Source organism: Streptomyces sichuanensis, from assembly GCF_020328095.1.
Taxonomy (GTDB): Bacteria; Actinomycetota; Actinomycetes; order Streptomycetales; family Streptomycetaceae; genus Streptomyces; species Streptomyces cinnamoneus.
In genome coordinates this window covers 1-44,530 of sequence record NZ_JAIXMK010000030.1, presented here as the reverse complement: position 1 = coordinate 44,530, position 44,530 = coordinate 1, and the positions used below count along the sequence as shown (strand labels likewise).

37 protein-coding genes and 2 pseudogenes are annotated in these 44,530 nt (G+C 74.3%); 16 read left to right on the top strand and 23 right to left on the bottom strand.

What is annotated here, in order from left to right; all coding sequences use genetic code 11:
- The 3 genes and pseudogenes from LE181_RS12410 to LE181_RS12400 form a co-directional block, all read right to left on the bottom strand.
- Positions 1-236 (bottom strand): annotated as a pseudogene (locus LE181_RS12410) (hypothetical protein); the annotation flags it as partial.
- Positions 237-343: 107 nt separating this feature from the next.
- The gene (locus LE181_RS12405; protein ID WP_225661293.1) at positions 344-1,129 is read right to left on the bottom strand and encodes a crotonase/enoyl-CoA hydratase family protein; all 786 of its coding nucleotides are present in this window, start codon (positions 1,127-1,129) and stop codon (positions 344-346) included.
- The gene (locus LE181_RS12400; RefSeq protein WP_225661292.1) at positions 1,126-2,772 is read right to left on the bottom strand and encodes an acyl-CoA dehydrogenase family protein; all 1,647 of its coding nucleotides are present in this window, start codon (positions 2,770-2,772) and stop codon (positions 1,126-1,128) included. The genes LE181_RS12405 and LE181_RS12400 overlap by 4 nt, the downstream gene beginning before the upstream one ends.
- A 77-nt stretch (positions 2,773-2,849) precedes the next feature.
- Between LE181_RS12400 and LE181_RS12395 the strand changes: the two genes are divergently transcribed.
- From LE181_RS12395 to LE181_RS12380, 4 genes are all read left to right on the top strand, one after another.
- Entirely contained in the window at positions 2,850-3,620 is a 771-nt protein-coding gene (locus LE181_RS12395; protein ID WP_225661291.1) for a PaaX family transcriptional regulator C-terminal domain-containing protein, read from the top strand.
- A gap of 75 nt (positions 3,621-3,695) precedes the next feature.
- On the top strand, positions 3,696-4,400 hold the full coding sequence (locus LE181_RS12390; RefSeq protein WP_190107601.1) for a response regulator: 705 nt from the start codon (positions 3,696-3,698) through the stop codon (positions 4,398-4,400).
- Positions 4,401-4,416: 16 nt separating this feature from the next.
- Positions 4,417-5,919: an ATP-binding protein gene (locus LE181_RS12385; RefSeq protein ID WP_225661290.1), complete on the top strand. Its 1,503-nt coding sequence runs from the start codon at positions 4,417-4,419 to the stop codon at positions 5,917-5,919.
- Positions 5,916-6,470, top strand: coding sequence for a hypothetical protein (locus tag LE181_RS12380; RefSeq protein WP_225661289.1), 555 nt, complete (start codon positions 5,916-5,918; stop codon positions 6,468-6,470). Before LE181_RS12385 ends, LE181_RS12380 begins: the two co-directional genes overlap by 4 nt.
- A gap of 35 nt (positions 6,471-6,505) precedes the next feature.
- On the opposite strand, the gene LE181_RS12375 is transcribed toward LE181_RS12380, so the two are convergent.
- From LE181_RS12375 to LE181_RS12355, 5 genes are all read right to left on the bottom strand, one after another.
- Positions 6,506-7,030: a MarR family winged helix-turn-helix transcriptional regulator gene (locus LE181_RS12375; RefSeq protein ID WP_225661288.1), complete on the bottom strand. Its 525-nt coding sequence runs from the start codon at positions 7,028-7,030 to the stop codon at positions 6,506-6,508.
- A gap of 80 nt (positions 7,031-7,110) precedes the next feature.
- On the bottom strand, positions 7,111-8,442 hold the full coding sequence (locus LE181_RS12370) for an FUSC family protein (RefSeq protein ID WP_225661287.1): 1,332 nt from the start codon (positions 8,440-8,442) through the stop codon (positions 7,111-7,113).
- Between the two features lie 21 nt (positions 8,443-8,463).
- Positions 8,464-9,780 (bottom strand): acyl-CoA dehydrogenase family protein, encoded by a 1,317-nt coding sequence (locus tag LE181_RS12365; protein WP_225661286.1) that lies wholly within the window; start codon positions 9,778-9,780, stop codon positions 8,464-8,466.
- Complete coding sequence (locus LE181_RS12360) at positions 9,777-10,934, bottom strand: acyl-CoA dehydrogenase family protein (protein WP_225661285.1); 1,158 nt, start codon at positions 10,932-10,934, stop codon at positions 9,777-9,779. Before LE181_RS12360 ends, LE181_RS12365 begins: the two co-directional genes overlap by 4 nt.
- Positions 10,934-11,770 (bottom strand): enoyl-CoA hydratase, encoded by an 837-nt coding sequence (locus LE181_RS12355; RefSeq protein WP_225661284.1) that lies wholly within the window; start codon positions 11,768-11,770, stop codon positions 10,934-10,936. Before LE181_RS12355 ends, LE181_RS12360 begins: the two co-directional genes overlap by 1 nt.
- A 45-nt stretch (positions 11,771-11,815) precedes the next feature.
- Here LE181_RS12355 and LE181_RS12350 point away from each other — a divergent pair, with 45 nt between their 5' ends.
- From LE181_RS12350 to LE181_RS12340, 3 genes are read left to right on the top strand one after another with little or no spacing between them, the layout of a single operon-like run.
- A complete protein-coding gene (locus LE181_RS12350) occupies positions 11,816-12,616 on the top strand; it encodes an SDR family oxidoreductase (protein WP_225661283.1) in 801 nt (266 codons plus the stop codon).
- A gap of 30 nt (positions 12,617-12,646) precedes the next feature.
- Positions 12,647-13,261 (top strand): TetR/AcrR family transcriptional regulator, encoded by a 615-nt coding sequence (locus tag LE181_RS12345; protein ID WP_225661298.1) that lies wholly within the window; start codon positions 12,647-12,649, stop codon positions 13,259-13,261.
- 21 nt (positions 13,262-13,282) lie between these two features.
- A complete protein-coding gene (locus tag LE181_RS12340; RefSeq protein ID WP_225661282.1) occupies positions 13,283-14,440 on the top strand; it encodes an acetyl-CoA C-acetyltransferase in 1,158 nt (385 codons plus the stop codon).
- A 4-nt stretch (positions 14,441-14,444) separates the two neighbouring features.
- Here the strand turns inward: LE181_RS12340 and LE181_RS12335 are convergent, their stop codons facing one another.
- The 4 genes from LE181_RS12335 to LE181_RS12320 are packed head-to-tail and all read right to left on the bottom strand — an operon-like array spanning position 14,445 to position 17,870.
- Positions 14,445-15,500 carry an NAD(P)H-dependent flavin oxidoreductase gene (locus LE181_RS12335; RefSeq protein ID WP_225661281.1) on the bottom strand — a complete coding sequence of 352 codons (1,056 nt, stop codon included), beginning with the start codon at positions 15,498-15,500 and terminating at the stop codon, positions 14,445-14,447.
- Positions 15,497-16,249: a CoA-transferase subunit beta gene (locus tag LE181_RS12330; protein WP_225661280.1), complete on the bottom strand. Its 753-nt coding sequence runs from the start codon at positions 16,247-16,249 to the stop codon at positions 15,497-15,499. The genes LE181_RS12335 and LE181_RS12330 overlap by 4 nt, the downstream gene beginning before the upstream one ends.
- A complete protein-coding gene (locus tag LE181_RS12325; protein WP_225661297.1) occupies positions 16,246-17,094 on the bottom strand; it encodes a CoA transferase subunit A in 849 nt (282 codons plus the stop codon). Before LE181_RS12325 ends, LE181_RS12330 begins: the two co-directional genes overlap by 4 nt.
- Before the next feature lie 14 nt (positions 17,095-17,108).
- Positions 17,109-17,870: an enoyl-CoA hydratase family protein gene (locus LE181_RS12320; protein ID WP_225661279.1), complete on the bottom strand. Its 762-nt coding sequence runs from the start codon at positions 17,868-17,870 to the stop codon at positions 17,109-17,111.
- 250 nt (positions 17,871-18,120) lie between these two features.
- On the opposite strand from LE181_RS12320, the gene LE181_RS12315 reads away from it, so the two are divergent.
- Complete coding sequence (locus LE181_RS12315) at positions 18,121-19,032, top strand: SDR family oxidoreductase (protein ID WP_225661278.1); 912 nt, start codon at positions 18,121-18,123, stop codon at positions 19,030-19,032.
- Positions 19,033-19,041: 9 nt separating this feature from the next.
- On the opposite strand, the gene LE181_RS12310 is transcribed toward LE181_RS12315, so the two are convergent.
- The 9 genes from LE181_RS12310 to LE181_RS12270 form a co-directional block, all read right to left on the bottom strand.
- Positions 19,042-19,896 carry an ABC transporter permease gene (locus LE181_RS12310; protein ID WP_225661277.1) on the bottom strand — a complete coding sequence of 285 codons (855 nt, stop codon included), beginning with the start codon at positions 19,894-19,896 and terminating at the stop codon, positions 19,042-19,044.
- Positions 19,893-22,604, bottom strand: coding sequence for an alpha/beta fold hydrolase (locus LE181_RS12305; RefSeq protein WP_225661276.1), 2,712 nt, complete (start codon positions 22,602-22,604; stop codon positions 19,893-19,895). The genes LE181_RS12310 and LE181_RS12305 overlap by 4 nt, the downstream gene beginning before the upstream one ends.
- Positions 22,605-22,647: 43 nt before the next feature.
- On the bottom strand, positions 22,648-23,187 hold the full coding sequence (locus tag LE181_RS12300) for a DUF1697 domain-containing protein (RefSeq protein WP_225661275.1): 540 nt from the start codon (positions 23,185-23,187) through the stop codon (positions 22,648-22,650).
- A gap of 84 nt (positions 23,188-23,271) precedes the next feature.
- Entirely contained in the window at positions 23,272-26,292 is a 3,021-nt protein-coding gene (locus LE181_RS12295) for an alpha-mannosidase (protein WP_225661274.1), read from the bottom strand.
- Positions 26,293-26,328: 36 nt separating this feature from the next.
- Positions 26,329-28,374: an endo-beta-N-acetylglucosaminidase gene (locus LE181_RS12290; RefSeq protein ID WP_225661273.1), complete on the bottom strand. Its 2,046-nt coding sequence runs from the start codon at positions 28,372-28,374 to the stop codon at positions 26,329-26,331.
- Positions 28,375-28,472: 98 nt separating this feature from the next.
- Positions 28,473-29,717, bottom strand: a complete 1,245-nt coding sequence (locus LE181_RS12285; RefSeq protein WP_225661272.1) for a glycoside hydrolase 5 family protein — start codon at positions 29,715-29,717, stop codon at positions 28,473-28,475.
- 32 nt (positions 29,718-29,749) lie between these two features.
- Positions 29,750-30,616: a carbohydrate ABC transporter permease gene (locus LE181_RS12280; RefSeq protein WP_372458325.1), complete on the bottom strand. Its 867-nt coding sequence runs from the start codon at positions 30,614-30,616 to the stop codon at positions 29,750-29,752.
- Positions 30,616-31,518, bottom strand: a complete 903-nt coding sequence (locus LE181_RS12275; RefSeq protein ID WP_372458326.1) for a carbohydrate ABC transporter permease — start codon at positions 31,516-31,518, stop codon at positions 30,616-30,618. Before LE181_RS12275 ends, LE181_RS12280 begins: the two co-directional genes overlap by 1 nt.
- Positions 31,518-32,834 (bottom strand): ABC transporter substrate-binding protein, encoded by a 1,317-nt coding sequence (locus LE181_RS12270; protein ID WP_225661270.1) that lies wholly within the window; start codon positions 32,832-32,834, stop codon positions 31,518-31,520. Before LE181_RS12270 ends, LE181_RS12275 begins: the two co-directional genes overlap by 1 nt.
- Before the next feature lie 139 nt (positions 32,835-32,973).
- Here LE181_RS12270 and LE181_RS12265 point away from each other — a divergent pair, with 139 nt between their 5' ends.
- The 7 genes from LE181_RS12265 to LE181_RS12235 all read left to right on the top strand — a co-directional run bounded on the left by LE181_RS12265 (position 32,974) and on the right by LE181_RS12235 (position 40,213).
- Positions 32,974-34,026, top strand: coding sequence for a LacI family DNA-binding transcriptional regulator (locus LE181_RS12265; protein ID WP_225661269.1), 1,053 nt, complete (start codon positions 32,974-32,976; stop codon positions 34,024-34,026).
- 125 nt (positions 34,027-34,151) lie between these two features.
- Positions 34,152-34,985, top strand: coding sequence for an HNH endonuclease family protein (locus LE181_RS32200; RefSeq protein ID WP_263868813.1), 834 nt, complete (start codon positions 34,152-34,154; stop codon positions 34,983-34,985).
- A 119-nt stretch (positions 34,986-35,104) separates the two neighbouring features.
- The gene (locus LE181_RS12255; protein ID WP_225661268.1) at positions 35,105-36,697 is read left to right on the top strand and encodes an ABC transporter substrate-binding protein; all 1,593 of its coding nucleotides are present in this window, start codon (positions 35,105-35,107) and stop codon (positions 36,695-36,697) included.
- Positions 36,698-36,720: 23 nt separating this feature from the next.
- A complete protein-coding gene (locus LE181_RS12250) occupies positions 36,721-37,686 on the top strand; it encodes an ABC transporter permease (protein ID WP_225661267.1) in 966 nt (321 codons plus the stop codon).
- Positions 37,679-38,506 carry an ABC transporter permease gene (locus tag LE181_RS12245; protein ID WP_225661266.1) on the top strand — a complete coding sequence of 276 codons (828 nt, stop codon included), beginning with the start codon at positions 37,679-37,681 and terminating at the stop codon, positions 38,504-38,506. Before LE181_RS12250 ends, LE181_RS12245 begins: the two co-directional genes overlap by 8 nt.
- Positions 38,507-38,610: 104 nt before the next feature.
- The gene (locus LE181_RS12240; RefSeq protein WP_225661294.1) at positions 38,611-39,507 is read left to right on the top strand and encodes an ABC transporter ATP-binding protein; all 897 of its coding nucleotides are present in this window, start codon (positions 38,611-38,613) and stop codon (positions 39,505-39,507) included.
- Complete coding sequence (locus LE181_RS12235) at positions 39,500-40,213, top strand: ABC transporter ATP-binding protein (protein ID WP_225661265.1); 714 nt, start codon at positions 39,500-39,502, stop codon at positions 40,211-40,213. The genes LE181_RS12240 and LE181_RS12235 overlap by 8 nt, the downstream gene beginning before the upstream one ends.
- Here LE181_RS12235 and lysX read toward each other — a convergent pair.
- Entirely contained in the window at positions 40,158-43,547 is a 3,390-nt protein-coding gene (lysX, locus tag LE181_RS12230) for a bifunctional lysylphosphatidylglycerol synthetase/lysine--tRNA ligase LysX (protein WP_225661264.1), read from the bottom strand. The two genes, LE181_RS12235 and lysX, sit on opposite strands and share 56 nt — an antisense overlap.
- Before the next feature lie 216 nt (positions 43,548-43,763).
- Here lysX and LE181_RS12225 point away from each other — a divergent pair, with 216 nt between their 5' ends.
- Positions 43,764-43,958, top strand: a complete 195-nt coding sequence (locus LE181_RS12225; protein ID WP_190107654.1) for a hypothetical protein — start codon at positions 43,764-43,766, stop codon at positions 43,956-43,958.
- A 109-nt stretch (positions 43,959-44,067) separates the two neighbouring features.
- Here LE181_RS12225 and LE181_RS12220 read toward each other — a convergent pair.
- A pseudogene (locus LE181_RS12220) lies at positions 44,068-44,530 on the bottom strand (Crp/Fnr family transcriptional regulator); the annotation flags it as partial.

Genomic DNA, 44,530 nt, shown 5'->3' with positions numbered 1-44,530 from the left:
CCGGCACGCCCGGGCTGCCCGGCCTGTGCGGGCCGGCTGCCCACCCGCTCGTTCTGCCGGGCCGTGGACGGGGGCCGGCCGCCCGGCGGGACGGTGTGCGGTCCCGTGTGCCGGGGGGAGGCGGCGGGCTGCCCGCCCTGGGGCTCGTCCCCGGGGGCCGGCCCGGCGCCCGCCGTCGCCAGCACGGCCACGAAGGCCACGCATCCTGCCCGTCCCGCCCGGCGCCATCCACTCACGACCGTGATCTTGCTGTGCCCGGGTCCCGCCATGCGCCCTGCTCCGGCCTAATTCCTCCGATGGGGTGAAAAGAGGCCACGGACGGATTGGGCGGGGCGGGCGCCGTTCACAGCCGGGTGAAGTCCCCGTGCCGTCCCGCGCCCGCGGCGAAGCGGGCCGCGCCCTCGCGGGCCCCGTCCAAGGATCCCCGGCCGTGGACGAGTTCGGCGGCCAGCGCCCGTTCCTCGGAGAGGCCCTCCTGCCCCAGCACCGACGCGCGGTCGCCGCGCAGACAGGACTGCGGGAAACGGGCGATCTCCGCCGCGAGCTCCTCGGCCGCCGCCCGCGAACGGCCGGGCGGCACCAGGCGGTTGGCCAGCCCCATGGCGTACGCCTCCGGAGCCGGCACCGGCCGGCCGGTGAGGACCATGTCCAGGGCGCGGCTCGTCCCGACGAGCCGGGGCAGCCGGACGGTGCCCCCGTCGACGAGGGGCACGCCCCAGCGGCGGCAGAAGACGCCGAACACCGCGTCCTCCTCCGCCACCCGCAGGTCGCACCAGAGCGCCAGCTCCAGGCCGCCCGCGACCGCGTAGCCGCTCACCGCCGCGACGACCGGCTTGGACAGACGCATCCGGGTCGGGCCCATGGGCCCGTCGCCGTCGTCGGAGAGCTGGTTGGCGTGCTCGCCGGCGAACGCCTTGAGGTCGAAGCCGGCGCAGAACGTACCGCCCTCGCCCCACAGCACCGCGACCCGCGCGCCGTCGTCGGCTTCGAACGCCCGGAACGCGTCGGCCAGGGCGGATGCCGTCGGCCCGTCGACGGCGTTGCGGACGCCGGGCCGGGAGAGGATCACCGTGGTGACGTGGCCGCTGCGTTCGGTGCGGACGGCCGTCGTGTCCCCGGCGGCCGTCATCGCGCGTCCTTGAGCAGCGCGCGGTCGAGGACCGGCCCGAGGTCCGTGCCCGGTGGCAGGGTGCCGAAGGCGTTGCCCCAGTCCCCGCCGAGCCGGGAGGCGCAGAACGCGTCGGCGACGGCCGGGGTACTGTGCCGCACCAGCAGGCTGCCCTGGAGGACGAGGGTGAGCTGCTCGGCGACCCGGCGGGCGGTGAGCTGGGCGCGGCCGGGGTCGCCGAGCGTGCCCAGCAGCTTGCGCACGCGGCCGGCCGCGGCGTCGAGCCGCCGGTCGGCCCCGGCCGCGAGGCCGACCTCGGCGAAGTAGGCGTCGAGCGCGGCCGGTTCGCGCTGCAGGGCCCGCAGCACGTCGAGCGCGGCCACGTTGCCGGAGCCCTCCCAGATGGACAGCAGCGGCGCCTCCCGGTAGAGCCGCGGCATGCCCGACTCCTCGACGTAGCCGTTGCCGCCCAGGCATTCGAGGGCCTCGGCGGCGTGGGCGCTGCCGCGCTTGCACACCCAGTACTTGCCGGCCGCCAGGGCCAGGCGGCGCAGCGCCGCCTCCGCGGCGTCCCCCGCCTCGGAGCGGTCGAGGGCGGCCGCGAGCCGCATCGCGAGGACGGTGGCGGCCTCCGACTCGACCGCGAGGTCGGCCAGGACGTTGCGCATCAGCGGCTGGTCGACGAGCTCGGCGCCGAACGCCCGCCGGTGGGCCGCGTGGTGGAGGGCCTGCCGCAGCCCGGCCCGCATGCCGGCGGCGGAGCCGATGACGCAGTCCAGCCGGGTCATGTTGACCATCTCCACGATGGTGCGCACACCGCGCCCCGGTTCGCCCACGGGCCAGGCCACGGCCTGCTCGTACTCGATCTCCGCCGAGGCGTTGGAGCGGTTGCCGAGCTTGTCCTTCAGCCGCTGCAGCCGCATCGCGTTGCGCGTGCCGTCGGGCAGCACCCGCGGCATCAGGAAGCACGTGAGGCCCTCGCCGGTCTGTGCCAGGACGAGGAAGACGTCGCTCATCGGCGCCGAGGTGAACCACTTGTGCCCGGTGATCACGTACGAGCCGTCGCCGGCCGGCACGGCGGTCGTGGTGTTGGCCCGCACGTCCGAGCCGCCCTGCTTCTCCGTCATCGACATGCCGGCGATCAGGCCCTGCTTGCCGAGCGGCGGGCGCAGCCCGTAGTCGTACGTCCGGGAGGCGAGCAACGGCTCGTAGACGGCGGCGAGATCCGGCTGGGCGCGCAGTGCGGGCACGGCCGCGTACGTCATGGAGACGGGGCAGCCGTGGCCCGGCTCGGCCTGGGCCCACACGTAGAACTTCGCCGCCCGCACCAGGTGCGCGCCGGGGCGGGCCTCGGCCCAGGGGGCGGCGTGCTGGCCGCTCTCCACGGCGGCGGCCATCAACGCGTGCCAGGCGGGGTGGAACTCGACCTCGTCCACGCGGTGGCCGTAGCGGTCGTGGGTGCGCAGCACGGGCGGGACCGCCTCGGCCATGCGGGCCCAGTCCTGCACCTCCTGCGACCCGGCCCGGGCGCCCAGGGCGCGGACCTCGGCCTCGCCCCAGGCGCCGCCCTCGCGGTGCAGGGCCTCCAGCAGGGCGGGGTCGTCGGCGGTGGAGAAGCCGGTCAGGGGCGGGGCCTGGTTGAACACGTCGTGCGTGGCGCTCACGGCGACCTCCTGGGGCAGCGGCATTACACTTTCATGATGCGTGATGCGGGACTGTAATGGACAGGGTGTGACCGGTCATGGAGGAATCGCTTTCGCTGCGGCCGCTGACCGCGCGCTCGATCGTGCTGTCGACCCTGCTCGGCCACCACCCGCCCGCCCTGCCCGCCCGCGCCCTCGTCCGCGTCGGCCAGCTCTTCGGCACCGCCGAGGGAACGATCCGCACGGCCCTGACCCGCATGGCCGCCGCCGGGGACGTGGAACAACGCGACGGCGCCTACCGGCTCACCGAACGGCTGCTGGCCCGGCAGGCCCGGCAGGACGACAGCCGGGCCCCGCGCACCCGCCCGTGGGACGGCGACTGGGAGATCGCCGTCGTCACCGGCGAACGGCGGGCCGCGCCCGAGCGGGCCGCCCTGCGCCAGGCGATGGCCGGCCTGCGGATGGCCGAGCTGCGGGAGGGATGCTGGCTGCGCCCGGCCAACCTCGTGCCTCCGCAGCGGCCGGCGGTCGTGGCCGACCAGTGCACCCTGCTCACCGGAGCGCCGGACGGGGACCCGGCGGTGCTCGCGGCCGGCCTGTGGGACCTGACCGCCTGGGCCCGGCGGGCCCGCGCACTGGAGGCGGCGCTCGCCGACCGCCCCGGCCCCCTCGCCGACCGCTTCACCGTCTCCGCCGCCGTCCTGCGCCACCTGCTGGCCGACCCGGTCCTGCCGGAGGCCCTGCTGCCGGCCGACTGGCCCGGCGAGCGGCTGCGCGCCCGGTACGAGGCGTTCGACCGCGACTTCCGCGCCCTGCTGCTGCAGCACATCGGCGAGACGGCCGTCCCCTCCGCCGACCGGGGAATATGAGCACTCCGTGACAATCCCGCGGCCGGGCCCGCCCCGATGCGCGTTCGTGCATACGAACGACCGATACTGGTGCCCATGTCACGCGTGCTTCTGATCGAGGACGACCGGGCCGTCAGGGAAGGGGTCACCCTCACCCTGCGCCGCCGCGGCCACGAGGTCGAGGCCGCCCCCACCGGCGAGGCGGGACTGACCGCGCTGGAAGCCTTCCGGCCCGACCTCGTCCTGCTCGACCTGATGCTGCCCGACAAGAGCGGCTTCGAGGTCTGCCGCCGCATCCGGGCCACCCAGCAGATCCCGATCATCATGCTCACCGCCCGCGGCGACGACATCGACGTCGTCCTCGGCCTGGAGGCCGGCGCCGACGACTACATCGTCAAGCCCGCCCGCGGCGAGGTCCTGGAGGCCCGCATCCGCGCCGTCCTGCGCCGGGCCGCGCCCGTCGACGGCGGCGGCCCGGACCCCGCCCTCCCGCAGGCCGCCGCCGAGGTCCACGGCGACCTGGCCATCGACCGCGCCGGCCTGCTCGTCACCAAGAACGGCCAGGACCTGGCGCTCGCCCCCTCCGAGATGAAGCTGCTGCTGTACCTGTCCGCCACGCCGGGCCGCGTCTTCAGCCGGCAGCAGCTCCTCGAACACGTCTGGGAGCACAGCTACCACGGCGACGCCCGGCTCGTGGACGCCTGCGTGATGCGCCTGCGCACCAAGGTCGAGGAGTCCACCCGCTCCCCGAAGTACATCCAGACCGTGCGCGGCTTCGGCTACCGCTTCGGTCCCCTCTAGAGCGAGCGGCACCCCCGTGAAACGACCGGCGCTGCGCCGCCCCACCGTCCGGCGCCCGGCCCTGCGCACCCTCGCCCGCGGCCTGCGCGCCCGGCTCGTCGTGGCGTTCCTGCTGGTCTCCGCGCTCAGCGCGCTCACCACGGCCGCGCTCACCTTCCGCGAGGCACGCACCGCGATCCTCAAGCGCACCCAGGACACAGCCGTGAACGCGCTGCGCTCGCAGGTCGACTCGCAGGTCCCCGACCTGCGCTTCCCGCCGCGCAACAGCGACCTGATGAAGTTCACCCAGGACCTCGGCCGGGCCGGGCAGGCCCAGCGCTGGACCGTGCACGCCCGCTACAAGGACGGGCCGATGGTGCCGAACAACCTCAAGGGCACCCTGGACACCCGCCTGCCGGCCGGCGTGCGCGAGAAGGTCCGGGACGGCATCGCCGCCTTCCAGCGCGTCAGCATCGACGGCGACCCCTGGCTCGTGATCGGCCTGCCCGTGGCCTACCGGGACGGCGGCGGGGAGATGTCCGGCCTGGAGGTGTACGCACAGGTGCCGCTGCGCCAGGACGCGGCCAACGTCAAGGCCCTGGTCGAGGCGGCGCAGAGCGGCGCGCTGCCGGCCATCGCCCTGGCCGTGGTGCCCGCCCTGATCGCCGCCCGCGGCGTCCTGCGGCCCGTACGGGAGCTGCGCCGCGCCACCCAGCAGATCACCGAGGGCGAGCTGGACACCCGCCTGAAGGTGACCGGGCGCGACGAACTGGCCGACCTCTCCCGCACGTTCAACGACATGGCCGCGGCCCTGGAGGAGAACGTCGCCGAACTGCGCCGCATGGAGGCGAACTCCCGGCGCTTCGCCGCCGACGTCTCCCACGAGCTGCGCACCCCGCTGGCCGCGATGACCGCGGTCGTCGACGTCCTCGACGAGGACGCGGCCACCCTCGACCCCGACACCGCCCACGCGGTCCGCCTCATCAGCGAGGAGACCGGGAAGCTGGCGCGCATGGTCGAGGACCTGATGGAGATCTCCCGCTTCGACGCGGGCGCCGCCGCCCTGCACCTGGACGAGGTCGACGTCGCCGAGACGGTGCGCAAGACCCTCCAGGCGCGCGGCTGGCAGGAGAAGGTGACGGCCGACCTGCCGGAGGACGTACGGGCCCGGCTGGACCCGCGCCGCATCGACGTCGTGGTCGCCAACCTCGTCGGCAACGCCCTGCGGCACGGCGGCGAGCCGGTGAGCGTCGCCGTGCGCGTGGAGCCGCCCGCGGAGGCGGGCGGCGAGGAGCACCTGCTGATCGAGATCGCCGACCGCGGCGAGGGCATCGACCCCGAGGTGCTGCCGCACGTCTTCGAGCGCTTCTTCAAGGCCGACGTCGCCCGCGTCCGCTCCGAGGGCAGCGGCCTCGGCCTCGCGATCACGCTGGAGAACGTCCGTCTGCACGACGGCACCGTCCGGGCCGCCAACGGGCCCGAGGGGGGCGCGGTGTTCACCGTCGACCTCCCGCTGCGCCGGGGAGGCGAGGAAGCATGAGGACCCGACGCACGGTGGCCGCGGTGACCCTGGCCGGGGCGCTCGCCGGCCTGCTGGCCGGCTGCGGCATCGAACCGACCGAGGTCATCGAGGTGGGCCGGCCCGCCCAGGGGGCCAAACGGCCGGGCGCCCCGGTCAAGGAGGCCCGGCTCTACTTCGGCTACCCCGGTGGCCTGCAGCCGGTCTCCCGCCCCGCCCAGGGCGAGGTGAGCGCCGAGGAGGCGGTGCCGCTGCTGCTGGCCGGGCCCAACGAGGCCGAGCGGTTCCGCGGCCTGTACTCCGAGCTGCCCAAGCTCGGCGGGCGCGTGGAGGTCGTCAGCGGCCAGGGCACGGTGACCATCCAGCTGCCGCTGGACGTCACCCGTCTGACGGCCACCGCCCGCAGCCAGCTGGTGTGCACCGCCGCGCACAACGGGGTACCGGGCGACCTGCCGGCCGAGGAGGTCAAGGTGACCCTCGCCGGCGGCGGCAGGAAGCTGTCCGACCAGGTCTGCGACAACAAGTACATCGCGCCCGTGGTCGTACCGCCCGCGGCGAGCCCGGCCGCCTGATCCCGGCCCCGGCAGGCGTACGACGGGGGCGCGGGTCAGGGCTGGAGGCCGCCGAGCCGTCCCTCCAGGAGGACGAGCAGCCCGGCCAGGATGTCCGCGAGCTCGGCCTGGCGGTCGTCGCCCAGGCCGGACAGCAGGGCCTGCTCGTAGCTCAGCTGCAGGGGGATCAGCCGGTCGATGAGCTCCTCGCCGGCCGGGGTGAGGGAGAGGTGGGCCACCCGCCGGTCGCGGTCGTCGGCCCGGCGGGCCACCAGCTCGCGCCCCTCCAGCACCCGCAGCCGCTTGGTGACCGCCGCCCCGGAGGCGAACGTCTCCCGCGCGATCTGCCCCGGCGTCAGCTCGCGTCCTGTGCGGCGCAGCGTGCCCAGGATGTCGAACTCCGCCCGCGACAGCCCCTCGCGCACCAGCGGGGCGTCCGACGCCTGCTGCAGCAGGGCGGCGCAGCGGTTGAGCCTGCCGATCACGGCCATCGGCGCGGTGTCCAGGCCGGGGTGGACCTGCTGCCACTGGCGCAGCACGCGCGCGACGATGTCCTCGGCGTCCTCGGCGTCCCTGGCCACGTGTGGTCCTCTCCGGTGGGGGCTCTCCGTAGATTCTGCCGTGACCGCTTCCGCCGGGGCGCACGGGAGTGCCCTTCGGGTCACCCCGCCGCCGCGGGGGCCGCGGCCGTCCGCTCGTCGAGCGCGGCCAGGACCCGCCGCCCCGCACGTTCCTCGGCGGCCACCCGTTCGCCGGGCAGCGGGCGCTGCCACCACTCGCCCGCCGCGACGTCGGCGGCCTCACGCAGCTCCAGCAGGGCACGGGCGAGCCGGTCCCGGGCCGGGCCGGCCCCGGGAGCGGCGGTCGCGGCGGTGCCGAGCAGGTCCGCGGCCGCGGCGCGCGCGGCGGCGGCGTGGCCGAGGGCGCTGTCCAGGCGGTCCGCCGCCCGCCGGTTGGTGACCAGCGCGCAGACGAGCAGGCCGGCCGCCACGCCGACGAGGGTGTCGGTCCACCGGTCCGCGACGAGCCCGGCCGCCGGATGCGCCCCGCCGAACTCGCCCAGCACCAGGGCCATGGGGGTCACGCACACGCTCCCCAGCCAGTAGTTCCGCGCCATGACCGCCTCCGCCCCGACCTGCAGCACCAGGGCGACGAGCACCAGCGCCACCGCGCCCAGCCGGGTGAGGGGCAGCAGCGCGGTGAACAGCAGCAGACCCAGGACGTTGCCGACCACACGCTGGACCGCGCGGTGCCAGGAGAGCGTCGTATTGGCCTGGAAGACCGCCGCGGCGGTGACGACCGCCCACCACGGGTGGGCGCTGCCCAGCGCGAGCGCGGCCCAGCCCGCCAGCGTGGCGCCGGTCGCCACGCGGGCGCCGACGGGCAGGAGCGGCGAGCCCGGGCGCAGCCCCGCCAGGACGCCGGGCCCGGGCCGGAGGGCGCCGGCCGGCCCGTGCGGGCGGACGAGGGCGGGTGCCATGCAGATCAGCCAGGCCAGCGCCCCCGCGCCGAGGACGAGGGCCAGGTGAGCGGGAACGTCACCGAGCCGCTGCGGCACGAAGAACGCCGTCGAGGTGACGAAGGTGAGCACGACGTTGCCCGGCGGGCCGATCCTGCTCGCGTCACAGAGCATCCGCTGCGCCGCCGCCACCAGCGAGGCCAGCAGGACCAGCAGCGGCGCGCAGCCGGTGAGCGAGGCGCTGACCAGCGCCACCCCGACGCCGGCGACCGTGCCCAGGACCACCCCGGCGACGGTCCGCCCGCGCACGGCGTACGGCCGGTCGTGGCCGTACAGCGCGCACAGCGCCCCGGCGGCGGTGTAGAGGGCCAGGTCGAGGCGGCCCAGCACGAGCAGCGTGACGTCCGCCACCGCCATGGCGGCGGCCGCGCTGAAGGCGGGCCGCGGCCAGTGCGGCGCGGCCGGCCCCAGGCGCAGCAGGCCGCGCAGCGGCAGGGGCAGCGGCCGGGGGAGGGGACGGGACGGTTTCGCCATACAGGGAGATTAGCAGGTGTTTTACATGTGAAAGATATCTGCTCCCTGGCGCAGGACCGTCCTCCGGCACTCCTCCGGGCCGCCCCACGCGGACCGCAGCGCCCGGGCCTTGCCGATCCACAGCGACAGGTCGCACTCGGCGGTGTAGCCGATCGCGCCGTGCACCTGCAGGGCGGTACGGGCCGCCGCGTACGCGGCCTCGCACGCGGCGACCTTCGCCGCCGCCACCTCGGCCGGTGCCGTCCCCGCCCCCGCGGCCAGCGCCACGGCGGCGCCGTGCACCAGGGGCCGGGCGAACTCCAGGGCGACGAGCGTGTCCGCCAGCCGGTGCTTGACCGCCTGGAACGAGCCGATCGCCCGCCCGAACTGCTCGCGCTGCCGGGCGTATGCGACGGTGCGGCCGAGCAGGGCCAGGCCCACCCCGAGCGCCTGGGCGGCGGTCGCGCAGGCCGCCCAGTCGGCGGCGCAGGCCGCGGCGTCCCGCACCGCCGGACCGGCGGCGAGCAGCTCCCCGCCCGGCCGCGGCCGGGCGAGCCGCCGCGCCGGGTCGAGCGAGCCGAGCACCGGCCCGTGCCCGGGGGCGAGCCGAAGCTCGGTGACGGAAGCGCCCGCCCCGGCTGCGGGCGCGGGCGCAGGATGTGCCTCCGCGGCGCGTTCGGCCGGAACCTGCGCCGCCACGCGTACGGCCGGGGCGTCGGCCTCTGCGATGGGTCTGGCGGGATGGCTGGTGCCGGGTGCGGCCGTAGTGCCCGCGTGCGTAGCTGTGGCGGGAGTGTCCGCGTGCGCGGTGGGTGCGGTCGGGGTCTCCGCTTCCGCAGCGGGTGCGGCCGGAGTGCCCGCCCGTGCGGTAGGTGTTGCCGGGGCGTCCCCCCTCCCTGCGCGCTCGTCCCCGGTGCCGGTCACCACGAACACCGCGTCCGCCACGTCCGCGTCCAGCGCGTACGGGCCCCCGGCCGGTGTCGCCAGTGTCGCCCGGGCCCGGCCCGCGCACAGGCGCGGCACCCACTCCCGCGCGGGCGCCGTCACGCCCGCTTCCGCGAGCCGCACCAGCAGGGCCGTCACCGCCACCGTCTCCACCAGCGGCCCCGGTACGCAGTGCCGCCCCGACTCCTCCCAGGCGACGGCCACTTCCACGGGCAGCGGCCCCACCCCGCCGTACGCCTCCGGTGCCGCCAGCGCGAAGACGCCCGCCTGCGCCGCCCGCTCCCACAGGGCGAGCCCCGGGCCGTGCTCGCCGCGGGCCCAGGCCCGTACCGCCGGCGGCGTGCCCGCGGCCGAGAACATCCGGTTCAGCGTGGCGGCGAAGGCCCGCTGCTCGGCGTCCAGCGCGAACCTCATCCGCGGCGCCCCTTCGGCAGGCCCAGCAGCCGTTCCGCGATGACGTCGCGCTGGATCTCGTTCGTCCCGGCGTACAGCGGCCCGGCGAGGGCGAACGTCCAGCCCTGCGCCCAGTCGCCGTCCGCCGGCTCGCCGGAGGGGCCCAGCAGGTCCAGCGCCGTCTCGTGCAGCGCGAGGTCCAGCTCGGACCAGAAGACCTTGGTCATGCTCGACTCGGCGCCGGGCGGCCCGCCGCCGGCGCCGTCCGAGGCCCGCGCGTAGCCGTACAGCTGATAGGCCCGCGCCCGGATCACCGCATCCGCCACCCGCTCCCCGAGCCCCGCGCCGCCGTCCCCGTGGCCGCCGCCGTCCGAGCGCCACAGCGCCAGCAGGCGGCGGGCGGCCGCCGCGAAGCGCCCGGGGCTGCGCAGGGTCAGCCCCCGTTCGGCGCCCGCCGTGCTCATGGCCACGCGCCAGCCCTGTCCGGGCTCGCCGATGACGTCCGTGTCGGGCACGAAGACGTCGTCGAGGAAGATCTCCGCGAACGCCGGCTTGCCGTCGAGCCGGCCGACGGGCCGGACCGTCACCCCGTGCGCGTCGAGCGGGAACATGACGTACGTCAGCCCCCGGTGCGGCCGGTCCGCACCCGGGTGGCTGCGGAACAGCCCGAAGGCGCGGTCGGCGAACGCGGCCCGCGAGGACCACGTCTTGTGCCCCTTGAGCAGCCAGCCACCCTCCGTGCGCACCGCGGCGGACCGCAGGGAGGCCAGGTCCGAGCCGGAGTCCGGCTCGGACCACGCCTGGGCCCACACCGTCTCGCCGCTCGCCATCGGCGGCAGGAGGCGGGCGCGCTGCTCGGCCGTGCCGTGCGCGAAGAGGGTGGGGGCGAGGAGGTGGACACCGTTCTGCGAGACCCGTCCGGGGGCACCGGCCGCGTAGTACTCCTCCTCGAACAGCAGCCACTCCACGAGGGAGGCGTCCCGGCCCCCGAAGCGGCGCGGCCACGAGACGGCCGACCAGCCGCCCTCGGACAGGACCCGTTCCCAGGACCGGTGCTCGGCGAATCCCCGCCGCGTCTCCAGCGAGGCGAGCGGAGCCCGCGGCACGTGCGCGGTCAGCCAGGCGCGCGCCTCCGCCCGGAACGCCCGCTCCGCCGCCGTGAGATCGAGGTCCATCACGTGTCCTTCATGGCCCGCGCGTCCAGGCCGGCGAGGGGATCGGCAGTGGTCTCCGCGTTGTGCGCGTGCGCCAGGTGGTGCAGCCCGAAGACCGAGTCCAGCCCCGCGTGCAGTCCCTGCAGGTCCTCGGCCTGGTTGACGGCCCGTTTGGCGAGCGCGAGCCCCATGCGGGGCATGCGGGCGATGCGCTCCGCCAGTTCACGGGTGGCCGTTGCCAGCTCCTCGCGCGGCACCACCCGTCCGACCATCCCCACCTCGTGGGCGCGCCGCGCGCTCATCCGGTCGCCGGTGAAGAGGAACTCCTTGGCCACGCGCGGCGGCATCACCCACGGATGGGCGAAGAACTCGACGCCCGGGATGCCCATCCGCACCACCGGGTCGGCGAAGAAGGCGTCCTCGCTCGCGACGATCAGATCGCACACCCAGGCCAGCATCAGGCCGCCCGCCACACAGGCGCCCTGCACGCTCGCCAGCACCGGCTTGGGCAGCTCGCGCCAGCGGCGGCACATGCCGAGGTAGACCTCCGACTCGCGCGCGTACCGCTGCTCCGCACCCCGCTTGTCCGAGTGGTCCCACCACAGGCCCGCCCGGCGCTCGAAGGGGAGATGGGCGTCGCGCTGCGGCGTGCCGATGTCATGGCCGGCGGAGAAGTGCGCCCCCGCCCCGGCGAGGACGATCACCTTGACGTCGTCGTCGTCCGCCGCCCGGTAGAAGGCCGCGTCGAGGGCGTACGTCATCGCCGAATTCTGCGCGTTGCGGTACTCGGGCCGGTTCATGGTGACGTGCGCGAGGGGGCCGTGCCGCTCGTAGAGGACCGGTGCGTCAGGGGCCATCGGGCATCCTTCCCTAACAAGTGTTTGGTAGGTTAGCGTGGGCCCATGAGCAGCGTCGAGGGCTCCGGCCCCCCGCCCTACGTCCCCGCTCACGACCTGCTGGCCGGCCGCAGCGCCGTCGTCACCGCGGCCGCCGGAACGGGCATCGGCGGCGCAACGGCCCGGCGCTTCCTCGAAGAAGGCGCCGACGTCGTCCTCGGCGACGCCCACGCCCGCCGGCTCCGGGAGACCGTCGCCGCCCTGGCCCGCGAGTTCGGCGACCGACGGGTGGCCGGTGCGCCCTGCGACGTCAGGGACGAGCGGCAGATCGCCGCGCTGTTCGACCTCGCCGAGAGCCGCCACGGCCCCCTCGACATCCTCGTCAACAACGCCGGCCTCGGCGGCACCGCCGACCTCGCCGACATGACCGACGCCCAGTGGGACGCCGTCGTCGACACCACCCTGACGGGCACCTTCCGCTGCACCCGCGCGGCCCTGCGCCGCATGCGCGCCGCCGGCAGCGGCGGAGTCGTCGTCAACAACGCCTCCGTCGTGGGCTGGCGGGCCCAGCGCGGCCAGGCGCACTACGCCGCCGCCAAGGCCGGCGTCATGGCCCTGACCCGCTGCGCCGCCGTGGAGGCCGCCGCCTACGGCGTCCGCGTCAACGCCGTCTCGCCCAGCCTCGCCGCCCACCCCCACCTCGCCAAGGTCACCACGCCCGGGCTGCTCGCCGGGCTGACCGCCCGCGAGGCGTTCGGGCGGGCCGCCGAGCCGTGGGAGGTCGCCAACGTCATCGTCTTCCTCGCCGGCGACTACTCCTCGTACATGACCGGCGAGACCGTCGCCGTCAGCAGTCAGCACCCATGAGCCGCACCGAACGTGAACGAGAATGACACCGTGCCGATCAGCAAGAAGACCACTACCGAGAAGCCGGCCGCCGCGCGGCGCGGCGAACTGCTCGCGACGGCCGCCGAGGTGTTCGCCGAGCAGGGCTACAGCGCCACCACCGTCCGCCGGATCGCCGACGAGGCGGGCATGCTCGCCGGCAGCCTCTACTACCACTTCGACTCCAAGGAGTCGATGCTGGACGAGATCCTCTCCACCTTCCTCGGCGAACTGTGGGCCGGCTACGACGCCGTGCTCGCCGCCGGCCTCGGGCCGCGGGAGACCGTCGAGGCCCTCGTCAGCGAGTCCTTCCGGGAGATCGACCGGCACCGCGCGGCCGTCGCCGTCTACCAGAAGGAGGCCCGGCACCTCGCCGACCACCCCCGCTTCGGCTATCTCGCCGAGTCCCAGGAGAAGTTCGAGGCCCTGTGGATGGGCACGCTGGAGCGCGGCGTCGCCGAGCGCGCCTTCCGCGCCGACCTCGACCTCCGGCTCACCTACCGCTTCCTGCGCGACACGGTGTGGGTCGCCGCGTCCTGGTACCGGCCCGGCGGGGCACACGGCGCGCAGGAGATCGCCCGCCAGTATCTGTCCATGGTCCTGGACGGCATCGCCGTGCCGGACTGACACCCCCGGGGAGCAGCAGCCATGGCCGAGGCATACATCGTCGAAGCGGTCCGCACCCCCGTCGGCCGGCGCGGCGGCGCCCTGGCCGGCGCCCACCCCGCCGACCTCGGCGCGCACGTCATCAAGGAGCTGATGCGGCGGACCGGCGTCGACCCGGTCGCGGTGGACGACGTCGTCCTCGGCTGCCTCGACACGGTCGGGCCGCAGGCCGGTGACATCGCCCGCACCAGCTGGCTGGCCGCCGGGCTGCCGGAGGAGGTGCCGGGCGTCACCGTCGACCGGCAGTGCGGCTCCGGCCAGCAGGCCGTCCACTTCGCCGCCCAGGCCGTGCTCTCCGGCACCCAGGACCTGGTGGTGGCCGGCGGCACGCAGAGCATGTCGCAGGTACCCATCGGCTACGCCTTCCAGCGCGCAGCCGAACCGCTGGGCCTCACGCAGGGCCCCTTCGCCGGCTCGCGCGGCTGGCGCGCCCGCTACGGGGACCGGCCCGTCAGCCAGTTCCACGGCGCCGAACTGATCGCCGAGAAGTGGGGGATATCCCGCGCGACGATGGAAGAGCTCGCGCTGAGTTCGCACCGGCGGGCACTGCACGCGATCGACGAGGGCCGCTTCGCCCGCGAGACCGTCCCCTACGGCGACCTGACGACCGACGAGGGCCCGCGCCGGGACACCTCCCTGGAGCGGATGGCCGCCCTTCCGGCGATCGTGCCGGGCGGACGGCTGACGGCCGCCCTCTCCTCGCAGGTCTCGGACGGCGCGGCGGCCCTCCTCCTGGCGAGCGAACACGCCGTGCAGGAACACGGCCTGCGCCCGCGGGCCCGCATCCACCACCTGTCCGTGCGCGGCGAGGACCCCATCCTCATGCTCACCGCGCCCATCCCGGCCACGGCCTACGCCCTGCGGCGCGCGGGCCTGACGATCGACGCCATCGACCTGGTGGAGATCAACGAGGCGTTCGCGCCGGTGGTCCTGGCCTGGCTGAAGGAGACCGGGGCCGACCCCGCGCGGGTCAACGTCAACGGCGGCGCGATGGCCCTCGGCCACCCGCTGGGCGCCACCGGCGCCAAGCTGATGACCACGCTGCTGTACGAACTGGAGCGCAGGAGCGGCCGCTACGGGCTGCAGGTGATGTGCGAGGGCGGCGGACAGGCCAACGTCACGATCATCGAACGGCTCTGACCCCTCACGGCGCCCGGCCGTCGCCCAGGCGCCGCAGGACGAGGTCCGCCTCCGTCATGATCCGGCCGACCAGCTCGGCGCACGACGGCAGGTCCTCGATGACGCCCGCCACCTGCCCGGCCGCCATCACGCCGAGATCCGTCCGCCCGTCCACCATGGCGGCCCGGAGCAGCACCGGCGTGCCGGCGGCCAGCAGCAGCCGGCTCCAGGCCAGCTCGTGGCCCCGCCGCATCGCCAGCCCGTCCCGCACCAACCCGGCCCAGCTCAGCCCCGCCAGCTTCCGGAACGCCGCGGCGTGCCGCAGGGCCCGTACGAACGTGCCGGTCCGCCCGGCGCGTTCGAGGCCGGTGACGAAGGGCGTGCGCAGCATGCGGTGGGGCAGGCCGTCGACGCGGTCGGTGACGGTGACGTCCTGGACGGACGCCGCGAGGTACGCGGCCTTGACGGCCGCCGGCACCGTGCTGTCGGACGTCAGCAGGAAACGCGTGCCCATGGCGATGCCCGCCGCACCGTAGGCGAGGGCGGCCACCAGGCCCCGGCCGTCGTGGAAGCCCCCCGCCGCGACGACCGGAACGTCCACCGCGTCGACCACCTGCGGCAGCAGCACCGACGTCGCGACCTGCCCCGTGTGGCCGCCGCCCTCGCCGCCCTGCACGAGCACCGCGTCCGCGCCCCACGCAGCGACCTTCTCGGCGTGGCGGCGGGCCCCCACGGACGGGATGACGACGACACCGGCGTCCTTCAGCCGGGCGACGAGGTCGCGCGAGGGGGCCAGCGCGAAGGAGGCGACCCGCACCCCCTCCTCGGCGATCAGCCGCACGCGCTCGGCCGCATCGCCCGCGTCCGCGCGCAGGTTGACGCCGAAGGGCCGGTCCGTGCGGGACTTCACCTCCCGGACGGCGGCGCGCAGCTGTGGCACCGTCATGGTCGCGGAGCCCAGGATGCCGAGCGCCCCGGCCTCCGCCGTGGCGGTCACCAGACGGGGGCCCGCGACCCAGCCCATGCCGGTCTGCACCACGGGGTGGCGGACCCCCACCAGCCCGGTCAGTGCCGTCCTCACCTGCGCACCTCGCGATCACGCAGGCCCGCGGGGTCGACGACCTCGCGGATCAGGCGCAGTTCGGCGGCCGAGGGCATGCGGGTGCGCGGCACCCCGTCCGGCACGTCGAGGGGGAAGCCGGTGGCGTCCCGCAGCTCGTCGGCGCTGACACCGGGGTGCAGCGAGCACACGCGCATCGTGCGGTCGGGGGTCTCGAAGTCGAGCACGGCCAGGTCGGTGACGACGCGCACGATGCGGTGGAAGCGGCTGGCCGACGGGCCGGCCGCGGCCGCGCGGTCGTAGCCGACGCCGCTGACCATGTCCACGCGCTCGACCAGGACGCGGGGCGAGTGGCGCGGGATCCAGTAACTGGTCGGGTTGTTGAGGGTGTTCGCGGGGGCGCCGCGCACCCCCAGCAGCTGGCGCGCGGGCCGCTTCCAGTCGCCGATGCAGCTGATGTTCTGGTTGCCGTGCCGGTCGAGCTGGCTCGCGCCCATCATCACGTGCCGCCTGCCGCCGGCGACCATCGCCAGGTGCCGGCGATAGGGCAGCCAGCCCTCGGTGACGCGCGACGCGGACCCCAGTGCCGGGACGTCGCCCATCAGCAGCGCCTCGCCGTCCGTCAGCAGCAGCTCCGGCGCGAACGTGAGGCGGGCGAGCCGCGCCCCGGCGGTGGGGATCACCCCCATCGGGCTCGCCAGCACCTCCCCGCTGCCCCGCCACGCCTCCGCGCACGCCACGACGCAGATCTCGGCCCGGTCGGCACTCACGCCCACTCCTCCGCGAACGCGGCGACCGCCGACCGGTAGCCGGCCTCGTCGCCCGACAGGAAGCGGCCGGTGAACTCGCGCCACTCCTCCGGGTCGGCGGCCGCCTTGGCGTACGCCGCCTGGAACGCCTCGTCCCGTTCGTAGTCCGGCACGCAGGAGGTGAAGTGCGCGCCGCCCGGCGCCTCGACGACGCCGGCGACGCAGTGGCGCTGCACCAGCAGCGTCTGCGGGGCGCCCGCCGCCGCGAACTCCTCTCCCTCGACGATCCGTTCGCAGGAGACGTACGCCTCGCGCGCGGCCTCGCAGAACAGGTCGTCGAAGTACGGGTCCGGTCCCAGGTACTGGGCGTTGCCGCCGCGGTCCGCCCGGTTCAGGTGGACCAGGGCCGCGTCGAGGGTCAGCGCGGGCACGGCGACCAGCTCCTCTCCGTCCGCGTACGGAGACGTGACGGTCCGCAGCCCGGGGTTGACCCGCATCACATCCGAGCCCAGTCCCGCCCGGACCGGGAGGAACGGCAGCCGGTGCGCGGCGGCCGTCAGCCCCCACATGAGCATCGCCTCGTCCAGCTCCGTCAGCTCCAGCTCGCCGCGCTGCCGGGCCGCCCGGAAGTGCGGCTCCAGGGGGATCGAGTCCAGCGTGGCGAACGCCGCGACGAGCTTGCGGATCCGTCCGGCCGCCGCCAGCAGGCCCACGTCGGGGCCGCCGAAGGAGACGACGGTCAGGTCGGTGACGGGGGAGCGGAGCAGGGCCCGCACGAGGGCCATCGGCTTGCGGCGCGAGCCCCAGCCCCCGATGCCTATCGTCATGCCGCTCGACAGCCGGGCGACGGCCTCGTCGGCGGTCATGGTCTTGTCGGCGGTCACGGCCGCTCCTTTCGCGTGCTCCGGGAGACGAACGCGTCGCGGTGGCGGTCGGCGATCCCGCCGAGGCTCGCCTCGAAGGTGAAGCCCTGCTCGTAGCGGTAGCTGCGGTGGACGTCGACGGGGTCGATGCCGTTGAGCGCGGCCTTGGCCATGCGCAGCAGCGCACCGTCCTTGGCGGCGATCTCGCGGGCCAGCTGCAGTGCGGCGTCCGGCAGTTCGGGGCGCGCTACGACGCGCCAGACGGAGCCGTGCCGGTGCAGCTCGCGCGCGGTGACCGTGCGGGAGGTGTAGTAGAGGGTGCGCATCAGGTGCTGGGGCACGAGCCGGGCGAGGTGGGTGGCGGCGCCGAGCGCCCCGCGGTCCAGCTCCGGCAGGCCGAACGTGGCGTCCTCGGAGGCGACGACGGCGTCGGCGTTGCCCACGAGGCCGATGCCGCCGCCCAGGCAGAAGCCCTGCACGGCGGCGACGACGGGCACCGCGCACTCGTACACGGCGGAGAACGCCTCGGCGCAGCCCCGGTTGGCCCCGATCAGGGCGTGGTGGCCGGGGGTGCGCTGCAGCTCCTTGATGTCGACGCCGGCGTTGAAGCCCCGCCCGGCGGCGGCGAGTACGGCGCAGTGGACGGCAGGGTCGGCGCCCACGGCGCGTACGGCCTCCGCCAGGGCGTACCAGCCGTGCACCGGCAGCGCGTTGACGGGCGGATAGTCCACCGTGACGACGGCGACGCCCGGTTCGGGGTGTGCGGTGGAGACGCCCATCGGCTACCTTTCCACCAAACGTTTGTTAGGTAATGCCGAAGGTAGCAGCGGAGTGCCCGCTGCGGGAGGCACACCATGGGCGGAACTCCTGGCGCACAGGGCCGCGTTGTCGTCGTCACCGGCGGCACGCGCGGGGCCGGGGCGGGCACCGCGCGGGCTTTGGCGCCGCCCTGCTCGTCCACGGTGGCGGCGAGCGCCCCCTCTTCCTGGCCGCCGCCGACGTCAACCACCGCCCCAGTGAGGAGTCGACATGACCGCGATCTGTGACGGCCGGGTGGCCGTCGTCACCGGCGCCGGCCGCGGACTGGGCCGGGCCCACGCCCTGGCGCTGGCCGCCGAGGGAGCCCGCGTCGTCGTCAACGACCTGGGCGTCGGGCCCGACGGGGGAGGGGCCTGCGCGGAGCCGGCCCGGCAGGTCGCCGAGGAGATCCGCGCCCGGGGCGGCGAGGCCGTGGCGCACGGCGCCGACGTCGCCACCGCCGACGGCGCGGCCTCCCTCGTCACCACCGCCCTGCGCACCTTCGGGCGCCTGGACGTCCTGGTCAACAACGCCGGGTTCCTGCGCGACCGCATGCTCGTCAGCATGGACGCGGACGACTGGGACGCGGTCGTCCGCGTCCACCTCGCCGGCCACTTCCTGCCGTTGCGCCACGCCTGCGCCCACTGGCGGGCGGAGGCCAAGGCGGGCCGCAGGCCCGTCGCCCGCGTCGTCAACACCACCTCGGGCGCCGGGCTGCTGGGCAGCGTAGGCCAGGCGAACTACGCCGCCGCCAAGGCGGGCGTCGTGGCCCTCACCCTCGTCGCCGCCGCCGAACTCGGCCGCTACGGCGTCCAGGTCAACGCCATCGCCCCCGCCGCCCGCACCCGCATGACCGAGGGCCCCTTCGCCGACGCCATGGCCGCGCCGGCCGACGGCGGCTTCGACGCCATGGCCCCGGCGAACGTCTCCCCGCTGGTGGCGTGGCTGGCGTCGGCGGCCTCCGAGGGCGTCACCGGCCAGGTCTTCGCCGTGGAGGCCGGCCGCATCACGGTGATGGAGGGCTGGCACCCGGGCCCCACGGCCGACAAGGCCGACCGCTGGTCCCCGGCGGAAGCGGGGGAGGCGGTACGCGGCCTGCTGCGGGGCGCCCGGACGCCGCGGCCGGTGTACGGCGCAGGCTGAGCCGGCCGTTCAGGACACGACGTCCTTGCGCCGGAAGTGCCGGAACGCGCAGGCGAACAGCACCACCGCATACGACACCGACACCACCGTCCCCTTCACCATCCCGCCCCACTCCAGGTGAGGCTGCAGCGCATCGGCCCACGCGTACTGCCAGTGCGCGGGCAGCAGCTGCCGCCACTCGCCCAGCGCGGTGACCGCGTCGAGCACGTTGCCGACGATGGTGAGCCCCATGGCGCCCCCCACCGCGCCCAGCGGCGCGTCCGTCACCGTGGACAGCCAGAACGCCAGCGCGGCCGTGACGAGCTGGCTGACGAACACGAAGGCGACGACGATCGCGAGGCGCCCCACGGCCGTCCCCGCGTCCAGCGACCCGCCGGTGGGAATCCGCAGCGGCCCCCACCCGTACGCCGCCGTCCCCGCGACCAGGGCCACCAGCGGCAGCAGCACCATGGCCGCGGCGCTGAACCCCAGCGCCACCGCCAGCTTGCTCAGCAGCAGCCGGGCCCGCGGCACCGGCGCCGCCAGCAGGTAGCGCAGCGACGACCAGCTCGCCTCCGACGCCACCGCGTCCCCGCAGAACAGCGCCACCGGCACCACCAGCAGAAAGCCCGCCGACACGAACAGCGTGGTGGCCGCGAAGTTGACCCCCGAGGCCGTCGCGGTGTCCATCAGGGTCACGCGCGCGTTGCGCCCGCCGGGGTCGCCGCCGATCGCGAAGGCCGCGATCAGCACGAACGGCAGGACCGCCAGCACCGCCCCCATCACCAGCGTGCGGCGCCGCCGCAGCTGCCGCGCCGCCTCCACCCGGAGCGGCAGGGTGCGCCGTGCGCGGTAGCCGGGTGCGGACTCCAGGGCGGCACTCATGCCGAACCTCCGATCAGGGTCAGGAACGCGTCCTCCAGCCGCCGGTGCGGGCCCACGCTCGCCACCGGCACCTCCAGCCGGACCAGTTCCACCAGCAGTTCCGGCGCGCTCGCGCCGTCCAGCCGCACCAGCAGCCCCTCGTCGGTGCGCACGGCCGAGGCCACCCCCGGCAGCGCGGCGACCTTGTCGGCCACCACCTCCGACACCCCGCCGGCGACGCCCACCAGCAGCGCGTCGCCGGAGCCCACGATCTCGGCCACCGGCCCGGCGCCGACCAGCCGTCCGCGGTCCATCACCACCAGGTGCGTGCAGGACTGCTCGACCTCGGCGAGGAGGTGGCTGGAGACGATGACGGTCCGGCCCGCCGCCGCGTAGCGGATCATCACCTCGCGCATCTCCCGGATCTGCGGCGGGTCCAGGCCGTTGGCCGGCTCGTCCAGGATCAGCAGGTCCGGAAGCCCCAGCATGGCCTGCGCGATCGCCAGCCGCTGCCGCATGCCCTGGGAGTACGTGCGCACGGCCCGGTCGAGCGCCGAGCCCAGCCCGGCGATCTCCAGGGCCTCGTCGAGGTGCGCGTCCGCGGCCGGGCGGCCCGTGGCGCGCCAGTACAGGTCCAGGTTGGCCCGCCCGGACAGGTGCGGCAGGAAGCCCGCGCCCTCCACGAACGCCCCGACCCGCGACAGCACGGGAGCGCCCGGCCGGATCGCGTGCCCGAACACGTGGATCTCGCCCGCGTCGGGCCGGATGAGGCCCATGAGCATGCGCAGCGTCGTGGTCTTGCCGGCGCCGTTGGGCCCCAGCAGCCCCAGCACCTGCCCCCGCTCGACCCGGAACGACAGGTCCTGCACGGCGTAGGCGTCGGCGGACTTGGCGTACCGCTTGCTCAGGCCGGTGATCTGCAGCGGCACGTCGGCCAGGGCCGGGTCGGGCGCAGGTGCGGAGGTGCGCCGCCGGCCCGTCAGCAGCACCGCGGCCGCCACGAGCACGGCACCGGCCGGCAACGCCCACGTCCACCACGGCATCCCGGCCGAGCCGGTCCGCACGTCGGGGGCGGTCGGCACGCTCAGCCCGCCGTCGGCCGGCGACACGGTGTACGTGGCGGGCTGCGCCGGGGAGGCGTAGCCGAGGTCGGTGGCGGCGAACACCAGGCGCATGCGGTGCCCGGGCTCGAAGGTGTGGTCGATGGCGGGCAGCCGCACCTCGACCGTCCGGCCGTCCTTCGCGTCGGTGACGCGCACCGGCGCCACGAGCTGCGCCGGCAGCACCTGCTGCCGGTCCGGGCCCACGTCGTAGACCTTGGCGAAGAGGACGGCCTCGCCCGAGTCCGAGGCGACCTTCACCCGGGCGGTCGGCGAGCCGGTGACGTGCACGCCCTCGGTGAGCGCCCCGGACTCGAAGCTCGCGTACTGGCCGGGGAAGTCCAGGGACACCCCGAGGCCCAGCCCCGACAGCTGGGAGACGGCGCCGACGCCGGGGACGGCGGACAGCGCCGGGGGCGCGGCGCCGGCCGGGTTGACGAACGACTGAGCACCGCGGCCGAGCGCGACGGTGCGGGTCTCGTTGCGCAGGCCGGGGTACCGCGTGCCGGTCGCGGTGTGCAGGCGCGCCCGGCCGTCGGTGGTGTCGATGCCCCCGGTACGGCTGACGCGGAACGCGGGACCGGTGCCGGCCTGCTCGTCGCCCTTGAGGTAACGGTCGAACCACGCGCGCGTGCGCCGCTCGATGCGGTCCTGCTCGCCCGAGGTGCCGCTGTCGTGGCCCCCGGCGATCCAGTCGACGGCGGTGGGAGCGCCGTTGCGCCGGATGGCGTCGGCCGCCGCGTCGGACTGGTCGAGCGGGAAGAGGGAGTCGTTCTGCCCCTGGACGAGGAGCGTGGGGACCTTGATGCGGTCCGCGACGGCGGAGGGGCTGCGGCGCTCCAGCAGCTCCCGTGCGCCGGGGTCGGGCTTTCCGGCGACGGCCACGCGCTCGTACATCTCGCACAGGCTCCGTTCGAACCGGCCGCAGCCGGAGCCGGGGTCGCGGCCGGGCGGGCGGCCGGCCGGCTTGCCGTCGGTGCCGGTCGCGGTGGAGCCGGTGGTGAAGAAGATGCCGGCCCACAGCTTCTTGAAGACGTCGCCGGGGAAGAGCGAGTCGGCGAGGTTCCAGTAGGTGATCTGCGGGGCGATGGCGTCGACCCGCTTGTCGTGCCCGGCGGCCAGCAGTGCGACCGCACCGCCGTAGGAGCCGCCCGCGACGCCCACCCGGGGGTCCCCGGCCGCGTCCAGGCGCACCTCGGGGCGCCGGGCGAGCCAGTCGATCAGCCGGGACACGTCGGCGACCTCGCGGTCGGGGTCGTTGAGCCCGATGCGGCCGGTGGACCGCCCGAAGCCGCGCGCCGACCAGGTCAGCACCGCGTAGCCGGACCGGGCCAGGTCCTCGGCCTGCTCGCGCAGGTCGTCCTTGCTGCCCCCGAAGCCGTGCGCGAGCAGCACGGCGGGCCGGCGCTCCTGCGCCCGGCCGGAGGTGAAGAACGAGGTGTCGATGCGGACGGTGTCCGCGCCGCCCGGCGCCGCGGGCATGCGCATCGTACGGTCCTCGCGGTGCACGGGAGGGTCGCCGCCGGTGGCCGAGGCCACGGTCCAGGTACCGGCACCGGCGAGCACGGCGACGGCGGCCGAGGCGGCGAACAGCCGCCGCCCGCGTGGCCGGGGGAAACGCAGCTTCATGTTCGAATGCTAAGCGGAGCCGGTTTTCGGCTGGGCGCGGAGGCTATCCGCGTGCCATGTCCGCCAGCTTGGTGACGGTGTTCCAGTTGCGCGCCGTGCCCGCCGTGCCCAGGCGCCGCTCGGTCAGCACCTTCGCGAGCTTGGAGTCCCGGATGCCTTCCGCGCAGTGCAGGTACACCTCGCGCTCGCCCAGCGCGAATTCTTCGGGCGCGTAGGCCGCGGGGTCGAGGTCCGCGACGGTGGCCGGATCGGCCGGACCGCCGAGGAAGATCACGAGGAACCGGGAGGGGTCGACCACCCGGCCGGCAAACGGATCGGCGTCGACGACACGGCGCATCTCCGCCGCGTCGCGCACCAGGCAGGTCACGGAGAACCCCAGCTCCCGCTCGATGGCCCCTTCCAGCGCGGTGGCCAGCACCCCCTCGTCCGTCTCCGTGTGGGTGAACACCGCATTGCCGCTGTTGAGGTGGGTCCGGACCGCTTCGCACCCCATGTCCGTCAGCATCTCGCGGAGGGTCTGCATGGGGACGCGCTTCTTGCCGCCCACGTTGATGCCGCGCAGGAGCGCCACGTACGTCGTCACACCGTCACCCTAGTGCGAGCGGTCGGACGCCCCGGCCGCGGTGTGCGCCCCTGAAGGCACGCACACCCGGCCCTCCGGGGAGCTTCAGGCACGCGCCAGCCGGAGGGTGACGATCTCGAACGGCCGCAGGGCCAGGACCACGCACCCGTCCCCGGCCGCCAGGGAGTCCGTGGGCCGCTCCAGCAGATCGCACACGGACACCGCCCCCACGGCGAAGCCCGCGGCCAGCCGGGCACGGGCCCGCCCACCGCGCGACTCGTACAGGCGGACGACGACATCACCGCTGCCGTCGTCCGCCAGCTTCACCGCCGAGACCACGACCGCGTCGTCGTCGACGGACACCAGCGGCTCCACCCCGCCCGAGCCGGACACCCGCCGCTCCGGCAGGTTGATCCGGTAGCCCTCGCGCACCGCGTCCCCCACCGACGCCCCCGGCACCAGCGCGTACCGGAAGCGGTGCACCCCCTGGTCCGTGCGCGGGTCGGGGAAGCGCGGGGCCCGCAGCAGCGACAGCCGCACGGTGGTGGTCGTCCCGCCGCCCTCCGCCCGCACCGCCCGCGTCACGTCGTAGCCGTACGTCGAGTCGTTGACCAGTGCCACGCCCCACCCCGGCTCCTCCAGGTGCACGAAGCGGTGCGCGCACGCCTCGAACTTCGCGGCGTCCCAGCTGGTGTTGGTGTGCGCGGGACGGTACAGATGACCGAACTGCGTCTCTGCCGCCACCCGGTCGGTGTGCACGTCCAGCGCGAACGCGGCCTTGAGGAACTTCTCCGTCTCGCGCCAGTCCACCTCCGTCGCGACGTCCAGCCGCCGCTCGCCCGCCGGCAGTCCGATCCGCTGCTCGACCCGCGACGCCCCGAAACGGCGCACCACCCGCACCGCCGCCCCGCCGTCCACGGCCTCCAGCCGCTCCACGTCCGTCAGGTCGGTGACGGTGTTGCGGTAGAAGTGGTCCACGTCCCACGCGTCCCACATGGTGGGGAAGTCCTGGTGGAGCTGCAGCAGGTTGGCCGCACCGCCCGGCGCCACGGCCTCCCGTCCGCTCACGTGGTCGTACACCGACACGACGAGCCCGCGCCCGTCGATCCCCACCCGCAGCAGTCCGTTGTCGAGGACGTACCCGCCACCCTCGCGCTCCGCCGTCCGCGGTGCCGCGCCCGCCGGCGGCACGTCCGGCACCGCGCCGAGCGCCGGCACGCCACCGCGCCCGTGCGGCGCCGCGTTGAAGACGACCGTGCCCCCGGCCGGGCCCGCCCCCGCGAGCGCCGCCAGTGCCTCGCCGATGACCGACTCCAGCTCGGCGGCCACCTCCGCGTACGTCTGCGCCGCCTCCCGGTGCACCCACGCGATCGACGTGCCTGGCAGGATGTCGTGGAACTGGTGCAGCAACACCGTCTTCCACAGCCGGTCCAGCCGCTCGTACGGGTACGGGGCGCCGGCCCGTACCGCCGCCGTCGCCGCCCACAGCTCCGCCTCGCGCAGCAGGTGCTCCGAGCGCCGGTTGCCCTGCTTGGTGCGGGCCTGGCTGGTCAGCGTCGCCCGGTGCATCTCCAGGTACAGCTCGCCCGCCCACACGGACGCGTGGGCGTACTCCGCGTGCGCCTTCTCGAAGAACGCGGACGGCTTCTCGAAGACGACCTTCGCCGAGCCCTCCAGGTCCGCCAGCCGCTTCGCCCGCGCCAGCATCTCGCGCGTCGTGCCCCCGCCGCCGTCGCCCCACCCCGTCGGCGCGAGCGAGCGCGTGGCACCGCCCTTCTCCTGGAAGTTGCGGACCGCGTGCGCGAGCTCCTGCCCCGACAGCTGTGCGTTGTAGGTGTCGATCGGCGGGAAGTGCGTGAAGACGCGGGTGCCGTCCAGCCCCTCCCACCAGAACGTGTGGTGCGGGAACTTGTTGGTCCGGCTCCACGAGATCTTCTGCGTCAGGAACCACTTCGCCCCCGCCAGCCTCACCAGCTGCGGCAGCGCCGCCGAGTAGCCGAACGAATCCGGCAGCCACACCTCCTCCGTCTCGATCCCGAACTCCTCCAGGAAGAACCTCTTCCCGTGCACGAACTGCCGCGCCAGCGCCTCCGCCCCCGGCATGTTCGTATCGGACTCCACCCACATGCCGCCCACCGGGACGAAACGCCCGTCGGCGACCGCCTTCTTCACCCGCGCGTACACCTCCGGCCGGTGCTCCTTGATCCACGCGAACTGCTGCGCCTGCGACATCGCGTAGACGAACTCCGGCTCGTCCTCCAGCAGCGCGGTCATGTTCGACGTCGTACGGGCCACCTTGCGCACCGTCTCGCGCAACGGCCACAGCCACGCCGAGTCGATGTGGGCGTGCCCGACCGCACTGATCCGGTGCGCCGAAGCGTGCGCCGGCGCGGACAGCACGCCCGTCAGCTCGCCCCGCGCCCGCTCCGCCGTGCCGCCCACGTCCTGCAGGTCGAGGGCGTCCAGCGCCCGCTCGACGGCCCGCAGCACCTCCCAGCGGCGCGGCGAGTCCACCGACAGCCCGGTCATCAGCTGCTCCAGTACCTCCAGGTCCTGCACCAGCTCCCACACCGTCCGGTCGAAGACGGCCAGGTCCATGCGCGCCAGCCGGTAGCGCGGGGCGGCGTCGGCCGTCCCGCGGTCGCCGAGCTCGGTCGGCAGGAAGGGGTGGTAGTCGAGGATCACGGGGTTGGCGGCGGCCTCCACGTGCAGCAGCACCCGCTCACCGCCCGTCACCTTCTCGCCGATGCGCACCCACTGGGTGCGCGGGTTGAGCCCCTTCACCGGTGAGCCGTCCGGGCGGTAGACCAGCCCCTCGCACTGGAACCCCGCCATGTTCTCGTCGAAGCCCAGGTCCAGCAGCGCCTCGACGGTACGTCCGGCCCACGCCGTCGGCACCGTCCCGGACACGGTGAACCAGCTGGTGCCCCAGGCCGGCCCCCACTGCGCCCCCACCGCGATGGGCGCGCCCTCGGCCGCGATGCCCTCCGCGACGGGCACGGGCTCGCCGGGCGCGTGCCAGACGGAGACGTCCAGGGGCACCGACTCGGGATACACGGCCGGCCGGATGCGCTCGTCCAGCACCCGCTTGAGACGGGCTTCGGTGATCGTGCGGTCGTTGTGCATGCGTCTCCTTCGAAGGATCCCCTCGCCCGGGCGGGGCTACCAGCGGAACGTGACGGAAGCGGGCGCCGACGCGGTGTACAGCTCGTCCACGGCACGCACGTCGATGCGGGTGGCCGCCTCGCCGCCCGCACGGCGCATCGCCGGGACGTAGTAGGCATGCCCGCAGGTGCCGCCCAGAAAGCGGAATCCCCCGCCGGGCAGCGCCTGGCACAGCTCGTAGTGGCGTACGGGCCCGGCCGCGGCGCCCCACGCCAGCCGCAGCGCGGCGGTGCCGTCCGCCTGCGGCAGCGCCGCGGTCACGGACACGGCGCCGGGCCGGCCGGGGACGGGCGGGACGGCGTCGCGCACCGCGAGCCGGCCCAGCCGCCAGCGGACCGTCCCCCCGTCCGCCGCGACCAGCCGGACGCCCAGGGCGCGGACGGCCTGCCCGCGCCGCCCGCGCAGCAGGGCACCGGCACGCAGCACGACCGTGGTCCAGCCGCCGCCACCCGCCCGGAGGACTCCCGCCGGCAGATGCACGAAGCGGTACGGACGCTCCTCCAGGGCCACGGCCAGCTCGACGCGGACGCCCGGCGAGCCGGGGTCCGTGCGGTGCGTCAGCTCCACCACCGTCTCCTTCGCCAACGGCAGCCTCGCCGTGTACAGCTCGACCGTCGTGGGCCCGCCGAGCGCGCCCTGTACGAGCAGGCTGCCGCCCCCGTGCCAGGCGTCGGCGAAGTCGAAGCCCACCGCCGGCCGGGCCCCCGGTGTATGGATCACCCAGCGGCGGCCGGGCAGCCGGTCCTGCAGACCCAGGTGGTTCCATGCCGCCTCGCCGGTCCGCCGGCCCTGCTCGTACCAGCCCGTACCGTGACCGGTGTTGAAGGTGGTGGCGAAGGGCAGCGAGGTGAGCGTCGAACGGTCCGCGACGGACACGGCCGGCGCCCGCCACGCCCCGGCGCCCGGACGGGCGGGGTCCAGGGACGGCCCGGACCAGAAGCGGTCGTCGCGCGCGTGGAAGGCGGCGGGCGTGCGCTCGCCCGCGGGCAGGCTCGTCCATGTCCATTCGGGGCGGTAGAAGCCGAACGAGGCGACGTGCGGCCGGCCGGCCGCCACGACCGCGTCCCAGTCGACGGGCGTGTCCCAGCCGCGCGCCTCGACGTCGACGCCCGCCCACAGCTCGTACGGGCTGCGCCCCGCGCCCCGCGCCCGCTCCGCGGAGGCGACCAGGCCCGGGCCGCTCCAGTCGAAGTTGAGGAACATGCCGTCCGAGGCGCGGAAGAACGGGGCGTTGTGGTCGTTCAGCTCGTTCTGCCAGGCGACCTCACCCGAGATCGCCATCGCGTCGTACCAGGTCACCCGCAGCCCGGCACCCTGCTCCCGTAACTGGGCGACGAAGTCGCGCATGTCCGCCCCGAGCCGGGCGTCGCCACCGCCGGTCTCGGCGTTGAGGAACCAGCCGTCGAACCCGTACGCGCGGGCCACCCGCACCAGCTGCCCGGCGAGGGGGAACCCGCCCTGCGCGTCGCGCCGCACCAGGTCCCGGGTCCAGCGCAGCTGCCCGCCGTACGCGACGGGCGGCAGGAAGACCGTGCCCAGCACCGGCACGCCGTTGCGGTGCGCGGCGTCCACGACGGGCGCGTTGGGGGCGAGGATCAGGCCCTCGCCGGCGGACCCGCCCCAGAAGACCAGCTCGTCGAGGTAGGCCCAGTGGGTGAGCGCGTAGAAGTCGGCGGTGGGGGAGCCCTGTGAGGGATTGCCGGACGTGGTCGCGAAGGCGGCGAGGGCCGAGACGCGGGCCTGCCCGGCGCGCGCGGTGCCGTTGGGCGGTGGGGGAGTGAAGCGCGGGGCGAGCGGGACGGTGGCTCTGTTGAAGGGCAGGTCGGGGTCGTCCTCGGGCCGCCACGTGCTGAGGCTGCGCCAGCGGATGCCGGGCCCGGGCGCACCGGCGGGGAGGCTGTCGGGGTACCAGTAGGAGGCGTACGGCTGGAGGTCGGCGGCCGGCGCGGTGGCCGGCGCGGCGTGCGCGCGGCCCGTCGGTGCGGCGGCGGCGACGGCGGAGGCCGCACCTGCCGTGAGGGCCTGACGGCGCGTGATGTCCATGGGGCTCCTTCGGTGACGGCGCTGCGAATCCTCCGGCAGCGGGAACGGGGGGGCAGGGGACGGCCCGGGGCCCGGTGCGTGGGGGATCAGGGGGGCGTTCAGGGGCGGACCACCTCCGTGATGCCCCGTGCGGCCAGATACCGCGCATCCCCCGCCCGCTGGGCGAGGACCACCGCCGGACGCCCCCCGTCGGAGGCCACCCGCATCCACGCCTCGAAGAAGGTGCCACCCGGCGCACACACCTCGCGCCGGGGCGCGTCGTCCGGGTCGCCCACGTCCAGGACGAGCGCGAGGCGGCGCGGCGCGGGCGCCCGGTGCACGCGCTCCTCCCGCCACTCCCGGACGAGCCGTGACATCACCTCCCCGGCAGGTTTGATCCGCCGGTCGTTGGTGAACAGGCCGAGCCCGTACTCCAGCTCCGGGAAGTCCGCGAGCGCACGGTCGACGTCGTGGGAGCACCACCAGGTGACGCCCCACACGTCCGGGCAGTCCAGCACGTGCGCGACGGTCGCCTCCGTGAAGGCGGCGGCGTGCTGCGGCGGAACGTGCGGGGCGGGGGCGCCGGCCTCCTGCAGCCAGACCGGGCGGGCCGGGTCCTCGGCCCACGCCTTGGCCAGCTCGACGAGGTAGGCCGCGTGCAGGGTGGTGGGGCGGCCGTCGTGACCGTGGCGCTGGGCGGTGCCGTTGAAGACCCAGGAGTGCACGGCGGTCATCGCGCCGAGCCGGGCGGAGTGGGCGGGGGTGAAGGGGTGCGTGCCGTCGTACCAGGCGGCGTCGTACGACGCGTGCACGTGCAGGCGGCCCGGCGCGTCCTTCTCGCAGGCGTCGAGCATGCACCGCAGCCACCGCCCGGCGTCACCGGGCCCGATCCGGTCGGGATCGGGGTGGGGCGGGCCGGAGAACTGGTTGACCTCGTTGCCCACGGTCATGCCCAGGAAGTGGGGGCGCCCGGCCAGGGCGCCGGCGAGCACGCTCAGGTAGGCGGCCTGGGCGTCGACGACGGCGGCGTCGGTGAACATGTTCCGCCGGTGCCAGGTGGTGGTCCAGGAGGGGACGAAGTCGAAGCTGGACAGATGTCCCTGGAGACCGTCGACGCTGACGTCGAGCCCGCGTTCGCCGGCCGCGTCGACCAGGAGCAGCAACTGCTCGACGGCGCGCGGCCGGATGAGGGTGCGGTTGGGCTGGAAGAGGGGCCACAGCGGGAAGACGCGGATGTGGTCCAGGCCGAGGACGGCGATGGAGTCCAGGTCCGCGCGGAGGGAGTCCAGGTCGAAGTCGAGCCAGTGGTGGAACCAGCCCCGGGTGGGGGTGTAGTTGACGCCGAAGCGGGGGACGGTGGCCATGGCGGGTCCTCCTGGGGTGGCGGAAGCGGTGGTCAGCCCTTGACGGCGCCTTCGCCGGCCCCGCGGAAGAAGGAGCGCTGCAGGCAGGCGAACATCACGACGAGCGGGGCGACCGCGATGACGGTTCCGGCGGCGACCAGCCGCGGGTTCTGCGTGAACGTGCCGTGCAGGTGGTTCAGCCCGACGGTGAGCGTGAAGCGGTCCGAGTCGGACAGGACGATCAGCGGCCACAGGAAGTCGTCCCAGGCGCCCATAAAGGCGAAGATCGCGACGACGGCGAGGGTGCCGCGCACCGAGGGCAGACCGATCCGGAGGAACCGCTGCCATGCGGTGGCCCCGTCGATGACGGCCGCCTCCTCGATCTCCCGGGGCACGGCGGCGAAGGCGTTCCGCATGAGCAGGACGTTCAGGGCACCGACGGCGCCGGGCAGCGCGACGGCGACGAGCGTGTTGTTGAGGTGGAGGTCGCGGACCATCGTGAACTGCGCGATCACAATGGACTCCAGGGGCACCAGCAGCGCCATTACAAAGGCGATGCCCGCCGCCTTCCGCCCGCGGAAGCGCAGCCGGGCCAGCGCGTAGCCGGCCGTAGAGGCGCCGACGAGGTTGGTGACCACGCTGGCGGCGGCGACCTTCAGGGAGTTCAGGGCGTAGTCCCAGACGGGGATGATGCGGGCGACCTCGCGGTAGTTGTGGAGGGTCGGATGCTCGGGCAGGAAGCGCGGCGGGGAGGTGTAGACGTCCTCGGTGGTGCCCTTGAACGAGGTGGACAGCTGCCACAGGAACGGGCCGACGGTGAGGGCCAGGACGGCCAGCATCAGCACGTAGCGCAGCGCCTTCTCCCAGGCCGGGGTCCGGCGCACCAGGCGTCCTCCTCGCCCCAGGTGTCTTCCTCGCATCAGGCGTCCTCCTTCCGGTCGGCGCGCAGGACGAGCAGCATCAGCAGCAGCGCGATGACGAAGACGACGAGGGAGAGCGCCGAGGCGTAGCCGACGCGCCCGTTCAGCCCGGTGCCGGTGCGCTGGACGAGCATGACCAGGGTGGTGTCCTGGCCGGCGGGTCCTCCGGTGGGGCCGGCGAGCAGGTAGACCTCGGAGAAGACCTTGAACGCCGCGACGGACGACAGCGCACCGACCAGCACCATGGTGGACCGCACCGCGGGCACGGTGACGCTGACGAAGCGGCGCAGGGCGCCGGCCCCGTCGACGGCGGCCGCCTCGTGCAGCTCGCGGGGGACGTTCGCGAGTGCCGCGAGGTAGATGACCATGTAGTAGCCGAGGCCCTTCCACACGGTCAGCGCCATGGCGCTGAGCAACAGCAGCCACGAGTTGCCGAGGAAGTCGACGGGGCCGGCCCCGAGGGTGTGCAGGAGGGCGTTGAGCAGGCCGCGGTCGTCGAGCATCCACCCCCAGATCAGGGCGACCACGACGACGGACGCCACGACCGGCGTGTAGAAGGCGGAGCGGAAGAAGGCGACACCGGGCAGCTGCTTCTGGACCAGCAGCGCGAGCAGCAGGGGCAGCAGCACGGTGAACGGCACCACGAGGGCGACGTAGAGGGCGCTGTTGCGCAGGGCGGTCCAGAACTGTTCGTCGTCGAGCATGGCGCGGAAGTTCGCCAGGCCCACCCACGTGCCGGGGGTGAGGGTGCGGGCGTCGGTGAACGCCTTGTGGACGGTCGTCAGGAACGGATAGAGGCTGAAGGTGGCGACGACGGCGAGGCCGGGCAGCAGGAAGAGCCAGGGGCTGGCGGCGTGGTGGGTGCGGACGCGGGAGGCGGACGGCCGGCGCACGACGGGTATCAGCCCTGCCGGAGGAGCTTGTTGCTCTGTGCGGCCGCGTCGTCGAGTGCCTGCCGGGGCGTCTTCTTCCCCTGCAGCGCCTTGGCGACCTCGTTGCGCAGGACGGTCTTCATCTCCTCGCTCATCACCACCGGCGTGTAATTGACCGCACCCTTGAGCATCTTCGCGGACGCGACGCGGACCCGGCCCTCGTCGGTGCCGTCGTCCTGCGTCCAGTACGGGTCGTCCAGGGAGCCCTTGGTGCTGGGGAAGACGGCAACCTTGTGCGCGAAGGACTCCTGGTTCTTCCTGTCCGTGACGAAGTGGGCGAAGGCGATGGCAGCCGCCTTGTGCCGGCTCTGCTGATGGACGGCCAGGCCCATCACGTACATGTTGGGTTTGCCGGTGTTGTTGGGCGCCTCGGTGATGCCGAGGTTGCGGTAGAGGGTGGGGGCGTTCTTCTTGAACGTGTCCAGATCGTGGGCGCTGCCCGGGTTCATGGCGACCTTCTGCTCCAGGAACTTCTGACCGGATTTCTCCGGGGTGTTGGTGAGCGCCTGCGGATCCAGGCCGCCGTGGTCGTAGAGCTCCTTGTACCGGGTGAGGAGCTCGACGCCCTTCGGCTCGTTGTAGGTGAATTTCGTGGCGTCGTCGTTCATCAGCCGCACGCCGTAACGGCCGAAGTCCTCGATGGCGGGGGTCCCGGCGAGCGTGGCCGTGCGGCCGCCGGACTGCCGCGCCATCCGGCCGGCGGCCGCGAACAGCTCGTCGTAGCTTTTCGGAGGCTTCTCGGGGTCGAGCCCCGCCTCCCGGAAGAGGGTTTTGTTGTAGAAGAGCGGCCCGGTGTTGAGGTACCACGGGAAGGAGTACGAACCATCCAGCCCCGGCAGCGTGTTGCCCTGCCACGCCTCCGGCGTGTACTCGTCCTTGAAGCGGGCGGCGGCCTTCTCCTTGTCCAGGTTCATCAGCACCCCCGCCCTGGCCAGGGGATAGGAGAGGTCGGGGGAGACGTTGACGACGTCCGGGAGGGTGCCGCCGGCCGCGTCGGCGCTGAGCTTGTCGGCGTAGTGCTCGGCCGGCTGGTCCCGCCAGGTGACCTTGACGCCGGGATTCTCCTTCTCGAAGTCCTTGACGAGACCTTCGAAGTAGTCCTTGAAATTCGCCCGGAGATTCCAGGTCTGGAAGGTGATGTCGCCCTCGGGCTTTCCGTCGGCGCTCGATCCGCCTCCGCCCCCGCCCCCGTCCCCCGCATCGCCCGACCCGCAGGCGGTGAGCGCCAGAGCGGCGACGAGAAGGGGCACGGTGGCGGCGGCTCTGCGGGGCCGGGGCAGGGGCATGGCGGCTGATCTCCTTCGATCGGGTCGGCAGGAGGCAGCACAAAACCTGCACCCCGAAAGGGAGTTGCGTCAATACTTCCGTCACGCACTAATGCGCTTTAGTGTGACGGCACTCAAGCGCTTCAGTGGGAGGGCAGCCATGCGCCGCAGGCCGACGATGAAGGACATCGCACGCCGCGCGGGCGTCTCCGAGAGCGCGGTGTCCTTCGCCCTCAACGACCGGCCGGGCGTCTCCGCCGCCACCCGGGCGCGGGTGCGGCGCGTCGCCGACCAGCTGGGCTGGCAGCCCAGCACGGCCGCCCGCGCCCTGTCCGGCGAGGGGGCGGCCACCGTCGGCCTCGTCCTGGCCCGGCCCGCCCGTACGCTCGGCGTCGAGTCGTTCTTCCTCCAACTCGTCTCCGGAGTGCAGGAGGCGCTCGCCACCCGGCGCCTGGGGCTGCTGTTCCAGGTCGTGGAGGACGTGGACGCCGAGTGCGCGGTCTACCGCCGCTGGTGGGCCGAGCACCGCGTGGACGGCCTCCTCGTCGTCGACCCGCGCGAGGCCGACCCGCGCCCGGCGCTCCTCGCCGAACTCGGCCTGCCCGCCGTGATCATCGGCGCTCCGGGCGCACGCCCCGTTCCCGCCGGCACCCCCGTCTCTCACCTCTGGGCCGACGACGCCGGTGCGATGGCCTCCGTCGTCGAGCACCTCCACGGCCTCGGCCACCGCCGCGTGGTGCACATCGCCGGCCTGCCCGGCCTCGCCCACACCCGCCGCCGCATCGACTCCCTGCGCACGGAGGCCGGGCGCCGCCACCTGACCGACGTCACCTCCCTCCCCACCGACTACTCCGACGCCCAGGGCGCCGAGGCCACGCGCCGGGTTCTCGCCTCCGCCCGGCCGCCCACCGCGATCGTCTACGACAACGACGTCATGGCGGTGGCGGGCCTGGCCGTCGCGGCCGAGCGCGGCGTGTCCGTCCCCGGCGACCTTTCGATCGTCGCGTGGGACGACTCGGTCCTGTGCCGCGCCACCCACCCCCCGCTCACCGCACTGACCCGTGACACCGCGGCCTTCGGCCGCCAGGCGGCGATCCACCTGACGGCCCTGCTGGCCGGCGCCCCCGCCACGGACCTGCGCGCCGCCCTCCCCCGCCTCACGTCCCGCGCCAGCACGGGCCCGGCGCGCGGGACGACGCCTGCGGCCCGGTAGGGACAGCCGCGGCCACCACGCCGAACGGGCGAATTATCAGAAAAGAAGTTCGGGGGTGCGGCCGGTGGTCAATTCCTGAAGAAGGCTGCTCCGGCCGACGGTCACGTCTTCGAAGGAGGACCCTCATGCGCCCGAGCCCACGCCGGTACCGAATACTGGCCCTCGCCTCCGCCCTGCTCGCCGCCGCCCTCCCGGGCGCCGTCGCGAACGCCTCGCCCGCGCCGCCGAAGCCGCACGCCGACGCCCGGCACCGGGCGCCGCACAACTTCGACGAACTCGACTGCGAGGGCCCCGAGGAGGACCGGCTGCCGCCGAACGACTCGGGACAGGGCGGCGTCCACACCCCGTCCGGCGCATCCCGCCACCGGCGGGCCCACGCGCCCGCCCTCCCCACCGTCAAATGGCCCAAGAACATCCCCGACCTCGACGACGCCCGGCGCATGCTCCGCGAACTTCCCGTCCGGAGATTCGACAGCACGGGTTTCCGGCGCGAGCAGTTCGGCGGCAAGAACTGCTGGGTCCTGCACGGCGCCGACAAGTGCTCCACCCGCGAGCTCGCCCTCAAGGCCCGGTCCGAAATCCCGGTCACCCTGCGCGGCTCCTGCAAGGTCGTCGGCGGCCGCTGGGAGAGCGCCTACGACGGCATGACCGTCGCCAACCCCCTGCGCGTCGACATCGACCACATCGTCCCGCTCAAGGTCGCCTGGGGCTCCGGCGCCCGGAACTGGCCGGAACACAAGCGCCGCGCCTTCGCCAACGACCTCAGCGGCTCGCCCCAGCTCATCGCCGTCTCCACCTGGAGCAACCGCGACAAGGGCGACAAGACCCCCGACAAGTGGCTCCCCAAGGGTCACGAGTGCCTCTACAGCCGTGCATGGATCGGGGTGAAGGACTACTACGACCTCAACGTCACCCGCGCAGAAAAGCGCAAACTCCAACAGGTCCTACGCCGCTGCTGAACCCCTCAACCCCTCCTGACCAGCCCAAACCCCGCCCCCGCCGCCCACCCCTCACGGTGACTGCTGTTTAATTGCGACTGATTCGCAACAGCAATAGATGGTGAGTAGAGGTGCAGGGCATGACGGCCCGGTCCGTACGGGGAGTGGCCGCCGTGGCCACGGCAGGTGTGCTCGCAGGAGGGGTGGCCGGCTGCTCGGCGCCCGGTGGGAGCGGGGGCGCGGGAGCCAAGGACTCGCTCGTCGTCGGGCTCGCCAACGAGCCCGAGACCCTCAGCCCCCTCCTCGGTTACGGCAAGGACGGCAACTCCAAGATCTTCGACGGGCTGCTGCGCCGCGACGCGGCCATGAAGCTCCAGCCCGCCCTCGCCGCCGGACTGCCCGAGATCACCGACGACGGACGCACGTACACCTACAAGCTCCGCCAGGGCGTGACGTTCAGCGACGGCAAGCCCTTCTCCGCCAAGGACGTGGTCTTCACCTACCGGACCATCCTCGACGAGAAGACCAACAACGCCGCCAAGGGCGAGCTCGACGCCATCGACAAGGTCACCGCCCAGGGCGACGACACCGTCGTCTTCGCGCTCAAGTACCCCTACGCCCCCTTCGCCGAGCGCACCGTGCTGCCCATCGCACCCGAGCACGCGGCCAAGGGCCAGGACGTCAACACCGGCTCGTTCAACACCGCGCCCATCGGCACCGGCCCGTACGTCCTCACCGGCTGGAGCAAGGGCGAGAAGCTGACCTTCAAGGCCAACCCCACCTACTGGCGCGGCGAGCCCAAGGTCAAGAAGCTCACCATGGCGATCATCAAGGACGACGATGTGCGCGCCACCCGGCTGCGCTCCGGCGACCTCGACGGCGCCATCCTGCCGCCCAACCTCGCCAAGGGCTTCAAGGGCGACAAGGGCAAGCTCACCCTGACCGCCAAGACCACCGACTTCCGCGGCGTCACCCTGCCCACCGCCGGCAAGGTCACCGGCGACACCGCCGTCCGCCGCGCCCTCGACCTGGCCGTCGACCGCAAGGCCATGGTCGACAAGCTGCTCGAAGGCGCCGGCCGGGCCGGGTACGGGCCCGTCCCCACCGACAGCGAGTGGTTCGCCCGGGGCACCGAGCGCCCGCACGACCCGGACAAGGCCAAGAAGCTGCTGGACGACGCGGGCTGGCGGTCCGGCGGCGACGGCATCCGCGAGAAGGACGGCGAGCGCGCCTCCTTCACCCTCTGGTTCCCCGCCGGTGACAAGCTCCGCGAGGAGCACGCCCTCGCCTTCGCCTCCGACGCCAAGAAGGCCGGCATCGAGGTCAAGGTGCAGAGCGGCACCTGGGAGGTCATCGAGCCGCGCATGAAGAACGACGCGGTCCTCGCCGGCGGCGGCAACCCCGCCGACCCCGACTTCGACCTCTACAACCTCCTGCACTCCTCCCTCGCCCTCGACGGCTTCAACAACATGGCCGCCTACGCCGACCCCGACGTCGACAAGGCCCTGGAGGAGGGCCGGCGCAGCGGCGACAAGAACGCCCGCAAGGCCGCCTACGACGCCGTCCAGCGCGGCCTCGCCGACAACCCCGGCTACATCTTCCTCACCCACGTCGACCACCTGTACGTGATGAACGACGGCTGGCGCGAACTCACCACCCAGGTCGAGCCGCACGACCACGGCCTCGGCGCCGGCCCGTGGTGGAACGTCGAGGACTGGCAGACCCAGCAGTGATCACCAGGCTCCCCTGGGGGCCGATGGCACGCATGGCGGGACGGCGGCTGCTGGCCGCCGTCCCCCTGCTCGCCGTCGTCACCTTCGGCGTCTTCGCCGTCGCCGCCGCCTCCCCGTTCGACCCGGCCAGGGCGTACGCCGGCTCCGCCGGGCTCGGCGCCGGCCGGGACGTCCTCGACCAACTGCGCGAGAACCTCGGCGCCGACCGGCCGTTCGTCGTCCGCTGGTGGGAATGGCTGACGGCCGCCCTCGGCGGCGACCTCGGCCGGTCCACCTCCCTGCGGCAGCCCGTCGCCCAGGTCATCGGCGAACGCATCGGCTGGTCCGTCCTGTTGTGCGGCATCGCCTTCCTGCTCGCCGTCTGCACCGGCACCGCCCTCGGCGTCCTCGCTGCCCGGCGCCGCGGCGGCCTGCTCGACCGCACCGTCACCTCCCTCGCCTACGCCCTTGAAGCGGCACCGCCCTTCTGGCTCGGCCTGCTCGCGATGTGGTTCTTCGCCATCCGGCTCGACGCGCTCCCGGCCGGCGGCCTCACCGACACCGGCGCCGACTCCGTCACCGCCGGCCAGGTCGCCTCCCACCTCGTCCTGCCCGCCCTCGTCCTCGCCACCACCCAGCTGCCGTGGTTCGTGCTGTACGTACGCCAGGGCGTCGGCGACGCCCTGGACGAGGACTCCGTGCGCGGCGCCCGCGCCCGCGGCCTGCGCGAGCGGACCGTACTGCTCCGCCACGCCCTGCGCTCCGGACTGCTGCCCGTCCTCACCCTCATCGGCTCGCGCGTCCCCGAACTGATCACCGGCGCCCTGCTGGTCGAGACCGTCTTCAGCTGGCCCGGCATCGCCTCCGCGACCGTCCAGGCCGCCACCAGCGTCGACTTCCCGCTCCTGGCCGCCCTCACCGTCCTCGCCACGGCCGCCGTCCTGCTCGGCAACCTGCTCTCCGACCTGCTGTACGGCCTGGCCGACCCGAGGGTGGGCTTCGATGGGTAGCCACACCGTGCGCCTGCGCGCCTCGGCATGCGTCCTGGCGGCGGTCGTCCTCGCCGTCCTGGTGGTGCCGCTCGCCGTCCCCCTCGACGAGCAGGCCGTCGATCTCGCCGCGAAACTGCGCCCCCCGACCTGGGCGCATCCCTTCGGAACCGACGAGGTCGGCCGCGACCTGCTGCTGCGCTGCGTGTACGGGCTGCGCCTGTCCCTGCTCGTCGGCGTCGTCGCCGCGCTCACCGCGACCGTCCTCGGCACGGCCGCCGGTGTGCTGGCGGGCGCGCTCGGCGGCTGGACGGACCGTGCGCTCATGCGGCTCGTCGACCTCTTCTCGTCCGTACCGCACCTGCTGCTCGGCATCTTCGTCGTCGCCATGTTCCGGCCCGGCATCTGGCCGGTGATCGCCTCGGTGGTGGTGACCCACTGGCTGTCGACGGCCCGCATCGTCCGGGCCGAACTGCTGTCGCTGCGCACCCGCCCCTACGTCGACGCCGCCGTCTCGGGCGGCGCGTCCCGCCTCCGCGTGACCGTACGGCACCTGCTGCCGGGCGTACTGCCGCAGGCCGGGCTCGCGGCGGTCCTGATGATCCCGCACGCCATCTGGCACGAGTCGGCGCTGTCGTTCCTGGGCCTGGGCCTGCCCACCCACGAGGCCAGCCTCGGCAACATGGTCAACGGCGCCCGCGGCTCGCTCCTCGCGGGCGACTGGTGGCCCACGCTCTTCCCCGGCCTGTTCATCGTCGTCCCCACCCTGGCCGTGGCGGCCCTCGCCGGCGCCTGGCGCGAACGGCTCGACCCGCGCCGCCGATCGGAGCTGACGCTGTGACCACCCCCGAGTCCCCTGCGCCTCCCACGACACCCACGCCCCGGAACGCATCCGTCCACGACGGACCCCTCCTCGACGTCGACGGCCTGACCGTACGGTTCCGCATGCGCGGCGGGCGGGAGGTCGCCGCCGTCACCGACGCCTCGTTCCGGCTCCGGCCGGGGGAGTGCCTCGCCCTCGTCGGCGAGAGCGGCTGCGGCAAGTCCGTCCTCGCCTCCGCACTGCTGGGGCTGCTGCCCCGCAACGCGCGGACCGCGGGCCGGGCCCTGCTGGGCGACCTGGACCTGCTCGCCGCCGACGAACGCACCCTCGCCCGCACCGTACGGGGCCGCCGCATCGGCCTCGTACCGCAGAGCCCCGCCGGCCACCTCACCCCCGTGCGCACCGTCCGCTCGCAGCTGCGCGAGACCGTGCGCGAGCTGACCGGCGTCCGGGGCAGCGCCCTGGACGGGGCCGTCCCGGCCGCCGCCGCACGGGCGGCGTTCCCCGCCGACCACCTCGACCGCCACCCCCACCAGCTCTCCGGCGGTCTCGCGCAGCGCGCGGCCACCGCGCTCGCCCTCGTCGGCGAAGCGCCCCTGCTGCTCGCCGACGAGCCCACCACCGGCCTGGACCGCGCGCTCGTCGACCGCACGGCCGACGAACTGCGCCGGCACGTCGACGCCGGCCACGCCCTGCTGATGATCACCCACGATCTCGTGGCGGCCGGGCGGATCGCCGACCGCGTGGCCGTCATGTACGCGGGCCGCATCGTCGAGCTCGCCGACGCGGCCTCCTTCTTCGGCGCGCCGGGTCCCCGCCACCCCTATGCCCGCGGCCTGCTCGACGCCCTGCCGGAACGGTCCTTCACGCCGGTCCCGGGCATGCCCCCGGAACTGGGCGCGCTGCCCGACGGCTGCGCGTTCGCGGCGCGGTGCACGCGGGCCACCGATGCCTGCGCCACCGTGCCCGCGTTCACCGAGGGCCTCGCCTGCCACCACGAGGAGGAACCCGGTGCTTGAGCTGCGCGGCATCAGCGCGGGGTACGACCCGCGCACGCCGGTCGTGCGGGACGTCTCGCTGACCGTCCACGACGGTGAAGCCCTCGGCCTGCTCGGCCCCAGCGGCTGCGGCAAGTCCACCCTCGCCCGCGTCGCCGCGCTGCTGCACCGGCCCACGGCCGGGACCGTCGTCATCGACGGTGAGCGCGCCCGGGGCTGGCGCCACCGCGCGCCGCGCGCACAACGCACCGCCTTCGGCGTCGTCTTCCAGCAGCCGCGGCAGTCTGCCGACCCGCGGCTCCGCCTGCGCGACCTCATCGCCGAGCCCCTGCGCGCGACGGGCCGGCGGGCCGAAGCCCCCGAACGCGTCCGCGCGCTGGCCCCGGACGTCGGCCTGTCGGAGGACCTGCTGGCGCGCCGCCCGCACGAGGTCAGCGACGGTCAGCTGCAGCGCGCCTGCCTGGCGAGGGCCCTGGTCCTGCGCCCGCGTTGGCTGATCTGCGACGAGATGACGGCGATGCTGGACGCGTCGACGACGGCCGCGCTCGTCGGCGTCGTCGAGAGCTACCGCCGCGAGAGCGGCGCCGGTCTGCTCGCCGTCAGCCACGACCCCGTACTGCTGGAGCGCTGGTGCGACCGCACGGTCCGCTGGGACGACCTCGGTGCGTCCCTCAACGATGCCGCACCAGCGGAAACGGCAGCGTCTCCCGGATCGACAGCCCCGTAAGGAACATCACCAGCCGGTCCACCCCGATCCCCAGCCCGCCCGTCGGCGGCATCGCGTACTCCAGCGCCCGCAGGAAGTCCTCGTCCAGCTCCATCGCCTCGGGGTCGCCGCCCGCCGCCAGCAGGGACTGCGCCGTCAGCCGCCGCCGCTGCTCGACGGGGTCGATCAGCTCCGAGTACGCCGTGCCCAGCTCCGTACCGAACGCCACGAGGTCCCAGCGCTCGGCCAGCCGGGGATCCGCCCGGTGGGGGCGGGTGAGGGGGGAGACGTCGGTGGGGAAGTCCTTGTAGAAGACTGGCAGCGTGGTGCGCTCCTCCACCAGCCGCTCGTACAGCTCCAGCACGATGTCGCCCCGCCCGTCCTCCGGCCGGTGCGGCACGCCCGCCGCGTCACAGCAGGCGCGCAGCGCCGCAACGGGCGTATCGGCGCCGATCTCCTGGCCGAGCGCCTCGGAAACCGCGCCGTAGACGGTCTTCACGGGCCAGTGCCCCGAAATGTCGTGCTCGGTCCGCTTGCCCGCGTCGTCGGTCCGCACCACGATCGCCGAGCCGTGGGCGGCGACCGCGGCCTGCTGGACGAGCTCGCGGGTCAGCTCCAGCATCACGTCGTAGTCCGCGAACGCCTGGTACGCCTCCAGCATCGTGAACTCGGGGTTGTGCTTGTACGACACGCCCTCGTTGCGGAACGTCCGGCCCAGCTCGAAGACCTTCTCCATACCGCCGACGCAGAGCCGCTTCAGATACAGCTCCGGGGCGATCCGCAGGTACAGGTCGAGGTCGTAGGCGTTGATGTGGGTGGTGAAGGGGCGGGCGTTCGCACCGCCGTGGATCTGCTGCAACATCGGCGTCTCGACCTCCAGGAAGCCCCGGTCGAGCAGCCCCTGGCGGAGCGCCTGTACGGCCGCACTGCGCGCCTGCACCGTGCGCCGGGCCTCCGGCGAGACGGCCAGGTCCACGTAGCGCATCCGGACCCGCGCCTCGGGGTCGCTCAGGCCGCGCCGCTTGTCGGGCAGCGGGCGCAGGCACTTCGCGGTCATCCGGGCGCGGGTGACGAACAGCGTCGGCTCGCCGCGGTCGCTGGTGCCCGGGTCGCCCTCGGCCTCGATGTGGTCGCCGAGGTCGATGTGGGTGGTGAAGCGCCGCAAGAGCTCCTGGCCCGAGCCGTCGCGGGTGAAGGCGAGCTGGAGGTCACCGGACCAGTCGCGCAGCACGGCGAAGGCGATCCCGCCGTGGTTGCGGATCAGCAGCACACGGCCCGCCACCGTCACCCGCCCACCACTGCGGGAGGCGGGCGGGAGCCCGGCGAGGCCGGCGTGGACCTCGGCGAGGGTGTGGGTACGGCGGGCGTCGACGGGGTACGGCTCGACGCCCGCGGCACGCAGCCGTTCCAGCTTCCGCCGCCGCACCCGCACCTGCTCCGGAAGACCCGCGAGCTCGTCGGCCCCGGCCGCCCCGGCGCCGCCGTCGGCGCCGGTGGTGAAGCCGAGCTCGGACAGCGAGGGCAGGCCCGCCGTGGACGCCGGGCGCGCTCCGCCCCGCGGCCGCCCGCGGCTCCAGAGTTTGCCCAGGCTCGGGACGGCGACGAAGCCCTCGGCGATGCCCGCGGCCAGCCCGATGCGGGCCAGCGCCCCCGCGTCCGCGTAGCACAGGAACCGCGGATGCCACTCGGGGTTGTACTTCACGTTCGAGCGGTAGAGCGCCTCCAGCTGCCACCACTTGGAGAAGAACAGCAGCAGCTTCCGCCACAGCCGCAGCACCGGGCCGGCTCCGATGCGCGCACCCTCCTCGAACACGGAACGGAAGACGGCGAAGTTGAGGGAGATGCGCTTGACCCCGAACCGTCCGGCCTGCGCGCACAGCCGGGTCACCATGAACTCCATGACCCCGTTGGGTGCTGCCCGGTCGCGCCGCATCACGTCCAGCGACACCCCGTCGGAACCCCACGGCACGAACGACAACAGGGCGATCATCGTGCCGTCGCTCGCGAACGCCTCGACCAGCAGGCAGTCGCCGTCGGCCGGGTCGCCGAGCCGGCCCAGGGCCATGGAGAAGCCACGCTCGGTCTCGGTGTCGCGCCAGGCGTCGGCGCGCCGGATGACCTCGCCCATCTCCTCGTCGGAGAGTGCCGAGTGACGGCGGATGCGGACGGACGCGCCCGTGCGCTCCACCCGGTTGACCGCCTGGCGGGTCACCCGCATCTCCCGCCCGTCCAGGTCGAACGAGGCGACCTGGAGGATCGCCTCGTCGCCCAGCTGCAGCGCCCCCAGGCCGGAGCGCGCGTACGCCCGGGCTCCCTCCTCGCTGGCCCCCATCACCGCCGGCTGCCAGCCGTAGTGGCCGGCCAGCTCCAGCCAGGCGTCGACGGCCGGGGTCCATGCCTCCGGGTCACCGAGGGGGTCCCCGGAGGCCAGGCACACGCCCGCCTCCACCCGGTAGGTGACCGCCGCCTTGCCGCTGGGGGAGAAGACGACCGCCTTGTCACGCCGGGTCGCGAAGTAGCCGAGCGAGTCGCGGCCGCCGTAGCGGCCGAGCAGGGCGCGGATCCGCGGCTCCTCGTCGTCGTGCAGGGCCGCCTCCAGCCGCTGTGAGCGGAAGAGCGCCATGGCGGCGTTGAGCAGGGCCAGCGCGCCGAAGAGGCCGAGGAAGAAGTAGACCCAGTGCGGCGGGTGCCCGGTGAAGTGCCGGCCGCTGACGAGGCCGCCGCACACCTTGTTGGCGACGAACAGCAGCCGGTTGCCACCGCCGCTCTCCAGGGTGCCGGGGAAGAGCGAGACCAGGGCCCAGCCGAGCAGGATGGCGACGGCCAGGCCCGCGGCGAGGACGAGCAGGGCCCGCAGGAAGGCGCCGCGCCGTGACTTGGCGTAGAACTCCCGGCGGGCCAGGAGCAGCAGCGTGATCCCGGCGATGCACAGCACCAGCGACGGGATCGTGTCCCAGTAGCCCACGGCGAGCAGCACGACGTCCGTGAACAGCAGCAGCGCCAGGTAGGCCAGGACGAACCAGAGCGTGACCCGTTTGCGGGCGGCCGTCGCGGCGGCGAGCAGCAGCAGGAAGACGGCGTAGGCGAGGTTGGACGCGGTGGGGACCGTCAGCAGGTCCAGCGCGTTCGTCAGCGGCTCCGCCGCACGGCGCAGGGAGGGGACGAGCGAGGTGATGGCGCAGAAGACGCCGAGCAGCCCGAAGAAGAGTGCGAATCCGTTGGGGACCCGGTGCAGGAAACGGTGCCAGGCGGTGTCCCGGGCGGTCGGCTCGGGGCCGGTCCCCTGTGCCCGTCCGTCCTGCTGTGCCCTTCTTTCCTGCGCCGTGGCGGAACCGGGCTCCCGGGCTGTGCTCATTCCGTCAGCCTAGGCACCGGCCGCTCGGGGCGCCCGTCGAACGGGCGGCCGTTCGCCCGCTGTCGGCTTGTCGCATGGCGTTTTTCGTGGCTTGTCACGGTATTCCACGGCTGAATCGGTGATTTTCCACTCGGATGGAGTATGTCTGTCGCCTCGGTCGTGGGGGTGGGATGAGCGACACTGGCGGAATCCGCCGCTCCGTCGAGGAGGTACACCATGGCCGTGTCGATTTCGGTGGTCCTGCTGCTTCTGATCCTGGCGGTGGTGTTCATGCGCAGCGGAGGGCTGCGCACCGGGCACGCGCTGGTGTGCGTGCTGCTCGGCTTCCTGCTCGCGAGCACCAGTGTTGCACCGACCATCTCGCACGGCCTGTCGGCCACCGCGCAATTCGTCAGCGGCGTGAAGCCCTGACCGGAGCGGTCGTCAGCGGCGTGAAGCCCTGACCGGAGCGGTGTGAAGCTCTCACCGGTCGACCGCCCACCAGGGCGGACGACCGGTGACCACTGCTTGCGGTGGCGGGTCAGCGCCCGATCTCGACGTCCTCCAGGATGCCGAGGGCGTCCGGCACCAGCACCGCCGCCGAGTAGTAGGCGCTCACCAGGTAGGACGAGACCGCCTGCTCGTTGATGCCCATGAAGCGCACGTTGAGGCTGGGCTGGTACTCGTCGGGGATGCCGGTCTGGTGGAGGCCGATGACGCCCTGGTTCTCCTCGCCGGTCCGCATGGCGATGATCGAACTCGTCCCGGTCTCGCTGATCGGGATCTTGTTGCAGGGGAGCAGGGGAACGCCACGCCAGGAGCGCACCGCAGTGCCCTGCACCTCGATGTTCTTCGGGTACAGGCCGCGGCTGTTGCACTCGCGGCCGAACGCGGCGATGGTCCGCGGGTGCGCCAGCAGGAACTGGGTCTTGCGGCGCCGGGACAGCAGCTCGTCGAGGTCGTCGGGGGTGGGCGGGCCGCTGCGGGTGTGGATGCGCTGCCCG

Excerpts from the sequence above, each read along its gene's own strand:
- LE181_RS12390 (WP_190107601.1), top strand. The coding sequence starts at position 3,696 with ATGTCACGCGTGCTTCTGATCGAGGACGACCGGGCCGTCAGGGAAGGG.
- lysX (WP_225661264.1), bottom strand. The coding sequence starts at position 43,547 with ATGAGCACAGCCCGGGAGCCCGGTTCCGCCACGGCGCAGGAAAGAAGG.
- LE181_RS12250 (WP_225661267.1), top strand. The coding sequence starts at position 36,721 with ATGGCACGCATGGCGGGACGGCGGCTGCTGGCCGCCGTCCCCCTGCTC.
- LE181_RS12355 (WP_225661284.1), bottom strand. The coding sequence starts at position 11,770 with ATGGCCCCTGACGCACCGGTCCTCTACGAGCGGCACGGCCCCCTCGCG.
- LE181_RS12270 (WP_225661270.1), bottom strand. The coding sequence starts at position 32,834 with ATGCCCCTGCCCCGGCCCCGCAGAGCCGCCGCCACCGTGCCCCTTCTC.
- LE181_RS12325 (WP_225661297.1), bottom strand. The coding sequence starts at position 17,094 with ATGACCGCCGACGAGGCCGTCGCCCGGCTGTCGAGCGGCATGACGATA.
- LE181_RS32200 (WP_263868813.1), top strand. The coding sequence starts at position 34,152 with ATGCGCCCGAGCCCACGCCGGTACCGAATACTGGCCCTCGCCTCCGCC.
- LE181_RS12305 (WP_225661276.1), bottom strand. The coding sequence starts at position 22,604 with ATGAAGCTGCGTTTCCCCCGGCCACGCGGGCGGCGGCTGTTCGCCGCC.
- LE181_RS12395 (WP_225661291.1), top strand. The coding sequence starts at position 2,850 with ATGGAGGAATCGCTTTCGCTGCGGCCGCTGACCGCGCGCTCGATCGTG.
- LE181_RS12290 (WP_225661273.1), bottom strand. The coding sequence starts at position 28,374 with ATGGACATCACGCGCCGTCAGGCCCTCACGGCAGGTGCGGCCTCCGCC.
- LE181_RS12405 (WP_225661293.1), bottom strand. The coding sequence starts at position 1,129 with ATGACGGCCGCCGGGGACACGACGGCCGTCCGCACCGAACGCAGCGGC.
- LE181_RS12315 (WP_225661278.1), top strand. The coding sequence starts at position 18,121 with ATGACCGCGATCTGTGACGGCCGGGTGGCCGTCGTCACCGGCGCCGGC.
- LE181_RS12265 (WP_225661269.1), top strand. The coding sequence starts at position 32,974 with ATGCGCCGCAGGCCGACGATGAAGGACATCGCACGCCGCGCGGGCGTC.
- LE181_RS12245 (WP_225661266.1), top strand. The coding sequence starts at position 37,679 with ATGGGTAGCCACACCGTGCGCCTGCGCGCCTCGGCATGCGTCCTGGCG.
- LE181_RS12255 (WP_225661268.1), top strand. The coding sequence starts at position 35,105 with ATGACGGCCCGGTCCGTACGGGGAGTGGCCGCCGTGGCCACGGCAGGT.
- LE181_RS12350 (WP_225661283.1), top strand. The coding sequence starts at position 11,816 with ATGAGCAGCGTCGAGGGCTCCGGCCCCCCGCCCTACGTCCCCGCTCAC.
- LE181_RS12310 (WP_225661277.1), bottom strand. The coding sequence starts at position 19,896 with ATGAGTGCCGCCCTGGAGTCCGCACCCGGCTACCGCGCACGGCGCACC.
- LE181_RS12360 (WP_225661285.1), bottom strand. The coding sequence starts at position 10,934 with ATGGACCTCGATCTCACGGCGGCGGAGCGGGCGTTCCGGGCGGAGGCG.
- LE181_RS12370 (WP_225661287.1), bottom strand. The coding sequence starts at position 8,442 with ATGGCGAAACCGTCCCGTCCCCTCCCCCGGCCGCTGCCCCTGCCGCTG.
- LE181_RS12285 (WP_225661272.1), bottom strand. The coding sequence starts at position 29,717 with ATGGCCACCGTCCCCCGCTTCGGCGTCAACTACACCCCCACCCGGGGC.
- LE181_RS12295 (WP_225661274.1), bottom strand. The coding sequence starts at position 26,292 with ATGCACAACGACCGCACGATCACCGAAGCCCGTCTCAAGCGGGTGCTG.
- LE181_RS12340 (WP_225661282.1), top strand. The coding sequence starts at position 13,283 with ATGGCCGAGGCATACATCGTCGAAGCGGTCCGCACCCCCGTCGGCCGG.
- LE181_RS12320 (WP_225661279.1), bottom strand. The coding sequence starts at position 17,870 with ATGGGCGTCTCCACCGCACACCCCGAACCGGGCGTCGCCGTCGTCACG.
- LE181_RS12280 (WP_372458325.1), bottom strand. The coding sequence starts at position 30,616 with ATGCGAGGAAGACACCTGGGGCGAGGAGGACGCCTGGTGCGCCGGACC.
- LE181_RS12225 (WP_190107654.1), top strand. The coding sequence starts at position 43,764 with ATGGCCGTGTCGATTTCGGTGGTCCTGCTGCTTCTGATCCTGGCGGTG.
- LE181_RS12380 (WP_225661289.1), top strand. The coding sequence starts at position 5,916 with ATGAGGACCCGACGCACGGTGGCCGCGGTGACCCTGGCCGGGGCGCTC.
- LE181_RS12365 (WP_225661286.1), bottom strand. The coding sequence starts at position 9,780 with ATGAGGTTCGCGCTGGACGCCGAGCAGCGGGCCTTCGCCGCCACGCTG.
- LE181_RS12240 (WP_225661294.1), top strand. The coding sequence starts at position 38,611 with ATGCGCGGCGGGCGGGAGGTCGCCGCCGTCACCGACGCCTCGTTCCGG.